Here is a 44,551-nt window from a genome sequence, read left to right on the forward strand (position 1 = left end):
CGAATCTAAATTCGTTCGACTTGCATGGCTTAATCGAATCCCAATAGCAGTAACATCTGCCAGGATCAAACAGAATTGAATCACATAACAGACATAATAAGTATAAAGTATTATGAAGTACGCTAAATATAGACGAGTATTACACTAAACTAGTTTGTAACTAATTCACCACATACTACAAAACCAACATCATACTTGAGAAAATTCAAGTACTCACAAATGTATAGCTACATGCGGAAAGCAACCATCATAGTAAAAATTGCTCCATGCAATAATACTTAGGTCATCGCCATAAAAACACATAGCACAACTAATAGACAGAGAAATTTTATTAACAAATTCAATTAAAAAATATTGCAAAAAATAATCAAATATGAAATAAATAAAAAATAATATTTCTAATCAGAAAACAATATTAAATAATTATAATTTAGATTAAAATAAAGTTTTAAGAAATATTTTTAAAAAAGAATTTTTAAATTCTTAAAAAATCAAAATAAAAAAAATATTAAACAAAATAATAAAATAAAAAAGAATAATTAAGTTTCGTGCATGAAAAAATCATACACAAAATAACTAGTATATAAATGTATCCCTAACATTTATAAATGATTATAATTTTTTACGAATGACAGAAATAATTCTTGTTAAACTTCTATGCATTTTTATCCTGTATTGCTCAACAATTACAAATCCTACTTCATCAACCATCGGTTTTAAGTCAACATAATGTGGAGAAGCCATACAGAGGTAAGCATCATCCTTCATATTATCATAAATTGCATGGAAAAATTCTTTGAAAATTTCTTCACCGTCAACATCTCCGGTTGAAGTTGAAATTCCATAAGGAGGATCGGTAACCACACTAGCTACCTTTTCATACATCTTAAGTTCACGTACATCTAAATGAAAAGTCCTATAATCCTCAATGCCATAATAATCTAAATTGATAGCAGTTCCATTTTGCATTTTCCAGTATATATCTGACCCAACGACTTTACATCCGATCAATCCTGCCTCTATCAATATCCCTCCGGTTCCGCAAAAAGGATCAAGCAGCAATTCGCCTTCATTAATCCTGGACAGGTTAACCATACACCTTGCCAGCTTCGGATTCATGGATCCAGGATAGAAAAATGGTCTTTTATGTGGTTTACTTTCTTCAAAATGTTTTTTATTTAGTTTTATTCTTTCAATGCCCACATATAATTCATCACCATAAGCAACAACCCTGACTAATGTATTGGGCTTTGATAAATTAACTTTAATTCCCTGTGAATTTTCAAGAATAAGTGTTCCCAACTTTCTTTCATAACCTACAGTATCAACTTCTGAACGGATTCTTTTTACACGCACTGCAAAGTTCTCGTCAATAACACTTGACCAGTCAACACCTAAAACATCCTTATCCAAATTTTCCACATCTGTTTTTAAGATATGCTCATGAACCTCATGAGTATAGCCTAACCTTTTGGTTAAAATCTGATAGTAATCCATGAAATTATCCTGTGAAATATCTTTTAAAAGAACTAATCCTTCGGTTACATGATCTATTTCAGCATCGATATCTTCACATTCCATAACTGCCTTGAGTTCAGCCAACGGCAATTCCGGATGTTCCTGTGACTGTATACATAATAATTCCATTGAAATTCACCTAAATCGAAATAATTTTGTTACTTTTTTAAAAAGAAATGTGGGAAAATACCTATTTTTTAAATTTGTCAAAATGTCTTTGAATGGCTTTTTGGGAAGAAGCATCTACATTTTGAGGTTCATTTTGAGGATATTCTTCGACCGCTTCATCATAATAACTTTGCGGTTCATTATTGTGATAATAATCTTCATCAACATAAGAATGATTATCGGGAATTCTGTTATACTGATTATTGTTTTGGCGAGGATTTCGAGACCTATTAAATCCGCTGTCATATGGTTCATATTCATAGGTATGACGAGGATGCTGATTGGAAATATTGTCGAAGTTTTCAGGGTAATAGTCATATTCCCTTCTTGGATATGAATTTCTCTCATGGGTTATTGGAGTTATAGGTTCATATTCATCGTAATAATCATTTCTGCCGAGATAATCATCCTGACTTGAATAATCGTCATTTCTAGGATAATACTCGCTTTCATCCCTGTATCCCCTTTCAGAGTAAGGAGGCATTTGCTGTGGAGGATCCTGGAAATTTCTTGGCCCAACCATTCTTGAGAAAATTATTTCCTCAACTTCAGAAGGATTGGAAATGCTTTTAAGCTCCATTTGATTGTTGTCATAAGCGCTGAAAACAGAAACGGAACCCACATTAATTATTTTTCCGAGAATACTTTGAGAAGTGTTAATATCCTGAATTGTTGCATAAGGCATATAATTTTTTTTAGTGGAAATTACACCTGATTTGATAATAATTTTAGTGTCGGTCAGGGTGTATTCAGTTGAATACCATCCGACCAACTGCCAGATTATATAAATAACAGTAATAAGAATGACTACAAAAAAAGCGATAGCCGTATAACTTGTCAGGGAAAGTTTGATTCTAGAAATCAGATAAACCTGCATTTTACCTATGAATTTGATTGCCATAGGTGAGACGGTTAAGATAACTATCAATAAAACAATACCCAATATTGCCTTTTTGCATCCCAAAATCATATTGGGTCTGGTTTTATAAATGACTCTGTCATTTGCCCTTGCATCATTTCTATCAAATAACATAATATACTATTAGAATTTATTTTAAATAAAGTTTTAGAAAAAAAAGTTATAAAAAATAAGCCTCAGCTCGCCCATCATTCATCACATATCAGAGCTCATAGGGTTCATCATTGGCTTATTGTCAATTAAATTTATCCGAACATCATTCCTGCTTCTGATTTAAATATTTCGTCTTCTTTATTTTTATCCATAACTTTATCTACAGCTTTCATAAAGTCATCGACAGTGATTTTATCACGTTTAGCACGAATTGCAAACATACCTGCTTCGGTACATACTGCCTTTAAATCAGCACCGGAAAATCCATCTGTCAAATCAGCTAACAGGTCAATGTCAGCCTCTTCATCAAATGACATGTTTTTAGTGTGAATCTTAAGAATTTCACGTCTTCCGTCCACATTTGGAAGAGGAACTTCAATGAATCTGTCGAAACGACCAGGACGTAAAAGTGCAGGGTCCAGGATATCTGGCCTATTGGTTGCACCTATAATTCCAATGTCACCTCTTGATTCGAATCCATCGAGTTCAGCCAGAAGCTGCATCAATGTCCTTTGAACTTCTCTGTCCCCACTGGTGGAACTTTTTAGCCTTTTTGCAGCAACTGCATCCAATTCATCAATGAATATGATGGCAGGAGCCTTTTCTTTAGCGAGTTCGAAGACTTCACGAACAAGCCTTGCACCTTCACCGATGTACTTTTTAACAAATTCGGAAGCTACAATCTTGATGAAAGTAGCATTGGTTTCATTAGCAACTGCCTTTGCAAGCAAGGTTTTACCGGTTCCAGGAGGTCCGTATAGCAATATTCCTTTAGGAGGTTCTATTCCTACTCTTTCAAACAATTCAGGTTCTGTCAAAGGAAGTTCAACGGTTTCCTTAACTTCAATGATTTGTTCTTCTAAACCACCGATTTTATCATAGGTAATGTCAGGTTTGGTTTCAATTTCCATTCCTGAAACGTTTGCGTCCTTTTCAGACGGCAATACTTCAACTATACCGAATGTCTGTTGATTTAAAGCCACCCTTGAACCAGGCACTAATAATTTTTCATCTAAGAATTTTGAGTAATTAACAAGAAAACTAGGTCCAGTACTGCTTTTAACTGTCATTCTATGATCATCTAATACTTCTGTAATTGTAGCAAGCACTAATGGAGGAGATCTGAATCTGTCTACTTCTGACCTGAGAGATTTAACTTCTCTTTCAAGTCTGATCTTTTCATTTTCTATTAAGACTTTATCCTTTTCTAATTTCCTAACTTTCCACATTAAGTTACTTTTAGCTTTGGATTTTTCTTCTCTTAAAATATCAATTTCCTCTTGTAGAAAATCTACTTTTTGGATTAACTGTTCTTTTGAAGAATTTTCCAAATCATTAAAATCATTCATGTGAATCATCTCCAGTTAGTTTAAAATTTTAACAACATGTTACTTTAATAACAATTAGTAACTTTAAAGTATTTAAAGGTATTCATTTTAACTTATACTAACAATCATTATATAACATTAATAATATATATTAATTTAGAAAAACTAAAGGAACTGATTACTATGGAATGTGAAATTTGTGGCAAACCCGTGCCAGAAAACAATCCAATAAGAGCAAAAATTGAAGGATCAGTAATGGTTGTCTGTAAAGAGTGCTCAAAACTTGGAAAAGTCCAAAAAGCACCGCCTAAACCAAAATTCGTTAAACAAAATAATAGAAATAAGAATCAAAGGCCGGCAACCACAAGGAACAGACCTTACTCAAGAAACGATGAACCTTCAGAAGAGTTAATTGAAGACTTCAGCTTTGAAGTCAGAAAAGCAAGAGAAGCTAAAGACTGGTCCCGTGAAGACTTAGGCAAAAAGATTAACGAAAGGGTTTCAGTAATAACCAGAATTGAAACCGGAAAAATGACTCCAGACACCAAACTTACAAAAAAGCTGGAAAAAACATTAGGCATAACATTGCTTGAAAAAGTAGACAACATTGATTTGAATCAATTCATAAATAGTTCCTCTGGAGAGAGAACATTAGGCAACATCATGAAAATTAAAAGAAAATAGCTATTTGGTATAGCTATTCAACTTATCATTTCTGATATGCCTTTCTTTTTTATTTATTTTATAATCAATCATCCCATCATTGATGGCTTTAGTGGAATGATATTCATTGAACTCATCAGCATTATTTAAAACATATTCTAATTTGGAATAGGCATCATATTCATCACTGACGACAACAACATGAGCCGGAGGATGAATCTTTTTAACCTGCATGATGCTTAAGGTAGTGTCTTCCTTTACAAAAAATGCAATGGCAACATTGGATTTAGTCTTAAGTTCAGAATTTAGAATTCCCTCCACCAATGAATCTGCAAACTTTGCATCGACAACCTTAGGCTTTGTAGTCAGGTTCAAATTACCATGACGTTCCATATCTGCAATTGCACTAAGCAGTTTAGAATTGCTTTCTCCTCTAACCAATATTAACGCCACGATAATCACCTACTCTGGAATGATTTTAATAATCTGGACCTGAATACAACTAAAAGTATTAAAATAATTCCTACTGCAGTCTGAATACTACCCAATATGTTTAAGATATTGCCGTCAATAGGCAAATCCCATGTTGGAGAGGATCTGTCTCCAGGAAGTGCATTATAATAGACACCAACCGCTTTAGAACCTTGCTTGACGTTAATGTCTTTAGGTTCTACATGGTCAACACCCATAATAAGTCCATTTTTGATTCCTCTATTGATTGAACCTGCAATAGCTGATGCATCATATCCATATTTTGCAACAGACGCTTCAACAATTTCAGAGGTAGTTGCTGCCAAACCAGGTTTGTCACTTCCATAAACTGAAACACTGACCGCATTCGGACTTATGGTCAATGCTGAACCCAATGCCTCATATGCATGAACGACTCTAAGCTCCGCTCCGCAGACAGGACATCTGTCATATGATTCGGCTCTAGGATAACCCATACCCCATCCGCATTCATCACAGACTTTTGAGTATTCATCATCCATAGGATAACCGGTTTGATTCATGTCAACCGGAGTGAACATGTCATCTGTTGAAATTCCAGAAATCAAATTCACTCCACCACCACCGTATTTTTCACCGGAGTCTTTAGCTACTTCACCCATTGCTTCTGAAAGAATTGTGGTTGCAGGGTATCCGTCCCTGATCATCTTCCCAATATTCATTGCGGTTTCTTTTCTGACAGTATCAGCAGTACCGTATAATGGATTTCCTTCAGTGTTCCTTAAGTGAATAATAGCTCCTTTTTGACCAGGCTGCAATGTAGCCACACCACTGGTGTATGGAGTTACCTTAATATCGTTACTTGCATCATCAACAGTGATTACATAAGCATTAAATGAACCCCCAATAGCTGCACCAATACTTGGACCGCCAACTACCAGACGAGCTCCCTTAAATTGAGAAGCTAGAGATGCTGCAGAAGCTGCAGAAGCATTATTCTCCAGATTAGCTACCGCATCAATAACAGAATCCAACCTTGTATCAGAACTACCAGTACCCCCTGAGAGCACTGCAAAATGATTATTTTTAGACATTAAAAATGTAGACTGGAACATGTTTTCTGCAAAAGACATACTTCCCGCTGCTGCTCCATTAGGATCCTTACCGGATGGGTCTGTAATAACAATAATGTTACAAGTAGCAGCAACACTGCTCATTGTCATCAGAAATATTATTAAAAAAACAATTGACATGTGGAATTTGGTTATCTTCATCCAGTCACCCCAACCGTCTGATTCTTTAATTCAACAGATGAAAAGTCTTCTATTACGGTTACTGTAACAACACCGGTATTTTTATCAACCTGCACATCCGCAGCAGTAATTGGTTCAACAGATGTACCAGGTACTGTCGACCGTGTTGCAAACTCTTGAGCCGTTTGTATCGCATCCTGCAAGGAAACCTCTCTTTTAGAAGTTTTTAAAATATCCCCGTAGATTACACTTCCATCCCTGAAACCGGCCTGCATAACATTATATCTGACAGTGTCTGCAGGAACAATATCGTTTCCTTTAACAATGAGTCCGGAAATAGCGATACCGTCATCGACATCAGTAGAGGAGGCAAATGCTACATATGTAATTAAACGACCGCAAAGAATTAAAATAAACGCTAATAATAAAATTATTAATGTGTCTCTCCTAATCTTTATAAACATGTTCATATCCTCATAGTGTCATATTCTTTTAAAAAGAATGAATTTATACATTTATTATATTAAATCAATGTAATATTTAAATTTATATAATGTCGCTTAAAAGTGACTCGGCAGGATCCATTCCCTGAGCACCAATCAACAAAATTATATCCTCTTCATCAGCTTTTTTATAGACTTCAGTTAGACAGTCCTTCAAATTATCAAAATGAGTATATTTGATGTTGTTTTCATCTAGAGTATTGAAGAATACCTCTCTTTCATCATCTTCGACAAAATTCAAATCATTTACAACATCATTGCTTGAAGATAAATACAATTCAATATCATCATTCATGGATTCTACCAGTGCATCGACATTCAATTGGTTGATTTCAACTCCCCTGGAACCTCTGATTGCACAGGCAACATGCAACTTCCGATTTTCGGGAAGGAGCTTGAGGGTTTCGGAGATTGTAGCCCTGATTCCGTCAGGGTTATGTGCAAAATCATCATATATCAGCGGTTTGTCATTTAGCTTAGCAAATCTCCTGTTCAATGCCTTATATGTCTTAACGCCTTCGACTATTTTATCGATGCTGATTCTCAAAGAGATGCATGCACCAATAGCTGATAAAATGTTTTGAATGAAATGATTGCCTGTAAACGGCAGCTCATCAATTGTTAAGATAGGTTCATCTTTATAGATAATTGCATCGCCGTCAAAGTACACCGCATTATCCTTATCAAGCTTGGACATTGATGTGAAAAACGGATTTGCAGCATCCAGTGACCTTACCCTTTCATCATCATAATTCAGGACGGTGACTCCTTTTCCTATAGCTTCAGGAACCGCCTTAATCTCATTATAAACATCATCGATTGAGTTTACAAGACCGATATGGTCCATAGCAATGTTTGTTATGACACCGACTGTCGGATTAACCGCCCTGCTCATCAGTGCAGCATGGTTTTCCATCAGTTTTCCCAGCCATCCCTGAACTTCAGATACCTCAATAACCAAATAATCAATGTGGCTATTTTTTCTGACTTCATCTGAAATCAGTTTGGAAACCATAGGATCGATTAATGTATTGAATTCCGATTCGCTGTCAGTATTTGTCAACACATGAAAACCGGCATTATTCAAGATATGATAAATCAAGTGTGATGTTGTTGATTTTCCATTGGTTCCTGTTATAACAACATTCTTGGAGAGTGGAGACTCGTTCTGTATGGTATGTGAAAGGGCAAATGCATTTGCAAGTTCAATCCTATCTGTGATAATCAATGGGAAATTCAATCTTTTCGCCGCTTCAATAGCTCCATCCTTTGGATTTTGTGTAATCAAGCATGCAATGTTTTTATTGAATGCCATTTCAATGCCTGTTGCGTTAATCCAATGCCTTATGACAATATCTCCGGTATGAGCATCATTTAAAAATGTGAATCTTCCTGTAAACCCATCGATTGAGAAAAATTCGTCATTGCCGACAATTCTTCCCTCAACGGCACTCACCAAATCACAGATGTTTTCCAACTTTTCAGGCTTTGAAAGCCTTAATGCAAAATCACTTGCAGCATCAATGTCATCTATAATAATCATTGGAAAGTTTAATCTGTTTGCAGTTTCAATGGCTCCATCCCTAGGTTCGGGAGTAATCAGGCAGGCAATGTTTTGATTGAATGCCATTTCAACACCCACAGGGTCAACCCATTCCCTTATGACAATGTCTCCTGTGTGGGCGTCATGCAAAAAAGTGAATTTTCCAGTAAATCCGTCAATTGAGAAAAAATCATCATTTCCTATAAGTTTTCCATTTAAAGAGTCAGCCAAATCTTGAATATCCATAAAAATCACCGAAATTAGAATAAGTACATCTTAGCCAGTATGCCGATAATACATAATAAAGCGGTAGCTCCCCAGTATGTCAAGATAATCTTTACTTCAGACATTCCATAATGGTTTAATGTATGGTGCAAAGGCTCTACAGGCAATTTGATAATATGCGCCCTGTGCAATAGGCTTACAATAACTGAAACAATCGGTACTCCCAATGCAAGAACTCCGAAGTATGGAATGTCACATACCAGAACGGCAGCCGCATAACCAGTACCCAATACAAATGATCCTGTATCTCCCATAAATATTGATGCAGGATACTTGTTGAATACCAAAAATCCTAAACATATTCCCGCCAGGATTAAAAATGGCGGAATGATTGTTGCAGGTCCGAAAAGATAACCGTAGACACAACATGAAATTGATGCGATTCCAACAATTCCTGCTGCAAGGCCGTCCATACCATCAATAAGATTTACTGAATTGATACAGCCTAGAATTGCTATTACAACAACAGGAATGGCAAATATTCCTAAGGTAAATCCTCCCAATGTGGTCACAGCACCTGTGAATGCCAAAAACATTCCTAAAACAATTTGGCAAATGATTTTTTCAAGTTCTTCAGGTTCTGTTTTGATTGGAACTTCACCTATCACTTCAACTTTGCCTTCCTTAAGCAGACCATCCACTTCAGCCTTTGCCTTTGGAGTTGCAACACGAACTTCCTCTCCTGGCTCAACATCCAATCTTCCTAAAGCAATTACTTCATCTGAAGTGTTTACAACAATTTTTTGAACTTCCTTGACCTTAAGACCAATCAAATCGTCAACTAATCCTACAATTCCTCCGGCAAGCATAATGAATGATACGATTAATATTGGAGTATTCTGATAATATAGTGAAATAACAAAGGAAAGAGTAAATAAAAATGCTATTCCTCCCATTGTAGGAGTGCCGCTTTTATGTCTATGTTCACTAACTATAGGATTGTCAGCAATCCTTGCTTTCAATAATATTCTTTTAATATACCATGTGAAGAATATTGTAGCACATAATGTTATTAAAAAAAGAATTAACATATCTGTATTATTCATTATACCACACTATATCATATTTTATATCATTATAAATTATATTGATAATAGTATTTATAATTATAACTTATAACACAGACTTTCAGATTAATTTTTCAACAAGATTTTCAAGTTCCTGTTTGGAGTTTGCCCTTGCAGTAACCCTCTGATAACCTTCGGGACCATGTACAACGAAATCATTGACTTCAAATGATTTTACAGGTTCATTTGGTGAGGGACCCTGATAATTGCCTATTGGAATTTCTGTTGAATAGTAATATTGAAGCTTATCTGAAATATTGGATAAGCTGAACTCTCCAATAGCCATATTAACCAATTCACATAAAGAGTTTACTCCACATGTAGCAGTGGTTAGATATCTGGTACCGTTAGGTCTTGTATTAACTTCAATTGCATATAGCTGGTTGTTTTTTCTGGAATACATGAAATCCATTTCAAATATTCCATCTGAATCAAGATTTTTTGCCACCTTATAGGCAGTGTGCTGAACCAGGTTATTGTCCAGTCCTTCAACCATGCATGGACCGGTTTTTGTCTTATTCAACGGATGGGTTCCTTCAAGAGTGGTTTCGCCCTTATATATTGGAGGAAGTGCCACATATTCACCATTGAAACCTAAAACTTCAATGGATATTTCAGCTCCCTCTATGAACTCCTCACATAATGCCTGGTCAAATTCCTTGAAGTATTCCTCAACATCCTCTACTGATCGGGCAACCTTGATGTCCTTTCCGCCTTGTCCTTGGCCCTGCTTTAGGACAACAGGAAAATCAAGGGTCAGCTCTTCAGGACAGTTCAATATCTGATAGTTTGGAGTGACGACACCAATTTCAGTATAAAATTCCTTGGTCCTGATTTTATCGGAAGTCAATTCGACTGCCCTGACACCTGCAGCAACCACAGGAATATCATATTCCGCTTCAAGCTCCTCTTTCATGTGAGCCACATCAATCAATGGAGGGTCGATTCCAATCAACGGAACGACTGCATCAACATTCTGCATCAATGCAACCTGTTTAGGTCCATCCATTCCACGCGGAACGATAAAAACCTGATCAGGCAAATCCAGATTGATTGCCTCTTCATTAGATTCTGTTAAAATGCTTTCTATTCCTTTAGACCGTACATACCAGTCTAAATCATCATATAATCTTGAACCGATAAACAATAGTTTCATAATACTATTTCCTTTAAAGTTTCTATAAATTCATTAGCTGACTTTTCAACCTTTGGTGTTGGCTTTGCTCCCCAATCCATAGTTTCGGGTTCGATGCCAACGAATATTATTCTGATTTCAGTGTCCTTTTCAAGGTATCTAACAAAGAATGACAGGGACATTGAATGAGTTGAAATGCCAATGTTTGCAAATTCGTTTTTATCCACTATTTTCATGTCTCCGGGATTTGAGTCCATTAAGCATGCATCAACAATTATCAGGTGAGTGGGATCTTCCTTTCTGATTTTTCCGGTGAAGTTTTCAGGCACGGTTCCCGCATCAATCAATAACAGGTTATTGTTTTCAATGTTTTCCTCTTGAAGCTTCCTTATGATGAACGGCCCTACACCATCATCGCTTTTAAGCTCATTGCCTACTCCAAGTACAATCAGTTTTTTACAATCTGTCAAAAAATTGCTTAATTGAGATTCAAAGTCCACATTTTCACCTATAGATATCCAGTTTTTATGCTCTCAATCCCTTTTCCCATACTATATTTTATCTCAACATGTATAAAGTCATTTACATTTATTTGCCTTTCATCCAAAGGTATCAGTAATGGAGGATTTAACATGGGCAGGGGCCCTGCAATTATCTCATCGTTTAATTTGGTGTAAGTTGTGATTTTCAATCCGTTGAGCAGCCCATCTTTATTGGCTCTTAACTTAAAACCGGCTTCAAAATCAGGATTTATATCATCCAGAAAGTTGAATTGCGAATACACCATTTCCTCTGAAAGCACATCGTATTTCGCACCTTCATCCCAGTGAATATGATGCCTTTGCATATTAACCAGCTCGACAGTGTTTATAATTCCCTGAGGTATGATTCTTCCACCATCCTTCAGGAATTTTTTTGCATAATTCAGGACGGGAATCTCCTCCTCATCAATTAGTGCAGTGTCAAGCATCTCGCAAACAATCATATCTGCCTTTTTTGTGAAATCATACTCCAATACATCACTATTGATAACATGCACATTGTCAAAATTGGCCAAGTTTTCATCTGCACATTTGAATGCCTTTAAATCAGCCTCTATAGAGATTACTTCCTTAAACTTTGAACTTAAAAAATAGGATAAAACACCGCTTCCGCAACCCAAATCATATGCCAAATCAGTGTTTGAATCATATTGCTCAATAGCTTCATAAAAAACAGCCAACCTGTCCGTATCCTTCAACAAGTCATGATGATATGGAGTGGTTTTGAATTTCATGTGAAAAAATAAAAGAAGAGAAGTTAGTGGGTGTGAGGATGGTCATGTGAGTGACCAGGTTCCTTGAAATCTTCTCCATTTGCTGTACTTGTGAGTTTTACGTGTTCAACACCTTTAAGCCTCATTATTCTTTCGGTCAAATCACGAATTTCAGCAATATCTCCATTCACTACAACAATTTCCATACAGTATTTATCAGTCATGTGGATGTGCATACTGGTATTGATTTCATTTCTGAAGCTGTGTTGGATTTCTGCAAGGCTTTCCATGACTCCTGTGTAGTGGTGGTCGTATATGATTGTTATGATACCGATTCTTTCCCCTTCCATGGAATTCATCCATTGATATCTTACAATGTAATCTTGAAGTGCATCACGAATTCCTTTTGAACGAGACTGGTATCCTCTTTCCTTTAATACTTCATCAAAATCTGCTAGTAATTTTTTAGGTAGTGACATACTTATTCTCATCATAAAAAACACATCATAATCTCAATAATTATATCAATATATAATTTTTAAGTTATATAAATATTATGATTAAATTGGAAAATAATAATACTATGATATTAAAAAAAATGTAAAAAATATTATTCAACAAGAAGGTAATATTCGCCGTCGTCTTTATTAATTGATTTTAGAAGCCCTTTGTTTTGAAGAGACAAAATTATATGGTACATCCTGAAATTACTGAGTTCCAAATCCCCATACAACAAATGACCCTCTAAGGTATATTTAGAAACAAGGTTTTTATCATCAACCAGCTCCTGAATCAGCTTATATGAATCCTTTTCCTTCTGATTCAATTCAAGCTCTTCCAGGTCTTTTTTGGAATTGACTGTATTGATTTCCTTTTCACTTTCAGATAAGTTTACCTTATTATCCTTAAAAATAACCAAATCCTTATCTTGAAGCTCCTCTAAAATGTGAACCAAATCATATTCATGAAATCCAAGTTCCTTTCTCAGTATACTGACTGGAACGCCCTCAGGATACTCTATATCATAAATTTTGATTTGGTTTAGAACAACTTCTTCATTACGGGTAATATTAATCATATAATCAGCGAGCCAAATTGATATTAATAATTATAATTATAATAATACTTAAATATTTAGGACAATTGCATTTCATTTTCAAGGGCTTTTGCTTCCTGCTTGTTTTTCTCAGCAACCTCTTCAGGAGTCAAATTGGAAGGCCTTGTGAAAAACAGCTCAATATCATTGACAACCTGACAGATTGACATGTGGACAAGCTCCTTTAAGGCCAGGCTCTTTTCAACCCTATTCATGGACTCATCAGAGTAAATCCTGTCATGATCATTTTTATAGTCATTGCGTATTTTTTCCGGATCCAAATCGTTTTGAAGCTGGGATTCATCATAATCCTCTGTAAGAAGTAAAAAGCTTATGAGTTCGTCTTTTTCATCGGTGAAATCATTATCAGGATTGTCGATTACATCATAAAAATAGCCGCTTACAGACTGGAAAACATCACGTGAAACATTGCCGTTTATGATATTGTCAATGAACAGCTCGAAAGTGTTTGTTATGTAATACTTACCGTTTTCCTCATATGTGCTGAAAACAAGTTCATTTTCAATATTTGCCACATATTGAATTATGATAATGTCCTTTCCCTTTTCAAAGGATTTTACATCAAATTTTGAATTTTTTAACTTATAATCACTGTTGGTCTTTAAAGCATTTTCGACATTTTCAATGTCCTCTTTTGAAATCTCCATGAAATCTTCATTCATATTCTTACCTCATTACTAATAGTTATGTTGAAGTAATTAATAGTTTTTATTAATTATAACTTTTATAAATAAAATCATGATGCCGGAAGACATACTGGTGGAACTTGAAAAATTATCTGAAAATTCAGAAATCAGAAGATCACAGATAATGGAAATTCTGAAAAAATACGCACGCATCATATCCGTCCAGGATTTAATGCTGGCCACAGCTTATATAAGAAAAGACGGAGAATACATTCAAGAGCAATATCGTGAAAAATACTTGGAAATCTATATAAAGTATTTCATCATACGCATGAATGAAGTTAAAGAAAAAGAGGATTATACCGATGAGGCAATTGACAAAACTGCATTGAACGAATCCTTTCCGTTACTTAAAAGAACATTTGAAACTGAAAGAATGTCCAATGCAAAAGATGATAAATTACCGTTAATTTATGTCATTACCGCTCTTTACACAACATTTATTTTAGAGGAACCTATCCATCCTGTTGGAAGTGAATTTCCAGGAAATCTATCTGTTGAAGAAATTGACGGCGATTATTTCTGTCCTGTGAAAGATAACCAGAAGGACAATCCTAATGCGATTTGTCACTTATGTCTTGCCGAGCAAACCCCCGACATCTGAGAGATGATGATATGAACATATGCCTTTATGGATCAGGAAGCAGAAAAATAGACAAAAGTTATACTAATGAAGCTTATAAATTAGGCTGTAGAATGGCTGAGGAAGGCCATACCCTTGTTTTCGGAGGAGGAGATACCGGAATGATGGGTGCATGTGCGAGAGGAGTTCATGACAATGACGGAAAATCCATCGGGATTGCACCCGAATGGATTGGAGATTTTGAACCGTTATGCACAGAATGCTCCAGATTTATTTATGTAGATTCCATGGACGAAAGAAAACGGGAGTTCTTAAACAATTCAGATGCATTTATTATCTCCCCCGGAGGAATTGGAACTCTGGATGAATTCTTTGAGATTATAACACTTAAAAAACTAAAAAAGCATGATAATGAAATCATTGTGTTTAACATAAACAATTTCTATGACACAATGCTTCGCATGATTGACGAAATGGGGCAAAAGGGTTTCCTATATAAACAGGAAGAAATCTTTAAAGTGGCCGAAGATATCGATGGAATTTTCAAAAATTTAAGAAAGTGATTGGATGAAATATGTTAAAGAGTTTGAAACACCTCCAAGAGTTACATTAAAAAGGAGTATTATAATATTCATTGGGAATGTATTGGGAATATATTTAATCAGTTTTTTCGGTCTGGGAGTGAACATAAGCGATTTTGACAATATAGCCTTATTGGTTATTTTCATTAGTATAATCAATGCAGTATTATGGCCCCTGTTAACCAAAATATTCCTGCCGTTTTTAGTTTTAACATTCGGTTTCGGATCACTGATTATGAATGGGATGCTGCTTGAATTTTTTGGACCGATGTTTGATATAAAAATTACAGGCTGGGCAATAATTCTGGCACCACTGGCAATGGCGATTGTCACAACACTGCTGTCTTCATTACTCACTATAGAGGACGACTCTTCATATTACCGGTCTGTTTTTAGAGACGCCAAAAGGAAACGAAAAGAGGAAGTCAAAAATTATCCGGGATTGATCATTGTTGAAATCGATGGATTGGCCTATGACGTGTTGAAAGAAGCTCTTGATAAAGATTTAATGCCTACAGTCAAATCAATGCTTGACGATGGGACACATACACTCAAAAAATGGGAAACCGACCTTTCTTCACAGACCGGTGCAAGCCAGGCAGGAATACTTCATGGAAACAATACTGACATCACCGCATTCAGATGGATTGAAAAGCCAAACAACAACCAGATGATGCAATGTTCAGGGGTAAGCAAAGTCAAAACACTGGAAGAAAGGATTTCTGATGGTGACGGATTGCTGGTGGATAACGGTGCAAGCAGATCCAATCTATTTTCAGGAGACACAGACAATGTCATTTTCACATTCAGTAAAATATTAAACCTTAGAAAACTATACAACAGGGCATGGTATTCCGTTTTCTCAAATCCAAGTAATTTTGCACGTATCATAGCATTATTCTTAGCGGAAATGATTTTAGAGATAATATCTCAGATAAAGCATAGGGTTATGAATATCAAACCTAGAGTCAAACGTGGAATAATGTATATTGTGGTAAGAGCCGCAACAAATGTGTTCATGAGGGAAATAAACACCTCAACCCTTGTTGGTGACATGTTAATTGGAGATATTGACGTTGCATACTCAACATATTTGGGCTATGATGAGATAGCGCATCACTCAGGAGTCCGTGACGAGGATTCATGGTTTGCGCTTAAGGGAATGGACAAGCAGATCAGGCGCCTGGTTAATGCAACAAAATACACTCCTAGAGATTATCAGTTCGTCATCCAATCTGACCACGGGCAGACAAATGGAGCCACATTCCTGCAAAGATACGGCGAATCCTTTGAGGATTTTGTTAAATCCCTACTTCCAAAAGACATGAAGATGTTTTCCAAAATGTCATCCAATGAAGACCACTATGCAGAATCATTCATTCCATTTACAAAAAACAATGACGATTTGATTGATGAAAAGGAAATGGAAGAATTGGGCGATTCTGAAGTTATTGTACTTGCATCAGGCAACCTTGCAATGATTTATCTGACCCAATGGAGCCACAGATTAACCTATGAAGAAATAAATGAGTTTCTCCCTGAACTGATTCCTGGAATCATAAACAATGAATACATCGGTTTCATTGTTGTCAAGTCCTCAGAACATGGAAATCTGGCAATCGGAAAGAATGGCACATACTATTTGGACAGCGATGAAATTGAGGGTGAAAATCCGCTTGAAGGCTTTGGTGAAAACATCGTAAGGCACATCAAAAGAAACGTATCCTTCACATACACACCGGACATTCTGGTCAACAGCTTCTATGATGCTGAAAATGATGAGGTATGCGCTTTTGAAGAACTGGTCGGAAGCCATGGAGGAGCAGGAGGAAGCCAATCAGAACCGTTTATCCTATACCCGTCAGATTGGGATATTGGCTGTGACGAAATTATTGGTGCCGAGAATATCTACAGAATATTGAAAAGCAATCTGAAGAATCTAAAAGAAGGTGACACTTATGATAAGTGATGAAGACGTTTTGAAGATAGCCAAAAGAATTGAAGATGCAAACAATATTGACATTAAGCAAACAATCGAAAAGGCATCAACTGCAGGTTATCTTGGTGAAGAACACTTCTACTGTACCGTGATTGAAGAGGGAGGACTTACCCACATGGTGCCTGAAATTTTCGGCGACATCAACAAGTCCATGAAACTGGACAACCTGTACTTTGACATAATCTCCAAGGCGCTTGACCATGAAGGTATTTACATCTCTCTTGGATATTGTGCCACCAATCTAATTATCCCCGATGATAAATGTTCAGAAGTCATAGAATATGATGATTATGACCTTGATGAAGACGAATACGAATATATGATGGAATATGGTCTGATTACCGCTGATGACATTAAAAAGTTCAAGGTTTATGCCGAGGAAGGGATTGCAGGCCATGAGAGAATGGAGGACGTTGGGCTCATCATCAACATCATTGACGGAGATTACAAGGCCTATTTTGCACTCCGATCAACTGACCAGTGCATGTCCAGCTTCAGAGTGCTCCCATTCACTGACAGGTATCCGAAAGAACATCCATTATCTATTATGAATCCAATCAACAAAATTTTGATAGAGATGATTGATAGAACACTTGTTTTAAAGAAAAATTAGATATCTCATGAATTATTCGATTATTCTTTCAATATATGAATCAAAAAGGCCTTTCAAAACCTTTACAATAGGTCCGATGATTATGGCTGAAATTATTGTGCCTTCACGAACGCCTGCAAGGTAACCCAGGAATATAATGGATAATGCGGCAGCCAATATAACCATTGATGAGTCAACAAATGGCTTTACATATGAAAACTCCTTTTTTAAGACCTTTGAAATGGCAACAATCACTCCATCAGCTGGAAGATAGACGATTTCAGTTTGGATTTCAAGTAAAACTCCAAATGCCACTACAACACAGCTGAACAGCAGCAATATCATTTGACTAATGTATCCGACAGGATTAATTCCATTTACCAGAATCATGGAAAAGTCAACAAAAACCGAAAAGATTGTTCCAATTACCAGTTGCAGGTATTGCCTTTTTTCAAAGTCTCCCCTAAGCAGCACAACCTGAATCAGAATGAAAATAATGGTGAATACAAACATTACCTCTCCAACGCTCAGCCTAACAATCAGACTGGAAACGTAAGGAAGACATATCAATGGAGAAGTCCCCAAGTTGGCCTTGATTGATAGTGAAGCACCCAATGATATAATGAATAATGAAAGTAGATATATCAGATACCTGCTGATTTTTTTCAATTCCATAATTAAGATTATACACTATCAATTAAAAAAATATTGTGGCTATTAAAAATTTGTAAAAAGAAAAAAAAGTTAAGAAATAGGATTATTTCTTAATTGAGTTTATAGCGCTTTGTGCACCTTGTCTTACAAAGCCGCTTTCATCATCAAGCAATTTTTCAAGTTCAGGAATTGCCTTTTCATCACCTATGTTTCCAAGAGCCCATGCAGCCGCTCCCCTTACTTTCCAATCATCATCGTTTAATGTTTCAATTAAAGGATCTACAGCAGCTTCGCCCATACGTGAGAGTGAGGTTGATGCTTCCCTCCTAACTAATTTGTTGTTGTCTTTTAAAGTTTCGACTAATGCAGGAATTGCTTTAGGGTCGCCGATTGCTCCTAATAGAGTAGCTGCATTTAATCTGATTTGTTTTTTTCTGCTAGATAAAGCATCAATTAATGGGTCAACTGCTTCATCAGCTCTTAATTCCAATTCTCCAACAGCATCTTCAACAACAAAGTCATCTTTATCGTTCAATAATTCAATTAATTCATCGATACTTCTTTCCATTTTAATCCCTCTTTTAAATTAAAGGCGTTTAACTACTATTACTATGTAATTAATATCATTTATATATCGGGTAGTATAAAAGTATTTCGATAACATACGAACAAAATTAAAATTATATAATATGACATCAATATTATTAATATACGAACAAAATTGTTTTAAGTGAAATAATGTATAATATTGCAATAATTAGTGGAGATGGAATAGGGCAGGAAGTAATGGACTCCTGCGAGTATTTGCTCGATAAACTAAACATAGAATTTAGTTTTGACTATGGTGAGGCAGGTTTTGATTGTTTTAATAAAAATGGAACCACATTACCTGAAGAAACTGTCAGAATAGCAAACAAAAGTGATGCAGTACTGTTTGGAGCATCAACCTCAACACCAGGTCAGCCTAGTCCAATTATTAACTTAAGAAAAGCCCTTAATGTATATGCAAACATCAGACCCATAAAATCATACAGGGGAGTAAACTGCATTCGTGACGATATTGATTTTGTAATAGTTAGGGAAAACACCGAAGGGCTTTATTCACAAGTGGAATACGGTGACGAAGAAAAGATGATTGCAGAAAGACATATTACCAGAAGAGCATCAGAAAGAATTTCAAAAGCTGCATTCAACCTCTGCATCAAACGGGAAGAAAGCAAAGTGACCTGTGTCCACAAAAGCAATGTCTTAAAAAAGACAGATGGTGTTTTTAAAGAGTCATTCTATAAGATAGCTAATGATTATCCACAAATCAAAACTGAAGATTACTATGTCGATGCTATGGCGATGTATCTGGTTACACAGCCACAGAATTTTGACGTTATTGTTTCAAGCAACCTTTTTGGAGACATATTATCCGATGAAAGCGCAGGACTCGTAGGAGGACTTGGTCTTGCACCATCCGGAAATATAGGAGATCATAACGGATTGTTTGAACCTGTACACGGTTCAGCACCTGACATTGCAGGAAAATACATTGCAAACCCATGTTCAATGATATTGTCCGCTTCAATGATGCTCGACTATTTGGGCGAATGGGAAGCATCAAATGACATCAAACAGGCAGTCGAAAAGGTAATGGCGGACTGTAAAATCAGGACTCCCGATCTTGGAGGGGACGCCTCAACCATGGATGTGACCAAGGCTATTGTAAGGGAGTTAATTTAGATGCTGAACATTACTACTTTTTTAGACGCAAACTCAAAAAGATTGGATAAGAATGTCCTGTACAATCCTACAACAGGAAACAAATACAATTCCGGCGAAATATTATCTATCATCTCTGGAATCGGACGTGAACTGAAAGATTTAGGAATTGCTAAGGGCGATAGAGTATTAATTTATTTAAACAATTCTGAAGAGTATTTATTTTCATTATTTGCAATCTGGAGAATCGGTGCAATAGCCATACCTGGAAACAGGATTTTTACCGCAAATGAACTGGAATACATTGTAGGCGACTCCAGGGCAAAGCTGATGATTACCGATGATGATGCCAAGGACTTGATTGACATTGAGACCTATGTCCCAAAAGACATTTCCAAATTTAAAGACAGCGATGTTTTGGAAGCGGAAAATACTGATTGGGATGATTTATGTCAGCTCCAATATACCTCCGGAACTACAGGTAAGCCAAAAGGAGCCATGCTGACACATGGAAATTATTTCACTGCAATTCACAACGAATGTGACGTATTGACCTTAAAGCAGGATGACGTTTATTTGGGAATCTATCCGATGGCACACGTGGGCCTTTCCTGGTCAATTTCAGCATTAAGATCTGCGGCCTATTACATTCTAATGGAACAGTTCAACATTGATGAATATCTGGAATTGTGCCAAAAAGAAAAGGTTACAGTCCTGACAGGAATGCCTCCGGTAATACATTCACTGACCACTATGGACAGGCGTGAAGAGCTTAAAACCGTCAGGGAGATTGTCTCAGGCGGAGGACCATTGCATAAAAAGATATGGAAGGATTTCCACGAAACCTATGCAATACCAATCATTAACGCCTATGGATTATCCGAAACAATCGTGATTGGAACCGGCACAGTCATCAGGCCTGAAGACTACCGTGAAGCTGACAGATTTGAAAGTGTTGGCCATCCGGTTTGCTTTTCAGAAGTCAAAATCGTTGATGAAGACGATTCCTCCAAAATTCTGCCGCAATATGAACAGGGGGAAATTGCCCTTAGAGGACCTGCTGTTGCAAAAGGATACTGGGGAAATGAAGAAAAAACCAAAGCATCATTTTTAGAAGACGGATGGTTCCTGACAGGAGATATCGGATATCTCGATGAGGACAACCGCCTTTTCATTACAGACCGCAAAAAGGACATGATTGTAATGAGCGGATGGAAAATCTATCCAACAGAAGTAGAGGAAGTTTTGATTAAATATCCTGAAGTCAAAGAAATTGCTATTTTCAGTATAAATGACTGCCACAGGGGAGAAATACCTGTTGCAGCAGTTGTCTGGGAAAATGAATCCGATGACGATGGTTTGATTGCTTTTGCCCGTGAAAACCTGTCAAGATATAAGGTTCCAAGAAAAATATTTCCGCTTGATGAGCTTCCAAGAGTAAACGGCTGGAAACTGCTCAGAAGAGAATTGCGGGAAATGTTTAAGGACTAAAAATAAGTTTTTAAAAAAAAGAAGTGAAATAACCATGATTATTTAAAAATCATGGTTCCGATGCCTTCATCAGTGAATATCTCTAAAAGCAATGAGTGTTTTTTACGTCCATCAATGATGTGGCATGATTTGACGCCACCTTCAATAGCCTGTACGCAGGTCTCTATTTTTGGAATCATTCCACCTGAAATAACACCATCTTCAATCAATTTAGGAACTTCTGAAATTCTGATTTTTTGAATTAATGAATCCGGATCGGAAGGGTCCCTTAAAACACCTGGAACATCGGTTAAAATAATCAGTTTTTCAGCACCGACTGCGCTTGCAACTTCACCCGCAGCGGTATCTGCATTGAGGTTTAAGCTGGTTCCATCTTTTGCAATTCCAACCGGAGAAATTACCGGAATATAATCGTTGTCCAGGAACATGTCAAGCAATTCAGTGTTTATGCAGTCAACTTCACCGACAAGGCCCAAATCAACAAGTTCCTCATCAATCTTTTTGGCTTCAGTTTTATGAGCAAAAATCAAGCTTGAATCCTTTCCGGACAAACTTATTGCATCACCGTCATGCTTGATGAGTTCTGATACGATTTCAGTTGAGATTTTACCGACCAGCACCATTTCAATGATTTCCATGGTCTCCTCATCAGTCACCCTTAAACCCTTGATGAATTTGGATTCCTTACCTAACTTTTCCATTGATCTTGAGATTTCAGGACCTCCACCGTGTACAATCAACGGTTTCATTCCAACATATTTGAGCAATACTGTATCACGAGCTGTGGAGGACTTTGCTTCATCATCCACCATCGCATGTCCACCATACTTGATTAATATTTTTTCACCATGAAACTTTTTGATATATGGTAAAGCTTCAATTAAAACATCTATATCTTTCATCTAATCACTACTATTTAATATTTAATTTAATTATTAATAAGCTTAAAGTTAAAGATTAGTTACACTATCATTTAAATGTTTTGAAAATTATATGAAATATTATGTCTGAGATGAATGAACTTAAAGAATACTTGATAAAGGCAGGTGCAAGCAAAGTCGGTTTTGCTGATGTGAATGGTCTGGCCAGCCAATTCATCGATTTTCCAAATGGAATAAGCCTTGTTTTGAAAATTCCAAAAGAGACCATACAGTTAGTCAAAGAAGAGGAGTATGAAAAGTACTGGAAGGCATTCCACCGAGAAATAGGGAAACTGACAAAAATTTCCCACAAGGGCGAGAGATACATCAAAAACCTCGGATATGATGCATTTGCTCTCACAATGAAACGGAATGAGTGCGACATGGAAAAATTGCTAAGCATCCTCCCATACAAGACAATTGCCACCAAAGCAGGCCTTGGATGGATTGGAAGATCCGCATTATTCGTGACCCCTGAATACGGCTCAGCAGTCGCTCTTGGAGGAATACTGACTGACATGCCTTTGGAATTCGGCACACCAATTACGGATTCGGAGTGCGATGACTGCACAAACTGTCAGGATGCCTGTCCGGTTGATGCGATAAACCCTCAAAAATGGAATGACCGATTGAACCGTTCAGACATTATCGATATTGAAGCCTGCGGAGAATACATCATCGGACAATATAAAGTGGGGCTTGGCTGTACAAAATGCATGAGCGAGTGTAAGCTAACTCAAGAGTATCTAAAAAAAGAATAAGGAGTTTAATGGAACTCCTATAATCCACATTTGAATTTAAATCTGTATTCCTGGTTTACTATTTCCATTCCAATGAAGGAACCTTTTAAAATGTCAGCGACTTTTTGCAAGTCTTCTGCTGTTATTGCTTTACCGTTTGCCAATGGAGAGAAAAATGTAATCTCATCATCGGTTATAAGGTAGTTTAAAAGTTTTGTGTCTTCTTTTTGGTATTTTTCAACAATAGCTAAAATTTCTTCTTCTACAGATTTGTCAAGGTTTGTCATAATATCACCTTTAATTTTAATTAATCTAATTAGTATTTAAACTTTTCTTAAAAAATTTAGGCATACCTAAATATTTATATGTAATGAATACCATACTAATTAACAAGAACCAAAACAAGGAGGTAAAACATGATCATTGGGATTGAAAACCTAAAAGAAAAACAAAAAGAAAAAGAAGAATCCGAATAATGTATGGACCTATCACTACATTATTCATTTTAAAAACACCGTACATATCTAACGAATCAATGCAACTACTTTTACCAAATTATTAAAAATAATTAAAAGTTCAATTAAAATAATGATAAACAGATTGCCATCATGAAAAATAATTAACCGGAAAATCGAGGAAAATACGTCTTAAGATTTTACCAAAAACCATCCGGTTAGAAAACTCCAGATTATCAGGGTGTAAACTGAAAGTCTCTCAAAGACCGGCATGTAAGGATTTTTCAAGATGAAAAACATTATCCAAAAAGCAATCAAACCCACTATTCCCAAAATAAGGGTCATTTTTTGATAAGCTCCAAAATCATCCATTGATTTTGAAATCAAAACTAGCAGAATATTTCCACCTAAAATCGCCATCACGGCACCCAGAGTATGATATCCGGAAGTCAAAGGGTTTCCACCATGAATCAAACCTACAATGATGACTCCCAAACCTGTAATTAATGTAAAAATAGAAATTACAGCCTTATTTTTAACAATAAGATCTTTAAACCTGTAGAAATATCCGAATATTAACGCTAAACCGACTAATATGAAAGCTGAATTCATCAGCCAAAACAATGGCGAATTTAAATTTGGAATCCCCAATTCAGAAATGGCATGAAAAACATAAGTATTGAAAAATGAAGCATTGAAAAAAGTTGCAGAAACAGCTTCCGCTACAATATAGTACAAACTACCAATTATAAGGGCGATTCCGGCAACTTTGGACTTCATCATTGGATACCGAATTTCTTATTGAAGAATTTTTCTCTCATTTCAAAGTTCAGCTCTTCAATGTCTGCACCGTCAATGGCTTTAAGCAATGTCTTATAGCAGGTCTTTTTAGGTACGGTGACATGTTTGATATGGGATTTGTTCCAAATCTTATCAAATCTTTTCTTTAGGCTGCCCATCTTAAGCTTTTCCAAAACATTCCTTAAGTTAACCACATTGGCTTCGTTGATGATTTCATATGTGGCATAAGTCTGAACATCCAGGGAAATCGGATTTAGTCCTAAAATAAAATGCTGCAAATCATAGTCAAGGAAGGATTCATAATCGCCGTCATATGCATAGACATGTGCCTTTGCGGATAATGCAAGCCTGAACACTTCAAACTGATTGTTCACCAATGCCCTTGAGATGATTTCGTCACAGAAATTCAATCCGGTTTCAATCATTCCGGCAGATGATCCTTCAACATAAGTTTCATAATCCTCAAATCTGAACTGTACAAGAGCAAACATGTAGAGGTCTATCCATTCGTTTTCCTTTAAAAACTCATGTGCCTTGTCGGTCAACTCCAAATTGTCGAATGACTTGTTAGAGCTTGTTGACACATTCAAATTACTTGCATCTTTAGCTTCTTTTAATAAAGGCAAAACCCTTTCTACAAGCTCTTGCTTTTTGCCTGAAACTTTCAATCCGTTTTCTCTCAAGATATCCTTTAGCTCGGAGACAATATATTTTTTGGAAATGTATTCGGCAGTTATTTCCACATCCGCAGTTAACTCAACATCACCCTTAAGGTATCCTTCATCAATTAAGTAATTAATACATTCTTCAGCTGATGCGAATGTTCCGAACTGACCTTCATTTAAAATATCTTCAAGTTCATAACCGTTATTTAAAAAATTTAAAACATTGAATACTTCTAATTTTTGTTCACTCACTTAAACACCTTTTATGTTATATACTAAACTTCCAAAAAAGAAAGAATAAAAATTATTATCATAACTATATATCTTTTTTAATTAATTTAATATTTTGCATAATTTTTTTGAATTCGAAACACTCCAAAAAAACAAATTTTGACAACATCAAAAAATATCAGATCTTCCCAAGGGTTTTTCAAATCACATTATTGAATAAACGGTTTTTGACGAAAACAATGTTACGAATTCAAATCTCTATTAGAAGGGAAACATGACCTTAAAAAATCAGAAAATCGAAAAAAAATAAAAAATTATGGATTGCACGCTTCGTCAGCAGCACCCATAACAACTTTAACTTCATCAGACAGGTTTATTTCTGATATTTTTTTATCGGACTCCAGCTTGGCGGTGTAGTATGCCTGCGCAAAATTCATTGTAACAAACATTACTTCCTTGAAATCAATTATAAAGTCATCCTTAGGGATTTTATTTAAAATATCGATCAGTTCTATCGCATCGTCACTGGATTCCAAATGAGTGCCGAATTCGGCACCTAAATTAATCATCATTTTAACACCTACATTAATATTTAAAATTTATAATTAATATAATAATTCACATGAAGTGTCCGAAATGTGAGAGAAAACTGAAAAAAGTATTTCATGGTGCAAGCGAGGAAATGGCAATGGAATCATTAAACGGAGAGGTAATACTTGGAAACTGCTGCGAAAGCGAGTATAACTACTACTGCGAGAATTGCGACGAATTTTTTTAGTTATAATCCTAAAACATCCCTGTCAGGATTTGAATTTTTGAACAGATTGATACTTATATCCCTTCCGTATGTGAATTTCAGAAGGCCAGCATGGATTGACTTTAAATCATCATCCGTAAATCCTTCAAGATAGTAGATCTTGCCCCTTTCACCAACATTCATCAAAAAACGAATCATATGCCTGTAAACCATGATGGAATGAGGCCTATACACTATTATATCATCGGTAATATATTCAATAAGCATATCCATCTCCAAAAAGTCAGGCTGAATCACTTCAACATTGCAATTTGGAAATTTCTCTTTAATAATTGATTCATAATCCACTGCATCACCAATTAAAAATTTCAACATAATCATTAATAAAGTATTTCAACTATTGTTTATCGATAAACAGTTTCCGAGGAAACATTTATATGTTGTCACATACAAAATAATTTTGAAGATTGAAAAATCTTACATAACTCATTTAGAGGAAAACATGACAAACGAAAATGATGCTGACAAATTTGATTCCATGCCTTTTATTGCATTAATCCACAACATATCAAAAAATAGACTAAGATACTCAATAAAAAATCCGAATCAACTGGATATGATTCATGAAGGACGTTATTTAATTACAATTAACAAAAGAAGTGGTCTTTCGCAAGATGACCTTGCGGATACATTCACCCAAAGCAAGGGAACAATAGCTAAGGCCTTAAGGAAACTGGAAGATAAAGGGTATGTTGAACGAATAATAGATGAAAACAACAGAAGAAAATACATTTTAAAAACAACAAAAGAAGGGAAAGAATTAGCCATTTTATTGGAAAATGATTTGAAAGAATGGGAAAAAAATGTTGGAATCGATGAACTGGACGAAAGAACAAAAGACCAGTTAAAAAACATAGCCAGAAAAAGTGAAGATATTTTGAAGGACAGTGATTGATATGGCAAATAAGAACGTTGAGTTGATGAGGGGAGAGCCGGAAAGGGCAGTAAAGAAACTTGCCATTCCGATAATGATATCAATGATTTTAACCGCATTGTACAATATCGTTGACGGAATATGGGTGGCAGGCCTCGGACCGACTGCAATTGCAGGAATAGGATTCGTAACACCTATTTTCATGATTTTGAACGGAGCAAGCGTCGGACTTGGAAACGGTGCTACAAGCAGCATTTCCAGATTCATTGGAGCAAAGAACAAGGAAATGGCAACTGAATCCGCAACACAGTCCCTATTCATATTTCTGATAGCTTCAGTCGCATTAACAATCATTTTCCTCATAATACAGGAACCATTGCTTAAAAGCTACGGTGCAACAGGACAAACACTGAAAGAAGCTATTGCCTATGCTACACCACTGTTTTTAGGTCTTGTTGCCTTGATGTTTGGAAACGGATGCAGCGGAATCCTTCGTGGCGAAGGAGACATGAAACGTGCAATGTATGTCGTAGTTGCCACAGTCATCCTAAATGCAAGCCTTGACCCGATATTCATATACACATTAGGTTTAGGCTCAGCCGGAGCATCACTTGCAACAATCGTGAGCTCAGCAATTTCAGCGATAATAATTTTATACTGGATTCTGATTAAAAAGGACACATACATTGACGTTACCCTTAAAAACTTCAAGTTCAACTCAAAGCTGGCAAGAGATATTTTGAAGGTAGGAATTCCATCTGCACTGGACATGCTCATTATGGCGATTGCGATGTCAATCTATCTATTCGTAATATCCGTGGTCGGAGGAGACTATGGAATAGCCACATTCACATCCGGCCAAAGATTATACCTTTTTGCAATAATGCCTCTTACAGCTATAGGATCCGCAGTTATCGCAGTATCCGGAAGTGCATATGGAGCTCGAAACGGAGATTACCTTTCAAGAGCCCATAAGTTCGGTGCAAAGTTCGGTTTGGCTTTAGGTACTGCAATTACATTAATACTTGTGATATTTGCAACTCCTCTAGCTACAATATTTGCATATACTCCTGAAACTGCAAATCTGGTTCCGGGAATTGCACAATACCTTCAGCTGGTATGTCCATGTCTGATTTTAACTGGAATAGGAATACCTTCAAGCTTCTTCTATCAGGGAATAGGTAAGGGAACATACAGCCTGATGTTTACAATCCTTAGGGAAATCCTCTTTGTTGTTCCATTGATTTACATGTTTGTATTCCTCTTAAACATGGATTTGATTGGTATCTGGTTGGGATTATGTATCGGAAGGGCAATAGCCAGCATACTCAACTATGCATTTGCAAGATACGAGATTAAAAGAACAAGAGAAAAATTCGGAAATTAGCATATATTCCGCATACCATCACCATTCCACTAAAATGTTTTAAACTTCACTATTTTAACCATCCCAAAATATTGATTTTAGTTTTTAAAATTGATTTAACCTCTTTAAATTGCTCAAATTTAAAACTTAACCCTTTATAAGCGATGAAAAATAATATAGAAAACACAAGTAAAATTTTAGAGGTTAAGAAAATGAATAAAACAGAATTCGATTATAAAACAAGAACTATAAGAGAAGTCTTCAGCGACACAAGAAAAATATGCATCGCTCCAAAACATGAAATAAAACTTGATGAGGAGGTTCATCCGGGAGGCGACATCTTTAAAACTGAAGACGGAGAATACATTGATTTTGAAACCCAATTAAAAGACTTTGATGCAGAAGAACTTGCAAAATATGTTGAATTTGCTGAAAATCTCTATGAAAAACATCAAAAAAAGGTATCAGTCTACATCCTATGCCCAAAAAACATCAATGTTAACGTCAGGGAATGTCCATTGAAATCAGATTCCGATTTCACAATAAAGCTTGCATGCTCACAGGACGACATCTGCCATCTGATTTTAAACCGCATCAAGAACAAGCTTAAAAACGAGATTGCCCTTGACTGTGATGACATCAATGCCGTTGAAATGCTTCCGGTAATGTGCAACAGACATGAGAGGAACTATTTCAGGGCAGAATCCATAAAAATTCTGAATATGGTCTATTGATTATTTGTTCCATTTCAGGATGGTTTTGCCGAAGTGTGAAATGTAATCCTTATCAAAGGCTTCCTTCAAGTCGGACAGGGTATTTATTTCACATATGTTTGTAACCAGCTTTTCAAGATATTCAAACAGCTGAGGATTTTGTTTGAGGGTCTCCACCACTCCAACAAAGTCTTCCCTTTCGGATCGGCTGTTTCCCTGGAGTGTCAATCCCTTTTCCAAAACCATTCTTGTATTGACAGGTATAGGATATTCGCTTACTCCAAAGAGGTTTATTGTCCCTTGAGGATTGATTAAATCGATAATCTGTTCGATTGCTGATTGGGATGCGCTTGATCCTACACATTCAAAGCCGTGGTCAATTACCAAATCATCCGGAACGTTGTGTATCTGATGGATTTCATCTGCAAATGAAAACAGGTTCAGGTTTTCAAGGTGCTTTCCGAAAACTATGATTTTGGATTGTGGGAACCTATTCTTCAAGAGAAGTGCAGTTATGAAACCCAGGTTTCCGTCTCCCCAAACTCCCAATGCATCCTTTGGGGTTATTGCAAGTTCTGAAAACTTGGAAATGCCTTGATAGGCAACTGTTATAAGTTCTATGAATGCTGAAACTTTTGGATCGAAATCGTCAGGAATTTTGACTACACGGCTTGAATCCAGCTTTATCAAATCGGATGTGAAACCGTCAAATCCGCTTCCCCTGAATTTGGATTTGTATGAATAGTTGGCTCTACAGACATCTTCCCCCATGGGAGTGTTTGGAATCATTACAACATTGTCTCCAGCTTCAAATTCTCCTGTTTTGTCATATATCACTTCACCAATCCCTTCATGAATCAGTGCCATCGGCAATTTTTCTTCAAGAACCTCTGCAGGCCTTGAGCCTTGATAGTATCTTTGGTCGGCCTGGCAGATTGAAAGATAGGTTGGCCTTACGACCACTCCGTCAAGCTCTACCTCATCAATCGATTCCTCGAAAAATTTTGGGGATTTAAGCCTATAAACAATGTTAATCATTTCCATCCTCAAGTATTGTATTAGCTAATTTCAAGTCATAAGGGTATGTAATCTTGATATTTGTCACTTCACCCTCAACTAGATGTACATCTTCATCTTTAAGTGTGAATATTTTGCATGCATCTGTCAGTATATTGGTTTCGGCTTCTGTTAAACTATTGATTAAGTTGAAAAGTTTCTTTATATTGAAGCTCTGTGGCGTTTGGCCTTGGTAATAATAATCCCTCACAGGGATGCTTTCGATAGTCTCACCATTGACGCTTTCGACAATAGTATCTGTAGCAGGTATGACAGTATCGCAGGCACCATATTTTCTTGCCGCATCGATATTGTCCCTTATGATTCTGTGGGTTACAAATGGACGCACTGAATCGTGCGTAATGATAATTGACTCATCATCGATGCCGAAATTGTCTTCAATATATTTGATGCTGTTCATGATTGTGTCGTTTCTGGTTTCGCCACCTTCAATGACAATTATGTCATCATTTTCACCAATATAATCATTGATAAGATTATTAGTGTGATTTATAAAGTTTTTTGGAATCAGAACGATTATTTTGTCGATGTTTTCATTGATTACAAACTTTTCAATAGTATGAATAATTACAGGCTTATTTCCTAAGGTCAGAAATTGTTTGGGAGTATCTGTACCGCCCATTCTTGAACCTATTCCTCCTGCAAGTATCGCTGCAAAAATCATATGAATTTACTCCTTTTTAAATATGATTAGGTAGTGGGATTTGCCTTGGGGATTTTCTTCACCGATGTCTACTGTCAGATGATCCCTTTTAAGGCCATATTGGTTGAATATCTTTTCCATCTCGACATGTGAAATTCTGATATCAATAGGAGGACCTTTAGTCATTTCTATAGGTTTGAAATCCATTATGGCAATCCTTCCGTCTGATTTGGTAATTCTTTTTAATTCGTTAATGACATCTTCCTTTTGGCTGGATTCCTTGAATCCATGGAAAACATTAAGCATCAGAACAATATCCACAGATTCATCACCTACACCAGGAATGGTTTTGGTAATGTCTGCTTCGATAGGAATCAGATTTTCAATATTGTTCTCATCAACGTATTCCTGCAATTCCTTGATAGATTCTGCATAAGCGTCAACAGCATAAGCCTTGCCCTGCGGGAGATATTTATCAATGGCCTTTTTAGAAATGTAACCGTCACCGCATCCAGCATCCAAAAAAGTTTCATTGCCGTTGAGATTTAATTCTGTCAGTATCTCATCAGAATCCAGGAAATTTGCACTTGATTTTCCATGATGTCTATGCTCCATAATTACACCTTACTAATAATCTTTAAAAAATAGTATTTAAAATTTTCAAAAAAAGTTTAGGAGAGTTTAAAACTCTCAATCAAAAAAAAGCTATTCCTTTTGGAACATGATTAAATAGTGAGATTTTCCTTCAGGAATATCCTCGCCTATCTCTTCATTCAAATAGGTCATTTTAAGGCCATGTTTATTGAACAGTTGTTCCAACTCTTCAGGAGAAGATCTCACTGGTGTTGGAGGTCCTTTTGGAACATCCCAAGCCTTATAGTCCATGATTGCAATTTTTCCATCATTTTTGATGATTCTTGAAAGTTCAATGACTGCCTCATCAAGTTTTCTTGACGCTTTAAAACCATGGAAAACATTGACCATCAAAACGACATCAACGGATCCGTCATCGACTCCAGGAATTCCTTCAGTAATGTCTGCTTCGATATTTATCAGGTTTTCAACATTGTTTTCGCTTTTGTATTTTTCCATATCTTCAATTGAGGCGTCATAGACATCCACTGCATAAACTGTTCCCTTGTGATTGTAATCTTCAAGAATTTTGATTGCATTATGGCCATCACCGCATCCGGCATCCATAATTGTCTCATTTCCATTTAAATTTAGCTCTTGAATGATTTCATCTGAATCCAGGAAAAAAGCGCTTGAAAATCCATGAGCCCTATGTCCGTTTTCAGGCATCATCATATTATCACCTAAGTAATAATATCTAAAAAATAGTATATAATTATTGTCAATGTGAAAATTAGTAAACAACACTTAAAAATTAGTTAAAATAAGAAAAAAAAGTTATAAGAGGATTATTTTTTCCAGGTTTGTTTTACTCCTCTTCCTCTTTTACTACCAGGTTTGGTATAACTTCTTTTTTGTCTGGTTCTTCTGTTAGTTCCTTTAACTTTTGCCATATTTTCCCCTCCTTAAAATTTATCATTACAAAATTAGAATTAAATCTATAACAAAAAAATATTTGTTTTCGTGATGTTTTTAGACTGCATTATCTTTTCGGCCCTTTCAAGATAAGGGGTGTCTTCAAATGCAAGGATTTCACCGTTTTTGACAAGATCAACATCATCAGTGTCATCTGCAATGGATATTGTTACAATATCAGGATTTAAATCACATCCAGAGTACCCTATTGCTGAGACAATTCTTCCCCAATTAGGGTCTCCTCCAAATACTGCAGACTTGAATAAACTAGAGGATATGATTGATTTTGCTGCAAGACGTGCATCCTCATCATTCCTGGCATTGCAGACATTGGCTTCAATGAATTTGGTAGCGCCCTCACCGTCACGGGCCATCTTTTTGGCAAGGTCGATGCACAGGTAATCCAATGCTTCCTGGAAGTTTGAATCGATTTCACCGTTCTTTACGACTTCAACGCCTGATGCACCGTTTGCCATCAGCAGACATGTATCGTTGGTACTTTCATCCCCGTCTACGACAATCATGTTGAAACTGATATTCGCTGATGCCTTGAGTGCCTTTTTGATTTCATCTGCAGGAATTACTGCATCGGTTACAATGAAAGACAGCATTGTACCCATATTTGGAGCAATCATTCCGCTTCCTTTGGTGATTCCAGCAAGTCTGACTGTTTCACCGGAAGTTAATGTGACTTCCAAAGCGCATTCCTTTGGAAATGTATCTGTAGTCATGATGGCCTTGGCGGCTGCAAGTGAGTTTTCAGGATCGTTTCCAAGCTTTGACAATGATTCATAAGCCACCTTGGAAATGATGTCTATAGGCATTTCACGTCCTATGACCCCTGTTGATGAAATTGCTATCTCATCCTTAGGTATTTTCAAGTCCTTAGACACAAGTTCAACTAATGTCTCACAGTCCTTAAATCCCTGTTGGCCTGTAAAACAGTTGGCATTTCCACTGTTGACAAAGACAGCTGAAATGATGCCTTTTTTTAAAACGTTCTGAGTGTACTTAACAGGAGCTGCAACCACTTTGTTTGAAGTGAAAACTGCTGAAGCAGTGCTGTTTGGTGAAACAATTATAGTGACACCATATTTTCCTTCACGAGCCCCTGATACTTTAAGATTTTCAATTACTGAAAATCCTCCATCAAGTTCTTTAATAAAATTCATAAAAATCACAAAAAATCATGTTTCATTTTCTTTTATATATTGCGTATCAATCAGTGATGAGCCATTCTCGTTATAGTCTATTCCGTCAACTTCCTTATCATAAATGACTTCATTTGCAGTTATATTCTTAGTCATTTCCTCTGTTACATTCTCAAAATGAGGCTGACCGTCATTACCGTCATCAAAACTGAGAGATACACCCATTCCTGCACCTATGACAAATGCGACCAATGCAATTATCACAATGAACATGAGAGTTCCGCTGCTTTTTCTTGGCTGTTTGGGTTTTCTTTGCCTTTGCTTCATAGGCCTGGACGGACGATTATTGAACTTATTTTTACCTCTTCCAAATTTTCTTTTGGAAGTATTTTGGCGACCATTTCCTGATCTTAAAACTCTTTTATCGTCTTTTTTTCGTCTCATGATTTTTCTCGTCTTAATTGATTAAGTGATAACCGCATAAATTAGGGCCAGAATAACCCCTATAAAACTGAACATTCCAAGTCCCAAAATTGACATCACATAAGCAAATATGAATACGAATGCAAATACCCCAATCAATTTCGGTTTCTCGTTTTCCACCAGATTAATGAGAGTCCTTGTAAATTCGGATGGAATATTATAAGCATATAAACCGTTGGCCAATTCAAAAACAACCAATGACAATGGAGAAGTTGAATCCAAATCGTCTACAAGCTGAGCCCTTTCTCCTGCTTCACGTCTGCTTCTTCCAACACCTGCCCTGATTTTTGCACCGTTATCCAATGCAAACCATGCTGCATCAAGACCTGCACGAATCGCCAAATCTTTTGAAGGGAATTTTGCAATGAAGTCATCTCCACCTTCCCTGTAGCCTTCGAGCTCTCCTTCACATTCGGTTTCGATGAAATTTTTGATTCCTGTCATCAATTCCACCAGCTGATTCCTTCCGTTTTTGTTGATGAATTTGGTGGAATCAATCAAGTCAATGAACAGATAATTTTCCAGGTCAACCGGTCTTGATTCCTGAAGAAGGAACGGTGAATCAAATACCAACGCATATTCTCCACCTAATTTGGTAAATGCGATTCCAGGAAAGCTTCCGACACTTTGAGTATAATGAATTGCCCTTTCAATTGAAGCGGCACCAGTCATCCCCACAGCAGAGATTATTGGAATTCCTTCAGACAATCCTATTCCAATCAATTCAATAGCTACACGGATTGCATCGTTTTTACTTAGCATTCTTGCAACAAGCTCTGTAGCTGTCTTTTCCACAATTTCTCCCTTTTCGTTTTGAATGATTTTGACAAAAATGTCAATCAAACGGGAAGGATGCGGAAGCTCAATGTAGAAATAACGGTCACTACCCATGATAATGTTACTTACCAGCGCATATTCTTCAATCTTATTTTCCGCCGGTTGCAATTCATGAAAAGTATAATCCTTTGGAAGGTTTTCGGCACCTACATCACGAACGAGGTTTTCCAAGATGGAGTCGGATGTGATTTCAGCCTTTTCAAGCTCAAATAGAATGGTCTGAGTATAATTGAATAGTTCCACATACTCAGTTTCAAGTGAGTTTGTTGGAAAAAATTTTGTTCCCACCGCAATCGGATTGAGCTTTGTTGTGAGTCGGATAATAAACCTAGTTAAACTATTAACCATCCAAGTCTCCTCCTCTTTCCAGTTCTATTTCAAAATCACCAGGCTTTTCCAATAGCATGTCAGGTTTTACGGATACAAATGGGAATTTCCAAGATCCAAGTCTTCCGGCAATTGTGCTTGCGATATTTCTTGAATTCCTTTTGATGAACACTTCATCATGTTCGCTTACGCGCACTAGAATGTTATATGGTGCAGTTTCAGTAACTTCATCTGCAAGCAGTATGTTCAATTCAAATGTGCCCGGTCTTGTAAACAAATCATTTCTTACTGCGATTAAAGGTTTTTTCTCAAGACCTAACCTGTCTGCAATGGTAACTGAAATGTTACCTGCATTTTTCACAGCAATCTTATAATCTTTAGGATGTACCAATACGAAAATAACATATGGTGCGGCGATTTCCACATCATCCACCATCTCCACAATCTTATTGAACATAGGTATTTTGGAAAAGATGTTTTCCAACCGTGATTCTGCATTATTTTCATTGTCGATACGGATGATAGCCTGTTTGGCTATGTTTAATGGGGAAATTTCCAGACCTTCTTTTCCTGTGTAGATTTCCCATTTTTTAAAGTTTAATTCCTTGATAATTTCGTCACAAATGTGCTGTAAGATGTTTTTATCCTTTTTAGGTTTTTTCGGTTTTCCAAAAGTGAGTCTGCCATGATCAATTATGAACGGTATTCTCATGGAGGCAATGTTTCTAAATTCGGCAGCATAATCTCTGAATTTATCATTTGATAGGACTTTTGCTTTTTCACGAGTTGCAATATCCAATATAAAATGATCTGCATCATTTCCCGCTGGAACTTCTTCCACATTGTCACTTTCCAGCAATTTTGCAAATTTTTCCTTATCATCAATATCATGACGAAGTGATGCATCAGCAATAATTACAAATTCATCTTCACTTTCTTCCAATGCTTTAACAGCAGCAAGAATATTGGACATTTGAGGTTGTCCGTTCTCATTTTTAACATGATGAGCTACATTAGAAGCATCTACGACCACTTTCATAATATCACCTAAAAATTCAATTCAGTTTATTATATATATTTTATTCTTATATTTAAATTTAATTTATAATTTATTTCTTGGATATTTTCCAAATAAAAATTTTTCGCCATTTACTTCATTTAAATAGATTTCAATCTCATCTTCTGAGATGTTATAAACATTATATGAGTTTTTATTTTTGCCTCTGAGTTTTAAAGAGGAGAGAGACCCTGCATTGACAATAAGGGTTTCATTTATTTTCCATATATTTGGAACATGCTTATGTCCGGACAAGACCAAATCGACCTCATGAGTTGTCAGGGTTTTTAGAATATCTCCCGCATCAGACAAAACATTGCGTTCACGTCCGGTCTGAGGTATGGATACAACATGATGGTGCAGAGCAACAATGGAGAAATTTTCATTGATTACACATTCATCCAACTGATGTTCCAGCCACATGTGCTGAGGGGTTCCGACATGCCCCTTGTCCTCATCTGGAGAGCTGCTGTCAAGTCCCATTACTGTGAAATTACCATCCATTGTTAATTTCCAGCTTTTTTCACCGACCAACTCTTCAAATGTCTGATAACCAAGATTACGGGCATCATGATTTCCCGGAACTGCAAATAATGGGGCTTCAAACATTTCCAAATATTTTGTTGCCTTTTCAAATTCGACATAATAACCGTGTTCGGTCAAATCCCCTGTTAAGATTATCATGTCCGGCTGCAAATTGTTAATCTCATTCACGGCCTTTATGAACATTTCCTCATCAAAGGTTGCATCGGAAATGTGCAAATCGGAAATGTGTGCAATCAAAGTCATGTTATCTATTGATTCAATTTCATGATGGCTTCTGCAAGGTCGCCTTTACATTCTTCTAAAGCCTGTCTTGCCTCATCTTCACTGACGCCAGCGCTGTTAGCCACCATTTCCACATCTTCATCAGGAATTTCTACTTCATATTCCAATTCCACTTCACGGGCCTTACCTTCGATTTGATAGGTTTCCTGTCCCATCACATTCATTAGACTAACACTAGGATTATCGATGACTAATTCCTTATCTTCAAAACGGATTATGACTTCAAGGGCTCCTGGAAGGTCTTCCATTTTCATGCCCATCTTTTTCATTTGTCTTTCCATCTGCTTCATCTGTTTTTTGTTCATGCCAGGTATCATAATAAAATCCTCATATAAACTAACTATTAATAAATATATAGTTTAATATTATTAAAAGTTACTTAATTTTCGAATCCGTAGATTTCAGTTTCGAAGGTTTTTGCGACATCCTTCAAAACATCCGGAATATTGATGGATTGAGGACATTCCTCTATGCATATTTCACATTCGATGCAATCGGAAGCTATTCCCACGCCATCAAGCTTGGAATAGTTGAGATAGGCATTTCCGAACTGTGTCCATTCATCTATTTTCAGCATTTTATGCTTGTTGTATAAATCAAAGAGTCTTGCGATGTCTATTTCCTCAGAACATGACTCGACGCAGTATCTGCATTTTGTACAGTCAACAGTGATGTTGCTGTTGATGATTTCTGAAACCTCATCAAGGATTTGGAGTTCCTCATCATCCAAAGGATCCGCATTCTTGAATTCCTCGATGTTGTTTTCAAGCTGTTCAAGATTGCTTGCACCGGTAAGGACAACGCATGCATCAAGATTGGCCACGAATCTCATTGCCCATGAAACAACTGACCTGTCTGGATTGTGTTGTTTCATCAGTTTTTCAGCATCTTCAGGAACATCGGCCAAAAAGCCGCCCTTATACGGTTCCATAATCATTACCTGCTTGTCATATTTTTTGGCGACTTCAAGACATTTCTTCGCTTCGATGTTTTCATCTTCCCAGTCAAGATAGTTTATCTGAAGCAGAACAAATTCGAGTTCAGGATGCTCGAATAGGATTTCCTCCAGAAATTCAGCATTACCATGAGTGGACAATCCGATGTGCTTGATTTTTCCTTCCTTCTTTTTATTTTCTATAAAAGAGTATAAATCAACATTCTTCCAGGCGGTTTCAGTGAATCCGCTCACGTTATGAAGCATGTAATAATCAAAGTAATCTACTCCACAGTTTTCCAGTTGCTGTGCAAACAGCGGTTCCAGTTGGGACTCCTCTGTGATAACAAACAACGGAAGTTTTGTAGCTATTTTAAATGAATCACGTGGATATCTGTCAACAACGGTTTTTTTGAAGGCCGGTTCGCCTGCCCCTTCATGATAAACGAATGCAGTGTCAAAATAGTTGAATCCGGCATCCATGTATGCATCTACCATCTTATTAACATGTTCTATGTCAATGCTTGTCTGATCATTTTCATCCAAAAGTGGAAGTCTCATCATTCCCATACCTAGCTTAGTCATACAAATCAACCTCTATTATAATATTATAATCAAATAATTAATTAATGTATTCAATCATGAAAAATCATCAATTCTTGAATAAATATTTAAATAACATTTATGATAAGTATTTTCATGAGCGAAAATCGATGCACATGGGCAGGAAACGACGAAGTTTATATAAGATATCATGATGAGGAATGGGGAGTTCCAACCCATGACGACAAGGAACTGTTTGAGATGCTTGTTTTGGAGTCTTTTCAGGCAGGACTGTCATGGATTACTATTCTCAAAAAGAGAGAAAACTTCAGAAGGGCCTTTGATGAGTTTGATGTTAGAAAAGTGGCCGGTTATGATGAGGCAAAGGTTGAGGAACTGCGGCTGAATGAGGGCATAATCCGCCATAAGGGAAAAATCAATGCGGCCGTCAACAATGCGCAGGTGTTCATTGAAATACAGGATGAATTTGGAAGCTTTGACGACTACATCTGGGGATTTACAGACGGTGAAATAATTAAAGCCGAGTTTTTAACAGAATCCAAATTGTCCAAACACATCTCAAAGGACCTGAAAAAGAGAGGCATGAAGTTTGTCGGCCCGACAATAATATATTCCTATCTTGAATCCATTGGCGTGATTGACAATCATCAGGAATGTTGCTTTAAATATTGAACTGCGAATCCATCGCAATAATTAGATTTAAAGAAAAAATCTATAAAATTATATTTAAAAAGGGACAAATCTTTGAGACCTGATTTCTTTAGCTAATTCTTTATATTCGCCACTTGGTGATTTATACATCTTTTTAACAATTTTAATTGCATCCTCACCTTCAATTACAGGTGATGGACTAATAGGTTTAGCCATTTTAATACTCCTCCATTTAATGCTCTAGAATAAGACCCTTCTTTGTGAATAAACTTCTTTCCAAAACTCTTTATCCTTTTCAGTAGGAGGTTCTTCCATCCATTCAAGAAATTCGATTGCATCCTTGCCTTCTAATTCAAGTGTTGGTCTAATCGGTTTAGCCATTTTAACACATCCTTTCAAAATAGTTTACTTGAATAATATCGGTCAAAATACTATTGATTTTAATCATTTAAATTATTTTCCTTTGATTAAAAAGCAATATTACAAAGTGAGAACAATTATTTAAAGTAAAATCAATTATTCCTCAAGCAGGATTATGTTTTCAGGATCCACCTTCAAATACTCTGGAATGACGAAATCATGCTCATGAATCTTCTTGTCGACTTTCCACCACAAACCGTTTGCCAGGGTTATTTCCCATTCAAAAGGCTTTTCCAGCTTGCTTGAATCATTTGTGCCAAAGACGTTCACCTCATCTTTGCCTGCAGCTGAAAAATCGTGCGCCCTTATTCCAATATGAGTGATTCCAGAGGAAATTTTCTCAGACACCTCGAATTCAACGCCCCAATCAATGGATTTGACATGATAGTCATCTATAATCTCGACTCTGGAGATGTTCTTGCATCCGGTAAGCCTTGCGACCTGAACCTTTCCGGGATTTTCAAACACCTCATGGGTGGGACCCTGTGCAATGACCTTGCCCTTGTCCAGTATTATTAGGTCGTCACAGAACTGGAACACCTCATCACGGTCGTGGGTCACAAGAATTGAAAATCCGTCAAAATCATCAAGCATCCTGACAAGTTCCAAACGCAGCTGCTCCTTTAGGAATGCATCCATTGCACTGAACGGCTCATCGAGCAATATCACATCAGGACCATATGCCAGAATACGTGCCAGAGCCACTCTCTGCTGCTGGCCTCCGGACAACTGTCTTGGATATCTTTTTTCAAGCCCTTCGAGATGGAAGCGCCTTATCATTTCAGAAACCCTTTTTTCATCACTGCCCTTGGACAATCCACAGGCAACATTTTCCTCAACTGTCATGTTTGGAAACAGCGCATAGTTTTGAAAAAGGTAGCCTACATTCCTTTTTTGAGGTTTCAAATTTATTTTATTATCTGAATCAAAATAAGTGGTTTCTTCATTTGTCTTTAAGCTTATAATGCCCTTATCAGGATTCACAATACCTGCAACGGATTTCAGTGTCATACTTTTCCCGCAACCGGAAGGACCGAGAATGCCCAGACATCCCCTTTTCAATTCGAAATCAACTTTCAAGTCGAATTCCTTGAGTTTCTTTTGGATATTTACCTTTAATGATTTGTCCATAATAATCCTTCCTCAGATATTTCTAAATTCATTTCCATTGCTTTTCCTTTCGCAACGAAACAAAATCCATGATAAAAATGGCTATGAATGCTATAATGACAATGAATATTACATAATTGAATGCATCTCCCATATTTCCTGCAGCCACTTCCGAATAAACTGCCATTGGAAGTGTTCTGGTCTGGTCTGCAATGTTACCCGCAAGCATCGCTGTTGCACCGAATTCACCTAATCCCCTCGCATATGCAAGGATTCCTCCGCTGATGATTCCCGGCAGCGCATTTGCAAACAATATTTTCCAGAAGATTTTCCATTCAGACATTCCTAAAGTGCGGCCCGCATCCAACAGGTTGGAGTCGACCTGTTCGAATGCTCCCCTGGAGGAACGATACATCAATGGAAAAGACATGACAACCGCTGCAATGACCGTTGCGGGCCATGAAAATGCAATTTTGAATGCAAAAAAGTCTATGAAAAAACTTCCGATCGGCCCTCTGACACCGAAAATATACAATAAAAAGAAACCCACTACTGTAGGCGGCAGCACAATCGGCAATGTGAAAATGCCGTCAAGCACTATTTTTATCGTGTCGTTTTTCATCTTTACAATGCCCCAAGCGACAATCAAACCCACAAAAAAGGTTATCAAAATTGAAACGCTTGCTGTTTTCATTGAGATGAAAATAGGGGACCAATCCATCATGTAGTTTCTCCGTTAATTTCTATATTATTCATTTGAACAATATAATATTAAAATTTATTTAAAAAAAAGGTTTTCATGAATAGAAAATCTATTCATGAATTGTGAATCCATATTCAACAAATATGTCTTTGGCTTCTTTGGTCTGCAAGAAGTCCATAAATGCTTTTGTAGCGTTTGAATCTGTTGAGTTTTTAAGTGCAGCTACAGGATATATAACTGGAGTTTTTAAAGTGCTATCTGGTGCTTCGCAAATTACTTTAACATCATCAGTTGATTTTGCATCGGTTGCATATACAATACCGCAGTCAGCAGATCCCTGAGCCACCTGGTTTAATACAGCAGTCACATCAGTGCCTAAAGATAATTTAGATTCAACATCATTCCAAATACCTGTGTTGTTCAATACCTCTTTGGCATATTGTCCTGCAGGTACGGATTCAGGATCACCTATAGCAATGTTGCCTTTAACATTTTTTAAATCATCAAATGAAGAGATGTTAGCGTTTGAGTCTTTTGGTACAATCAAAACGACTTTGTTTTCTAAAAATTGAAGATTGGTATCATTTGCAACTAAACCTTCATCAGCTAAAGCGTTCATCTGTTTGTTGGAAGCGGACATGAACACATCAGCTTGCAAACCGTTTTCAATTTGGGTTTGCAGGTCTCCACTTGAAGCATAGGTAGGTGTAACTTTTACACCAGGATATTTTTGTTCAAACATTGGAATTAACTTTTCATCAAAAGCGTTTTTCAAACTAGCTGCCGCAGCCAGATTAACTTCTTCTCCTTTTAAACTATCGTCAGTAGCATTGTCTCCTCCTAAAAAGTCAAACAAACCTGCAGAACAGGAACCAATTGAAACAACAGCAACAACAATAGCTATAATAGCAATAATTGCGATTTTATTAGATTTCATAACTATTCTCCCATATAAATAATACAAACAAGAAAAATTAAATGCAATAATTCAGACGAATATTTTAAAGCAAAATGAATAACATTATTATTCGATGTAATTTATTATTTACTTTCAATTATTCAAAAATCATTAATTGCACTTCATTCATCATGATTGACAATAATATGTTTAATAGCAATGACATATAAATATTTGCATATCGATGTAAATATGTTCATATCGCATCATGAAAAAATAGGTAACGCTAAAAAAAATGAAAGAAAATATTTGCATCGAGTTAACTGCAAATCTCATTAACAATAGCCAATGCATTCAGTGACCTTGGAAAGCCAATATATGGCAAAATAACCGTAATGGCTGAAACCAATTTCTCCTTATCGTTGCCTACACTTAAATTACCCTGAACATGGCCTCTTAACTGGTTTTCACACCCTCCCAACGTTGCGATGAACACAAAAGTGATGAGTTCCCTTTCGCAGTCGTTCAATCCGTCACGGGTGTAGAAGTCCCCGAAGCAGTATCCTTCCAAAAAAGTGTTGAAGTGCTTTTGGCCTTCCGGAGCATTGTCATTCATTGCCTGAATCATTTCAGCTCCAAAGTACCTGTCCTGGATTTCACGGCCTTTTTTGCGTCTGTTTTCAGAGGTTGTATTTGACCTTGGAGCTGAAGGCATCTCAATTCCCTTTTTGTCAAATACCTTGATTACGACTCCAAAGAAGTTATGGGCACGGCCAAAGCCGACATAGGGAACTGACTGATAGAGCAGTTCCTTCACCTCTTCGGGTGTGACGTATTTATTGACCGCTGAAAGCAAGATTTTTTTGAAAGCCTTTGGTGACTGGCAAGCGATTAAGGAAGCCAATGTCACTAAAACAGATTCCTTTTCAGATAATGTTGAGTATTCATGCACTTCATCAAATGCGAAGTTCTTGAATATCTCATGAAATTCAGGGTCATTTTTCCTGATTCTTCCAAAATTATCAAACAAATCATCCATATTATCACCAGGTTCCTAAAATCAACTCTGAGAAAGGAACTGAAATATATGCCTCGATAGGAGCTGCAATAATCAACAGTATGGTTGCAAAAATCATTAGTATCACACTTTGAACCAAAGCCTTCTTTGATTTGTCAAATGCCTCTGAAACACCATGGGTTTCACTGCTTATCATCGCCCTGATGAATCTGCATATGAACAGGAACAACAATATCCCCGCCACGGATTGAATGACAGTTGCGGTCAATTCAAGTATTCCATGAGGAATCAGGTAGACGATGAATTTCATACCTCCATTTGGTAACACTTGACTGAACAATTGTCCAATTAATCCCATATTGATTCCATTGTAGAGCAATGAAACAATTGCCGGAATCCCAATGAATATGGATCCGACATATACCAGGATGCCGCTATATTCGTTATTTATGAAAAGGTCAACAGCACTTGCGTTTTGCATCGCAGCAGGAGTTGATGATGACATGTTCTGAAATTCAGATAATGTGGCGCCAATAGGGCCCGCAGACAGAATCCATGCTCCTACAATACAGATTATAAAGAATACATATAACCCAATGATTAATTTCTTATTGTCTTTTAAGCTTTCAATCAACAAGCCTTTAAATTTTTTTAGAATATCCATAATAATAATTTGGATGAGCATATTTAAATAGTTAATAAGATGATGTGAATATATTAAAAAATAAGTTAAAATAGAAAAATCCAATGTCTACAACATGTTTTACACATGTTCGAACAGATAGACATTGAAACACATCTATTAATAAAGACCTAAAAATTGTTTTAAAGGTGAAATATTGCTTTAACTTCGTAAAATTTACTTCATCATATAAACTCACAAATGGCCATATAATCATGACATGAAAAAATTAGAACAATCCAAATCACTTACGTATGATTTGTATCCTAAGATACGTTCCATTTATATATTGAACCTCTCCGGCTTGTAGAAGCCGGAGATTCTTAGGCCATGCCTATTTTTTCGTCAAAGCATTTCCATTCATAATAATATGTGGATTTTCCTTGAC

The 44,551-nt window shown here is 36.6% G+C and carries 53 protein-coding genes; 13 read left to right on the forward strand and 40 right to left on the reverse strand.

Translation table 11 applies throughout. The features are described from left to right. Positions 1-612: 612 nt before the first annotated feature. From QZN27_RS01625 to QZN27_RS01635, 3 genes are all read right to left on the reverse strand, one after another. Entirely contained in the window at positions 613-1,647 is a 1,035-nt protein-coding gene (locus tag QZN27_RS01625) for a TIGR01177 family methyltransferase (RefSeq protein ID WP_296782812.1), read from the reverse strand. A 61-nt stretch (positions 1,648-1,708) separates the two neighbouring features. Continuing rightward, positions 1,709-2,719 (reverse strand): PH domain-containing protein, encoded by a 1,011-nt coding sequence (locus QZN27_RS01630; RefSeq protein WP_296782813.1) that lies wholly within the window; start codon positions 2,717-2,719, stop codon positions 1,709-1,711. 131 nt (positions 2,720-2,850) lie between these two features. Then, entirely contained in the window at positions 2,851-4,107 is a 1,257-nt protein-coding gene (locus QZN27_RS01635; RefSeq protein ID WP_394346848.1) for a proteasome-activating nucleotidase, read from the reverse strand. A 162-nt stretch (positions 4,108-4,269) separates the two neighbouring features. Between QZN27_RS01635 and QZN27_RS01640 the strand changes: the two genes are divergently transcribed. Then, positions 4,270-4,770 (forward strand): multiprotein bridging factor aMBF1, encoded by a 501-nt coding sequence (locus QZN27_RS01640; RefSeq protein WP_296782815.1) that lies wholly within the window; start codon positions 4,270-4,272, stop codon positions 4,768-4,770. On the opposite strand, the gene QZN27_RS01645 is transcribed toward QZN27_RS01640, so the two are convergent. The 11 genes from QZN27_RS01645 to QZN27_RS01695 form a co-directional block, all read right to left on the reverse strand. After that, the gene (locus QZN27_RS01645; RefSeq protein ID WP_296782817.1) at positions 4,771-5,202 is read right to left on the reverse strand and encodes a DUF356 domain-containing protein; all 432 of its coding nucleotides are present in this window, start codon (positions 5,200-5,202) and stop codon (positions 4,771-4,773) included. Between the two features lie 5 nt (positions 5,203-5,207). Next, on the reverse strand, positions 5,208-6,425 hold the full coding sequence (locus QZN27_RS01650; protein ID WP_296782903.1) for a hypothetical protein: 1,218 nt from the start codon (positions 6,423-6,425) through the stop codon (positions 5,208-5,210). Between the two features lie 44 nt (positions 6,426-6,469). After that, a complete protein-coding gene (locus QZN27_RS01655; protein ID WP_296782818.1) occupies positions 6,470-6,916 on the reverse strand; it encodes a hypothetical protein in 447 nt (148 codons plus the stop codon). Positions 6,917-6,998: 82 nt separating this feature from the next. After that, on the reverse strand, positions 6,999-8,744 hold the full coding sequence (locus QZN27_RS01660; RefSeq protein ID WP_296782819.1) for a Mur ligase family protein: 1,746 nt from the start codon (positions 8,742-8,744) through the stop codon (positions 6,999-7,001). Positions 8,745-8,758: 14 nt separating this feature from the next. Beyond that, positions 8,759-9,829 carry a glycosyltransferase family 4 protein gene (locus QZN27_RS01665; protein WP_296782821.1) on the reverse strand — a complete coding sequence of 357 codons (1,071 nt, stop codon included), beginning with the start codon at positions 9,827-9,829 and terminating at the stop codon, positions 8,759-8,761. Between the two features lie 82 nt (positions 9,830-9,911). Further along, positions 9,912-11,006: an acetyl-CoA carboxylase biotin carboxylase subunit family protein gene (locus QZN27_RS01670; protein ID WP_296782822.1), complete on the reverse strand. Its 1,095-nt coding sequence runs from the start codon at positions 11,004-11,006 to the stop codon at positions 9,912-9,914. Next, complete coding sequence (hycI, locus tag QZN27_RS01675; RefSeq protein WP_296782824.1) at positions 11,003-11,485, reverse strand: hydrogenase maturation peptidase HycI; 483 nt, start codon at positions 11,483-11,485, stop codon at positions 11,003-11,005. Before hycI ends, QZN27_RS01670 begins: the two co-directional genes overlap by 4 nt. An 8-nt stretch (positions 11,486-11,493) precedes the next feature. Further along, positions 11,494-12,261, reverse strand: coding sequence for a methyltransferase domain-containing protein (locus QZN27_RS01680; protein WP_296782826.1), 768 nt, complete (start codon positions 12,259-12,261; stop codon positions 11,494-11,496). 23 nt (positions 12,262-12,284) lie between these two features. Further along, positions 12,285-12,734, reverse strand: a complete 450-nt coding sequence (gene nikR, locus QZN27_RS01685; RefSeq protein WP_296782828.1) for a nickel-responsive transcriptional regulator NikR — start codon at positions 12,732-12,734, stop codon at positions 12,285-12,287. A 116-nt stretch (positions 12,735-12,850) separates the two neighbouring features. Further along, a complete protein-coding gene (locus tag QZN27_RS01690) occupies positions 12,851-13,318 on the reverse strand; it encodes a hypothetical protein (protein WP_296782829.1) in 468 nt (155 codons plus the stop codon). Between the two features lie 56 nt (positions 13,319-13,374). Then, positions 13,375-14,019: a hypothetical protein gene (locus QZN27_RS01695; protein WP_296782831.1), complete on the reverse strand. Its 645-nt coding sequence runs from the start codon at positions 14,017-14,019 to the stop codon at positions 13,375-13,377. A 76-nt stretch (positions 14,020-14,095) separates the two neighbouring features. On the opposite strand from QZN27_RS01695, the gene QZN27_RS01700 reads away from it, so the two are divergent. Genes QZN27_RS01700 through QZN27_RS01715 form a run of 4 tightly spaced genes read left to right on the forward strand, consistent with a single transcriptional unit; the run spans position 14,096 to position 17,819 of the window. Beyond that, positions 14,096-14,647, forward strand: a complete 552-nt coding sequence (locus tag QZN27_RS01700) for a DUF2115 domain-containing protein (RefSeq protein WP_296782833.1) — start codon at positions 14,096-14,098, stop codon at positions 14,645-14,647. 11 nt (positions 14,648-14,658) lie between these two features. After that, the gene (locus QZN27_RS01705) at positions 14,659-15,189 is read left to right on the forward strand and encodes a TIGR00730 family Rossman fold protein (protein ID WP_296782835.1); all 531 of its coding nucleotides are present in this window, start codon (positions 14,659-14,661) and stop codon (positions 15,187-15,189) included. A 4-nt stretch (positions 15,190-15,193) separates the two neighbouring features. After that, positions 15,194-17,176 (forward strand): phage holin family protein, encoded by a 1,983-nt coding sequence (locus tag QZN27_RS01710; RefSeq protein WP_296782837.1) that lies wholly within the window; start codon positions 15,194-15,196, stop codon positions 17,174-17,176. Next, a complete protein-coding gene (locus tag QZN27_RS01715) occupies positions 17,166-17,819 on the forward strand; it encodes a hypothetical protein (RefSeq protein WP_296782839.1) in 654 nt (217 codons plus the stop codon). The genes QZN27_RS01710 and QZN27_RS01715 overlap by 11 nt, the downstream gene beginning before the upstream one ends. A gap of 12 nt (positions 17,820-17,831) precedes the next feature. On the opposite strand, the gene QZN27_RS01720 is transcribed toward QZN27_RS01715, so the two are convergent. Both QZN27_RS01720 and QZN27_RS01725 read right to left on the reverse strand, forming a co-directional pair. Further along, positions 17,832-18,473 carry a YitT family protein gene (locus QZN27_RS01720; protein ID WP_296782841.1) on the reverse strand — a complete coding sequence of 214 codons (642 nt, stop codon included), beginning with the start codon at positions 18,471-18,473 and terminating at the stop codon, positions 17,832-17,834. Positions 18,474-18,555: 82 nt separating this feature from the next. Continuing rightward, on the reverse strand, positions 18,556-19,020 hold the full coding sequence (locus QZN27_RS01725; protein ID WP_296782842.1) for a HEAT repeat domain-containing protein: 465 nt from the start codon (positions 19,018-19,020) through the stop codon (positions 18,556-18,558). 170 nt (positions 19,021-19,190) lie between these two features. On the opposite strand from QZN27_RS01725, the gene aksF reads away from it, so the two are divergent. After that, entirely contained in the window at positions 19,191-20,180 is a 990-nt protein-coding gene (gene aksF / locus QZN27_RS01730; RefSeq protein WP_296782844.1) for a homoisocitrate dehydrogenase, read from the forward strand. Continuing rightward, positions 20,181-21,650, forward strand: a complete 1,470-nt coding sequence (locus QZN27_RS01735; RefSeq protein ID WP_296782846.1) for a class I adenylate-forming enzyme family protein — start codon at positions 20,181-20,183, stop codon at positions 21,648-21,650. It abuts the gene before it with no gap. A gap of 38 nt (positions 21,651-21,688) precedes the next feature. Here the strand turns inward: QZN27_RS01735 and argB are convergent, their stop codons facing one another. Beyond that, positions 21,689-22,552 (reverse strand): acetylglutamate kinase, encoded by an 864-nt coding sequence (argB, locus tag QZN27_RS01740; protein ID WP_296782848.1) that lies wholly within the window; start codon positions 22,550-22,552, stop codon positions 21,689-21,691. A gap of 101 nt (positions 22,553-22,653) precedes the next feature. On the opposite strand from argB, the gene QZN27_RS01745 reads away from it, so the two are divergent. Next, positions 22,654-23,331, forward strand: coding sequence for a hypothetical protein (locus tag QZN27_RS01745; RefSeq protein WP_296782850.1), 678 nt, complete (start codon positions 22,654-22,656; stop codon positions 23,329-23,331). 17 nt (positions 23,332-23,348) lie between these two features. Here the strand turns inward: QZN27_RS01745 and QZN27_RS01750 are convergent, their stop codons facing one another. From QZN27_RS01750 to QZN27_RS01765, 4 genes are all read right to left on the reverse strand, one after another. Beyond that, the gene (locus tag QZN27_RS01750) at positions 23,349-23,597 is read right to left on the reverse strand and encodes a hypothetical protein (RefSeq protein WP_296782851.1); all 249 of its coding nucleotides are present in this window, start codon (positions 23,595-23,597) and stop codon (positions 23,349-23,351) included. 360 nt (positions 23,598-23,957) lie between these two features. Beyond that, positions 23,958-24,545: a DUF998 domain-containing protein gene (locus QZN27_RS01755; protein ID WP_296782852.1), complete on the reverse strand. Its 588-nt coding sequence runs from the start codon at positions 24,543-24,545 to the stop codon at positions 23,958-23,960. Then, positions 24,545-25,483 carry an SAP domain-containing protein gene (locus QZN27_RS01760; RefSeq protein ID WP_296782854.1) on the reverse strand — a complete coding sequence of 313 codons (939 nt, stop codon included), beginning with the start codon at positions 25,481-25,483 and terminating at the stop codon, positions 24,545-24,547. Before QZN27_RS01760 ends, QZN27_RS01755 begins: the two co-directional genes overlap by 1 nt. 293 nt (positions 25,484-25,776) lie before the next feature. After that, a complete protein-coding gene (locus tag QZN27_RS01765; RefSeq protein ID WP_296782857.1) occupies positions 25,777-26,034 on the reverse strand; it encodes a hypothetical protein in 258 nt (85 codons plus the stop codon). A gap of 50 nt (positions 26,035-26,084) precedes the next feature. On the opposite strand from QZN27_RS01765, the gene QZN27_RS01770 reads away from it, so the two are divergent. Next, a complete protein-coding gene (locus QZN27_RS01770) occupies positions 26,085-26,240 on the forward strand; it encodes a hypothetical protein (protein ID WP_296782859.1) in 156 nt (51 codons plus the stop codon). On the opposite strand, the gene QZN27_RS01775 is transcribed toward QZN27_RS01770, so the two are convergent. After that, on the reverse strand, positions 26,241-26,567 hold the full coding sequence (locus QZN27_RS01775; protein ID WP_296782861.1) for a hypothetical protein: 327 nt from the start codon (positions 26,565-26,567) through the stop codon (positions 26,241-26,243). 112 nt (positions 26,568-26,679) lie between these two features. Here QZN27_RS01775 and QZN27_RS01780 point away from each other — a divergent pair, with 112 nt between their 5' ends. The 3 genes from QZN27_RS01780 to QZN27_RS01790 all read left to right on the forward strand — a co-directional run bounded on the left by QZN27_RS01780 (position 26,680) and on the right by QZN27_RS01790 (position 29,253). After that, positions 26,680-27,174: a MarR family winged helix-turn-helix transcriptional regulator gene (locus QZN27_RS01780; RefSeq protein ID WP_296782863.1), complete on the forward strand. Its 495-nt coding sequence runs from the start codon at positions 26,680-26,682 to the stop codon at positions 27,172-27,174. Position 27,175: 1 nt separating this feature from the next. Continuing rightward, positions 27,176-28,540 carry an MATE family efflux transporter gene (locus QZN27_RS01785; protein WP_296782865.1) on the forward strand — a complete coding sequence of 455 codons (1,365 nt, stop codon included), beginning with the start codon at positions 27,176-27,178 and terminating at the stop codon, positions 28,538-28,540. Positions 28,541-28,731: 191 nt separating this feature from the next. Further along, the gene (locus tag QZN27_RS01790; RefSeq protein WP_296782867.1) at positions 28,732-29,253 is read left to right on the forward strand and encodes a hypothetical protein; all 522 of its coding nucleotides are present in this window, start codon (positions 28,732-28,734) and stop codon (positions 29,251-29,253) included. Here the strand turns inward: QZN27_RS01790 and QZN27_RS01795 are convergent, their stop codons facing one another. The 11 genes from QZN27_RS01795 to QZN27_RS01845 form a co-directional block, all read right to left on the reverse strand. After that, positions 29,254-30,276: an alcohol dehydrogenase catalytic domain-containing protein gene (locus QZN27_RS01795; protein WP_366208973.1), complete on the reverse strand. Its 1,023-nt coding sequence runs from the start codon at positions 30,274-30,276 to the stop codon at positions 29,254-29,256. Beyond that, complete coding sequence (locus QZN27_RS01800) at positions 30,263-30,973, reverse strand: 2-C-methyl-D-erythritol 4-phosphate cytidylyltransferase (RefSeq protein WP_296782871.1); 711 nt, start codon at positions 30,971-30,973, stop codon at positions 30,263-30,265. The genes QZN27_RS01795 and QZN27_RS01800 overlap by 14 nt, the downstream gene beginning before the upstream one ends. A gap of 6 nt (positions 30,974-30,979) precedes the next feature. Next, positions 30,980-31,567, reverse strand: a complete 588-nt coding sequence (locus QZN27_RS01805) for a class I SAM-dependent methyltransferase (RefSeq protein ID WP_296782872.1) — start codon at positions 31,565-31,567, stop codon at positions 30,980-30,982. Positions 31,568-31,657: 90 nt separating this feature from the next. Beyond that, a complete protein-coding gene (locus tag QZN27_RS01810; RefSeq protein ID WP_296782874.1) occupies positions 31,658-32,260 on the reverse strand; it encodes a class I SAM-dependent methyltransferase in 603 nt (200 codons plus the stop codon). Positions 32,261-32,523: 263 nt separating this feature from the next. Beyond that, on the reverse strand, positions 32,524-33,672 hold the full coding sequence (argJ, locus tag QZN27_RS01815; RefSeq protein WP_296782876.1) for a bifunctional ornithine acetyltransferase/N-acetylglutamate synthase: 1,149 nt from the start codon (positions 33,670-33,672) through the stop codon (positions 32,524-32,526). 15 nt (positions 33,673-33,687) lie between these two features. Then, on the reverse strand, positions 33,688-34,095 hold the full coding sequence (locus QZN27_RS01820; RefSeq protein ID WP_296782878.1) for a hypothetical protein: 408 nt from the start codon (positions 34,093-34,095) through the stop codon (positions 33,688-33,690). Between the two features lie 21 nt (positions 34,096-34,116). Beyond that, the gene (locus QZN27_RS01825) at positions 34,117-35,319 is read right to left on the reverse strand and encodes a hypothetical protein (RefSeq protein WP_296782880.1); all 1,203 of its coding nucleotides are present in this window, start codon (positions 35,317-35,319) and stop codon (positions 34,117-34,119) included. Beyond that, entirely contained in the window at positions 35,312-36,337 is a 1,026-nt protein-coding gene (locus QZN27_RS01830; protein WP_296782882.1) for a Zc3h12a-like ribonuclease, read from the reverse strand. The genes QZN27_RS01825 and QZN27_RS01830 overlap by 8 nt, the downstream gene beginning before the upstream one ends. Positions 36,338-36,400: 63 nt before the next feature. Then, the gene (locus QZN27_RS01835) at positions 36,401-37,144 is read right to left on the reverse strand and encodes a metallophosphoesterase (RefSeq protein ID WP_296782884.1); all 744 of its coding nucleotides are present in this window, start codon (positions 37,142-37,144) and stop codon (positions 36,401-36,403) included. 5 nt (positions 37,145-37,149) lie between these two features. After that, a complete protein-coding gene (locus QZN27_RS01840) occupies positions 37,150-37,500 on the reverse strand; it encodes a nascent polypeptide-associated complex protein (protein WP_296782886.1) in 351 nt (116 codons plus the stop codon). A gap of 62 nt (positions 37,501-37,562) precedes the next feature. Then, positions 37,563-38,702, reverse strand: a complete 1,140-nt coding sequence (locus QZN27_RS01845; protein ID WP_296782887.1) for an aldo/keto reductase — start codon at positions 38,700-38,702, stop codon at positions 37,563-37,565. 114 nt (positions 38,703-38,816) lie between these two features. Between QZN27_RS01845 and QZN27_RS01850 the strand changes: the two genes are divergently transcribed. Continuing rightward, the gene (locus QZN27_RS01850) at positions 38,817-39,353 is read left to right on the forward strand and encodes a DNA-3-methyladenine glycosylase I (RefSeq protein ID WP_296782889.1); all 537 of its coding nucleotides are present in this window, start codon (positions 38,817-38,819) and stop codon (positions 39,351-39,353) included. A 54-nt stretch (positions 39,354-39,407) separates the two neighbouring features. On the opposite strand, the gene QZN27_RS01855 is transcribed toward QZN27_RS01850, so the two are convergent. The 7 genes from QZN27_RS01855 to QZN27_RS01885 all read right to left on the reverse strand — a co-directional run bounded on the left by QZN27_RS01855 (position 39,408) and on the right by QZN27_RS01885 (position 44,145). Continuing rightward, on the reverse strand, positions 39,408-39,548 hold the full coding sequence (locus QZN27_RS01855) for a hypothetical protein (RefSeq protein WP_292600473.1): 141 nt from the start codon (positions 39,546-39,548) through the stop codon (positions 39,408-39,410). 24 nt (positions 39,549-39,572) lie between these two features. Continuing rightward, positions 39,573-39,713: a hypothetical protein gene (locus QZN27_RS01860; protein ID WP_292600475.1), complete on the reverse strand. Its 141-nt coding sequence runs from the start codon at positions 39,711-39,713 to the stop codon at positions 39,573-39,575. Positions 39,714-39,848: 135 nt separating this feature from the next. Further along, positions 39,849-40,883: a sulfate/molybdate ABC transporter ATP-binding protein gene (locus QZN27_RS01865; protein WP_296782892.1), complete on the reverse strand. Its 1,035-nt coding sequence runs from the start codon at positions 40,881-40,883 to the stop codon at positions 39,849-39,851. A 28-nt stretch (positions 40,884-40,911) separates the two neighbouring features. Further along, on the reverse strand, positions 40,912-41,586 hold the full coding sequence (gene modB / locus QZN27_RS01870) for a molybdate ABC transporter permease subunit (protein WP_296782893.1): 675 nt from the start codon (positions 41,584-41,586) through the stop codon (positions 40,912-40,914). Between the two features lie 88 nt (positions 41,587-41,674). Beyond that, complete coding sequence (gene modA, locus QZN27_RS01875) at positions 41,675-42,502, reverse strand: molybdate ABC transporter substrate-binding protein (protein WP_296782895.1); 828 nt, start codon at positions 42,500-42,502, stop codon at positions 41,675-41,677. 280 nt (positions 42,503-42,782) lie between these two features. After that, the gene (locus QZN27_RS01880) at positions 42,783-43,502 is read right to left on the reverse strand and encodes a carboxymuconolactone decarboxylase family protein (protein ID WP_296782897.1); all 720 of its coding nucleotides are present in this window, start codon (positions 43,500-43,502) and stop codon (positions 42,783-42,785) included. Positions 43,503-43,506: 4 nt separating this feature from the next. After that, entirely contained in the window at positions 43,507-44,145 is a 639-nt protein-coding gene (locus QZN27_RS01885) for a stage II sporulation protein M (RefSeq protein ID WP_296782898.1), read from the reverse strand. Between the last annotated feature and the right edge of the window lie 406 nt (positions 44,146-44,551).

The organism is uncultured Methanobrevibacter sp., assembly GCF_900316895.1.
Classification (GTDB): Archaea; Methanobacteriota; Methanobacteria; order Methanobacteriales; family Methanobacteriaceae; genus Methanocatella.

Excerpts from the sequence above, each read along its gene's own strand:
- QZN27_RS01625 (WP_296782812.1), bottom strand. The coding sequence starts at position 1,647 with ATGGAATTATTATGTATACAGTCACAGGAACATCCGGAATTGCCGTTG.
- QZN27_RS01630 (WP_296782813.1), bottom strand. The coding sequence starts at position 2,719 with ATGTTATTTGATAGAAATGATGCAAGGGCAAATGACAGAGTCATTTAT.
- QZN27_RS01635 (WP_394346848.1), bottom strand. The coding sequence starts at position 4,107 with ATGAATGATTTTAATGATTTGGAAAATTCTTCAAAAGAACAGTTAATC.
- QZN27_RS01640 (WP_296782815.1), top strand. The coding sequence starts at position 4,270 with ATGGAATGTGAAATTTGTGGCAAACCCGTGCCAGAAAACAATCCAATA.
- QZN27_RS01655 (WP_296782818.1), bottom strand. The coding sequence starts at position 6,916 with ATGTTTATAAAGATTAGGAGAGACACATTAATAATTTTATTATTAGCG.
- QZN27_RS01660 (WP_296782819.1), bottom strand. The coding sequence starts at position 8,744 with ATGGATATTCAAGATTTGGCTGACTCTTTAAATGGAAAACTTATAGGA.
- QZN27_RS01665 (WP_296782821.1), bottom strand. The coding sequence starts at position 9,829 with ATGAATAATACAGATATGTTAATTCTTTTTTTAATAACATTATGTGCT.
- QZN27_RS01670 (WP_296782822.1), bottom strand. The coding sequence starts at position 11,006 with ATGAAACTATTGTTTATCGGTTCAAGATTATATGATGATTTAGACTGG.
- QZN27_RS01680 (WP_296782826.1), bottom strand. The coding sequence starts at position 12,261 with ATGAAATTCAAAACCACTCCATATCATCATGACTTGTTGAAGGATACG.
- nikR (WP_296782828.1), bottom strand. The coding sequence starts at position 12,734 with ATGATGAGAATAAGTATGTCACTACCTAAAAAATTACTAGCAGATTTT.
- QZN27_RS01690 (WP_296782829.1), bottom strand. The coding sequence starts at position 13,318 with ATGATTAATATTACCCGTAATGAAGAAGTTGTTCTAAACCAAATCAAA.
- QZN27_RS01695 (WP_296782831.1), bottom strand. The coding sequence starts at position 14,019 with ATGAATGAAGATTTCATGGAGATTTCAAAAGAGGACATTGAAAATGTC.
- QZN27_RS01700 (WP_296782833.1), top strand. The coding sequence starts at position 14,096 with ATGATGCCGGAAGACATACTGGTGGAACTTGAAAAATTATCTGAAAAT.
- QZN27_RS01705 (WP_296782835.1), top strand. The coding sequence starts at position 14,659 with ATGAACATATGCCTTTATGGATCAGGAAGCAGAAAAATAGACAAAAGT.
- QZN27_RS01710 (WP_296782837.1), top strand. The coding sequence starts at position 15,194 with ATGAAATATGTTAAAGAGTTTGAAACACCTCCAAGAGTTACATTAAAA.
- QZN27_RS01715 (WP_296782839.1), top strand. The coding sequence starts at position 17,166 with ATGATAAGTGATGAAGACGTTTTGAAGATAGCCAAAAGAATTGAAGAT.
- QZN27_RS01720 (WP_296782841.1), bottom strand. The coding sequence starts at position 18,473 with ATGGAATTGAAAAAAATCAGCAGGTATCTGATATATCTACTTTCATTA.
- QZN27_RS01725 (WP_296782842.1), bottom strand. The coding sequence starts at position 19,020 with ATGGAAAGAAGTATCGATGAATTAATTGAATTATTGAACGATAAAGAT.
- aksF (WP_296782844.1), top strand. The coding sequence starts at position 19,191 with ATGTATAATATTGCAATAATTAGTGGAGATGGAATAGGGCAGGAAGTA.
- QZN27_RS01735 (WP_296782846.1), top strand. The coding sequence starts at position 20,181 with ATGCTGAACATTACTACTTTTTTAGACGCAAACTCAAAAAGATTGGAT.
- argB (WP_296782848.1), bottom strand. The coding sequence starts at position 22,552 with ATGAAAGATATAGATGTTTTAATTGAAGCTTTACCATATATCAAAAAG.
- QZN27_RS01745 (WP_296782850.1), top strand. The coding sequence starts at position 22,654 with ATGTCTGAGATGAATGAACTTAAAGAATACTTGATAAAGGCAGGTGCA.
- QZN27_RS01750 (WP_296782851.1), bottom strand. The coding sequence starts at position 23,597 with ATGACAAACCTTGACAAATCTGTAGAAGAAGAAATTTTAGCTATTGTT.
- QZN27_RS01755 (WP_296782852.1), bottom strand. The coding sequence starts at position 24,545 with ATGAAGTCCAAAGTTGCCGGAATCGCCCTTATAATTGGTAGTTTGTAC.
- QZN27_RS01765 (WP_296782857.1), bottom strand. The coding sequence starts at position 26,034 with ATGATGATTAATTTAGGTGCCGAATTCGGCACTCATTTGGAATCCAGT.
- QZN27_RS01770 (WP_296782859.1), top strand. The coding sequence starts at position 26,085 with ATGAAGTGTCCGAAATGTGAGAGAAAACTGAAAAAAGTATTTCATGGT.
- QZN27_RS01785 (WP_296782865.1), top strand. The coding sequence starts at position 27,176 with ATGGCAAATAAGAACGTTGAGTTGATGAGGGGAGAGCCGGAAAGGGCA.
- QZN27_RS01790 (WP_296782867.1), top strand. The coding sequence starts at position 28,732 with ATGAATAAAACAGAATTCGATTATAAAACAAGAACTATAAGAGAAGTC.
- QZN27_RS01795 (WP_366208973.1), bottom strand. The coding sequence starts at position 30,276 with ATGGAAATGATTAACATTGTTTATAGGCTTAAATCCCCAAAATTTTTC.
- QZN27_RS01800 (WP_296782871.1), bottom strand. The coding sequence starts at position 30,973 with ATGATTTTTGCAGCGATACTTGCAGGAGGAATAGGTTCAAGAATGGGC.
- QZN27_RS01805 (WP_296782872.1), bottom strand. The coding sequence starts at position 31,567 with ATGGAGCATAGACATCATGGAAAATCAAGTGCAAATTTCCTGGATTCT.
- QZN27_RS01810 (WP_296782874.1), bottom strand. The coding sequence starts at position 32,260 with ATGATGATGCCTGAAAACGGACATAGGGCTCATGGATTTTCAAGCGCT.
- argJ (WP_296782876.1), bottom strand. The coding sequence starts at position 33,672 with ATGAATTTTATTAAAGAACTTGATGGAGGATTTTCAGTAATTGAAAAT.
- QZN27_RS01820 (WP_296782878.1), bottom strand. The coding sequence starts at position 34,095 with ATGAGACGAAAAAAAGACGATAAAAGAGTTTTAAGATCAGGAAATGGT.
- QZN27_RS01825 (WP_296782880.1), bottom strand. The coding sequence starts at position 35,319 with ATGGTTAATAGTTTAACTAGGTTTATTATCCGACTCACAACAAAGCTC.
- QZN27_RS01830 (WP_296782882.1), bottom strand. The coding sequence starts at position 36,337 with ATGAAAGTGGTCGTAGATGCTTCTAATGTAGCTCATCATGTTAAAAAT.
- QZN27_RS01835 (WP_296782884.1), bottom strand. The coding sequence starts at position 37,144 with ATGACTTTGATTGCACACATTTCCGATTTGCACATTTCCGATGCAACC.
- QZN27_RS01840 (WP_296782886.1), bottom strand. The coding sequence starts at position 37,500 with ATGATACCTGGCATGAACAAAAAACAGATGAAGCAGATGGAAAGACAA.
- QZN27_RS01845 (WP_296782887.1), bottom strand. The coding sequence starts at position 38,702 with ATGACTAAGCTAGGTATGGGAATGATGAGACTTCCACTTTTGGATGAA.
- QZN27_RS01850 (WP_296782889.1), top strand. The coding sequence starts at position 38,817 with ATGAGCGAAAATCGATGCACATGGGCAGGAAACGACGAAGTTTATATA.
- QZN27_RS01855 (WP_292600473.1), bottom strand. The coding sequence starts at position 39,548 with ATGGCTAAACCTATTAGTCCATCACCTGTAATTGAAGGTGAGGATGCA.
- QZN27_RS01860 (WP_292600475.1), bottom strand. The coding sequence starts at position 39,713 with ATGGCTAAACCGATTAGACCAACACTTGAATTAGAAGGCAAGGATGCA.
- QZN27_RS01865 (WP_296782892.1), bottom strand. The coding sequence starts at position 40,883 with ATGGACAAATCATTAAAGGTAAATATCCAAAAGAAACTCAAGGAATTC.
- modB (WP_296782893.1), bottom strand. The coding sequence starts at position 41,586 with ATGATGGATTGGTCCCCTATTTTCATCTCAATGAAAACAGCAAGCGTT.
- modA (WP_296782895.1), bottom strand. The coding sequence starts at position 42,502 with ATGAAATCTAATAAAATCGCAATTATTGCTATTATAGCTATTGTTGTT.
- QZN27_RS01880 (WP_296782897.1), bottom strand. The coding sequence starts at position 43,502 with ATGGATGATTTGTTTGATAATTTTGGAAGAATCAGGAAAAATGACCCT.
- QZN27_RS01885 (WP_296782898.1), bottom strand. The coding sequence starts at position 44,145 with ATGGATATTCTAAAAAAATTTAAAGGCTTGTTGATTGAAAGCTTAAAA.